Consider the following 55,999-nt stretch of genomic DNA (forward strand, 5'->3'; position numbering starts at 1 on the left):
GCGACAACGTCCTGTCGGTGTTTAGGACGATTTCTCACCCGCTCCGACCATCCGGAGCTCTCCGTCGACGATGCTGAGATCAGTTGCGCTCAGCGAGGGGGTCATGCGGTTTCGGCATTATTGTTTGCGGCCAGAGCGCCGGCCAGTCGCGGGCGGGCGCACGGTGGCCGCCCCCCCGGCTATGCCGGTTCAAGGACTCCGATAGTCTGTCGACACGCTTCCCTGACTTTCGAAACCAGAGGCGAGTCGCTCATATCATTGCTGCAAATCAGGCTGACGCGGGAGACCGCCCTGGCGTCCTGGATGTCCAGGTAGGCGAGGCCCGGGATGGTGTAGGCGCGGAGGGATTCGGGGACAACCGCGATGCCCAACCGGGCGGCCACTAACCCCAGGATGGTTGGGAACTGGACGGCTTCCTGGGCGAGATCGAATTCGACGTCGGCGGCGTGAAGCAGCGCGGCGATGTGGTCAAAAAGCCGCGAAATCCTGTCCCTTGGGAAGGCAATGAATCGCTCCCCCTTCAGGTCTCTTAATGCGACTGCACTGCGGGACGCGAAGGGATGGCCTGTGGCGACTGCCAGCACGAGACGTTCGTTTTGCAGAAGCGTGGAACTGAGGCCCGCTACGGCCCGCACTTCCCGTGCGATGCCCACGTCGAGGGCTCCGGCGGTGATGAGGTCGATTTGGGCGTCGGTGGTTTCCTCGCGGAGTTCAAGGTCAATGCCGGGCCATTGGGACCGGAGCACCCGAACCACCGGTGGAAGGGCTGAAATGGCTGCCGACGAGACGAAACCGAGACGCAGCTTGCCGATTTCGCCGTCTCGGGCCTGCCGGAGGGCTGCGGCCATAGTGCCGTATTGGGTGAGGAGTTTCCTGGCGTGTTTGAGGAGCAGTTCACCGTCGGCGGTGAGCTGGACGTTGCGGGAGTTCCGCACGAACAGTTGTGTCTTGCATTCCTCTTCGAGTTTGCGGATCTGCTGGCTTAGGGGCGGCTGGGCCATGTGCAGCCTCTCGGCGGCCCGGTTGAAGTGCAGCTCTTCGGCCACTGCGACGAAAAGCTCCAGACGACGAAGGTTCATACGACCAAGACTAAACGCATATTGATACCGGTCAAATAGATACTTCAGTGGATGACCCTGCGGGTCTACCGTTGATCGTGAGGACAGCCACAGATCAACCAACACAAGAGGTTCAAGAATGCCCGTCATGACCAAGCCCGCCAGCAGCTTCATCAACGGAAGCTGGGTTGAAGGGACCGGGGACACGACGTCCCGGTTCAACCCGGCGGCACCGAACGAAGCTGTCACTACCTATCACCGGGCCGGGTCCGCGGAGCTGACCCAGGCGATCCAGGCGGCTACTGCAGCGACGACGGCGTGGGACCGGCTGGGGATTCTGTCCCGGGGCCGCATCCTGTCGGCTGCAGCTGCATTGATCCGGGAACGCCGCGACGAGATAGCCCGCGTCATGACGGCCGAACACGGTAAAACTCTGGCCGAGTCCAGGATGGAAGTTGACGCCTCCGCGGACACGTTCGACTACCACGCGGGTTCGGCGCGGAACCCGGTCGGCACGGAATATCCCTCCAGCCACCCCGATGAGCGGATCCTCACCGTGCGGCGCCCGCTGGGCATCGTCGGTGTGATCACGCCGTGGAATTTCCCGCTGCAGATCCCCGCCTGGAAGATCGCACCGGCGCTGCTGCACGGCAACACGGTGGTCTGGAAGTCCGCAAGCCACACCCCTGGAGTATCGGTCCTGCTGATGGACATCCTGGCCGACGCCGGTATTCCGGCAGGTGTGGCGAACCTTCTCCTTGGGCCGGGTCCGCTGGGTTCCGAACTCGTTTCCCATCCGTCCGTCGCGGGCGTGACCTTTACCGGATCCGCCCCTGTTGGGCACCATATCCGCGGGATTGTCTGCGGGCGCGGCGCGAAACTGCAGATGGAACTGGGCGGACACAACGCTACTCTTGTCCTGCCCGACGCGGACGTCGAACTGGCCGCAGCCAGCGCCGTCAACGCCGCGATGGGGTCCACGGGCCAGAAGTGCACAGCCACCAGGCGGATCATCCTGGTCGGCGACGGGCACGAGGAATTCCTGGCAACGGTGAAGGAGAAAGTCTCTGCTCTTATCGTGGGCCCCGGCACAGACCCGTCGGTGCAGGTCGGCCCCGTGGTTTCCGCCTCTGCCCGCGATGAAATCAACGCTGCGATTGACCTGGCCATCACCGAAGGCGCGGAAGTTCTCGCCCAGGCCCCTGCCCCGGCTACAGGGGGTCACTACGTCCGGCCCACCGTGCTGACCGGGCCGGAATCGATGACGATCTGCCGCGAAGAGGTCTTCGGTCCCGTTGTCACGATTCTTCGTGCTGCCACCCTCGGTGAAGCCATCACGTTGGCGAACAATACGGAGTTCGGCCTTACTGCCGCGGTCTTCACGAGCGATGAGCGCGCTGCCCGGCAGTGCGTCACTTATTTGGACGCCGGCCTCGTCAAGGTCAATGCGCCCTCGACCGGGTCCGAACTTCATGCCCCCTTCGGCGGAATGAAGGACTCAACCTTCGCCGGTCCCCGGGAACAGAACAGTGCCGCCGCAGCTGCGTTCTTCACCCACGAAAAGACCGCCTACCTCCGCCTGGCACCCGAGAAGGCGTGATCATGACACTTCAGGATGAACGAACCTCAAACCAGCTCCGGGCGCCGGAAGAAGTACTCTCCAGCGGCGATATGAACGGTGCCTGGGCTACCCGGCACAGCTTCGCCCGCAGCATGCTCCGCCGTGCCGCAGCCCGGGGATGGTCCGTGGCCAGGACCCGCATGGAGCTCGACCCTGCCGCCCGGGGCACCGCCGTCTACACCGTGGACGCCGAAGGCCGGCAACTGACGTTCGTCGCTTTCTGCCGCACTCTGGAAGAAAGCGAACGCACCGACAGGGTCATCGCCGACGCCTGGGACGTCACTGCGGCCCTCATCGAAGGGTCCCTCACTCCCGAGCGCGAAGCTGAGCTGCGGCTCAACGTCCCCGTCCAGGAACGCGGCCGCGTCGATCCGGACACCATCATCCTGACCCGGGCGAACCGCAGCGCACGCTTCTTCGACTACGTCAGCGACTGCCTGGCCTCCGGGTCCCAGCCCGACGTCGGCGCCATCGGCCCCAGCCCGTACCTGATCCGCAGCACCGCGTTTTACGGCAACGGAAAATTCGGGCTGAAGGAATTCACGGACATCGCCGCCGACCACCCGCTGGCCGTGCCGTACCGGTCCCAGATGCTCACCGCGTGGCTGCTGCGGGAACTGAGCATGGACATGGTTGAACACGTTGCCCGCGCCAAAGCCGCGGCAGCCGGGACGAAAGCGGTCCCGCTGGATGCGGCGTGGAGCCGTTACCTTGGACTCGGCAACGCCACCGGGCTGGGCATGGTCCCGTTCGTGATCAACCACCCGGACTATCTTGACGCCTGGTGCCGGCTGCGGGAGATTCCACTCGCCGCCGGACTCGGCCGGGACTACGCACCGGATCATCCGGACGTTGCCCGCGTTGCGGAGCTCCTCGCCAAGGCGGACCGCCACCTCGAGGAGAAACACGCACTCCACACCACCCCCTTCCTGGCTACCGATACGGTCCGGACCCAGCTCCAGCAGCTTCTGGAGGATCTGCGTTCCCACCAGGCTTCTGCTACCGAACCAGCGCCGGTGCTGGCACGCCTGCACGAGAAGGCCGCAGGCCTCAGTGCTGAGGCCCGGGGGATCTTTGCCTCCATCGTCATTGAACTCCGTGCCGACTTCGATGAGGCCGCCGAGTCCCTGCTCAGAGTCGACGGCGCCGCACCGTTCGAGCCGGCTATGCCCTGCCGGGAACTGAAGGGGCTGCTGGAGACCAACTACGCCTGGGCCCGCGGCTACGATTTCACCGATCCGGAGAGAACGCGGTATTACTGGTTTTCTTCCGCAGCCAACGAAGAACCCCGACGTGCACTGCGCGTAACCCGGCCCGCGGGCACGGCGGAGCACTGCACAGATATCGCCCGGCGGGTCAATGCCCTCGCCGCCGACCTCGGGCAGTTCCCGCCACACCGCAGTATCGCGGACTTCCTTCTGGTACACCCGGGGCACCGCTTCGCTGCGGCCCGGGTCCAGCAGACACGGCACTATCTGTACGGGGAGCTGCAGGACAACCTCATCGACGGGGAATTCCTGCCTCTGAGCACCCAGCGCTTTCAGCTGGCCAGTTACGGCATGAATAACTTCAGTCCGCAGTCAACGGACTGGCTGCGGGTGACCTTGTTCAGCGGTGCCCCACGTGCGGAGGACATCAACCACGGAATGGACGATGACGACTGGCTGTTCCCCACGGCGCCGACGGGTCCGGAATAATGAGCCTGCACGAGCAGCTGACCGTCGTGGACGGTCTGCAGATCAGTAACTGGAGCCGTCCGGTCCTGGAAGAATTGCGCACCGGTGGTGTCAGCGCGGTCAACGCGACCTGCGCTGTCTGGGAAAACGCCGCAGATACCTTCCGGTCCGTCGGCCAGTGGCTGGAACTCGCCAACCGCAACCCGGACCTGGTGTTCCTCGCCTCAACCGGTGCGGACATCGAAACCGCGAAAGAACAAAACAGGATTGCCGTGTTCCTGGGGTTCCAGAACGCCAGCCCCTTCGAAGACGACTACCGCTACGTTGAACTCTTTCACCGGCTCGGGGTGCGGATCGCCCAGCTGACCTACAACAACCAGAACCTGATCGGCAGCGGCTGCTTCGAAGCCGATGACGCAGGCCTGACACGCTACGGGCGGGTGATCGTGGAAGAGATGAACCGGGTCGGCATGCTCATCGATCTCTCCCATGTCGGTTACCGGACCAGCCGCGACGCCATCGAGGCTTCCTCGGTTCCGGTCTCCGTCACGCACTCCAACCCGCTCTGGTTCTTTGACACACCGCGGAACAAACCCCACGACGTCATCCAGCCCCTCGTGGACCGCGGGGGCGTCATCGGCTGCTGCCTGTACCCCACCGTCAGCGGCGGTGAACACGTCACCATCGAGAGTTTCTGCACGATGGTTGCCCGCATGGCGGACCAATACGGTCCCACGAGCGTCGGGATCGGCAGCGACTGCACCCGCGGCTGGGACCAGGGATTCGTCGGCTGGCTCCGCAACGGCCGCTGGCAACCGACCGATCCACAGCACGCACCGGCCTGGCCGCTGTGGCCGGACTGGTTCACCGGCCCGCTGGACTTCCCCCGGCTCACCGACGGCCTCGCCGCGGCAGGCCTCACCGAGCACACCATCACAGCTGTGATGGGCGGCAACTGGGCCCGGCTGTTCACAGAAGTCATGGACACAACAAAGGAACACGCGCATGTCTGACACCATCACCGGCCCGGCCCCCGGCGGGCAGCAGACGGCACGCATCATTGCCGTCCAGCCCCGCGAAATCAAGGAAGCTGCCTCCCGGTCCCTCTGCGCCGCCGGCGCGGACCCCCTCGAAGCCCAGGAAGGAGCCCTCGCAGTCCTCCGCGCCGAAGCCGAAGCACACGCCGGTCTCCGGCTCCTCGAAGATCTGCTCAACGCAGACTGGACAACCGCCGCCCGGCCGACAGCTGCCAAGGACGCGTCCTGGGTGGGCGGCACCCTGCGCGAGCTCGCCTGCGCCGGCCAACCTGCTCTGAGGACCGCGCTGCAACTCCTTGACCTCGCCGCAGACGCCCCGGACGGTGAGGTGTCCGTGACCCGCACATCGCAGGCCCGCATCCCGTCACTTCTCTGGAACGACCTGGTGCTCAGACGCACCGCCACGCTGGGCCGCCGAATCATCATCGCCACCACCCATGCCGGCGCGGCACCCGGACCCGAGGACACCACCAATTACCTCACGGTCCGGGACGGGGTGCTTTCGGCCACGCCGATCCTGGCGCCGGAGGCGGCCGCCGCCCTCATCCCACAAACCATGGAGCACGGCACCGTCGTCGTGGTGTTGCCCGAACCGGTCCACACAAGTCCGGAAACAACCAACATCCCGCCCAAAGCACTGAACATGCGTGAGAAAGACTGGCAGAACATGTACCAGATGTCCCGGAAATACCTGGTGCCGGACGCATGAACACCATTGCCCGGACCCAGTTCACCGACGGCAAGCCCCGGTCCTACTCCGCCTCCGCCACAACCGGCGGCATCATCTACCTGTGCGGGCAAATACCGGCCCGCGAAGACGGCACCGTCGATGCCGACATCGCCGGCCAGGTAACACAGGCCTTCGACAACCTCGAAGCCGCCCTTAAGGACGCAGGATCCAGCCTCTCCCACCTGCTCAAACTCACCGTCTTCCTGGCCGACCTTGACGAATTTGATGCCTACAACGCCGCCTACCTCACCAGGCTCAGCGGACACCCCCTGCCTCCCAGGACCACCGTGCAGGTGGCCCGATTCAGAGGCGAAAAACGCATCGAGATCGATGCAGTCGCAGCCGTAGCAGCCTGACCGCACCCCGGCCACGGATCTGTTGGGTTACCAACGTCGCTTTCCCTCCTCCCAGATCGGAACCATCATGCTTTCCCAAGCGCCAGCACCATCAACTCAAATGACCATCGACTCAGCCCCGCTGAACTCCTTCCACAAACGCCTCACCCTCTTCAGCTCAGGCGGCCCATTCCTCGACGGATACATCCTGGCCATCATCGGCATCGCCCTGGTCCAAATCATCCCGGCATGGCAGATGAACGACTGGTGGAACGGCCTCATCGGCGCCTCCGCCCTGGTGGGCGTCTTCCTCGGCGGACTCATTTTCGGCAACATCACCGACAAAATCGGCCGCAAACTCATGTACACGATCGACCTCATGGCCATCATCGTGTTCTCCGTCGCCCAGTTCTTCGTCCAGGAACCATGGCAGCTTTTCCTCCTGCGGCTGCTCATCGGCATTGCCGTCGGCGCCGACTACCCCATCGCGACCGCCCTCGTCGCTGAATTCGTCCCCAAGAACTGGCGAGCACGGCTGCTGGGCGGCCTGAACGCCATGTGGTTCGTCGGCGCCACCGTCGCCGCGTTCGTCGGTTACTGGCTCCTCTCACTGGAAGACGGATGGCGCTGGATGCTGCTGTCCTCCGCCGTGCCCGCAGTCCTGATCCTCATCGCCCGGGCCACCATCCCCGAATCCCCCCACTGGCTCGTCGGCAAAGGCCGTCATAACGAGGCACTGGAAATTCTGAGGAAAACCATCGGCGACGGCGCCACGCTGGACGGCATCACCGCCCACGACCCGAACGCCGCCAAGCTCAGCACCGCCAAAGCGTTCAAACTGGTTCTGACCGGCGGCTACCTCAACCGGGTCGTCTTCATCTCCATCTTCTGGACCTGCACCATCGTCACCCTGTTCTCCATTTACGCCTTCGGGCCCCAGATCCTGGCCCTGTTCAACCTCCAGTCCGGCGACGAAGCCTACATCGGCTACGGCCTGATCAACCTGTTCTTTCTCGTCGGCAACATCGTCGCCCTCCTCGTCGTAGACAAACTAGGCCGCCGGCCCGTCCTGATCTGGGGCTTCATCCTCTCCGGTATAGGTCTGGTCTTCCTCGCCGTCTTCCCGAACGCACCCCTGGCCCTGATCGCCCTCGCCTTCGCCTTCTACGCAATCTTCAACGGCGGCCCCTCGATCCTGGAATGGATCTACCCTAACGAGCTATTCCCCACCAAAGTCCGGGCAACCGCCGTAGGACTCTGCACAGGGACAAGCCGCATCGGCGCCGCCATCGGCACCTTCGCCACCCCCCTCGCCCTGACCCACCTCGGGCTCTCCGGCACCATGTGGATCGCCGCTGGAATCGCACTGCTCGGCGCAGCCGTCAGCATATTCATGGCCCCCGAAACCAAGGGCCAGAACCTCGAAGAAGCAGCCGCCCTCCACGCCTAACACCACCACCGACCAAGCGAAGCGGGAGCAGCCGTCTTTTCCGGACGTGCTGCTCCCGCTATGCACATGGTGCGCTATCCGCACTGACTGTGGCAAGAAGCGGTTGCCAAGACCGCATGGCTTTCTCCTCGGTGACGCACCAGCAGCCTCCGAGGCTCTCGGAGCGCCGAAACTGCAATCACCCGGAGCATGACGTGGACTTGACGTAGACGTACAGGCTAACTTGATGTCCGAAGCTCACACAGCTTGACCGAACCCGCTTATCGGCGTCAAGCAAGGGGGTGGGACCAGCTGTTGCGGGCGGCGCTTCTGGCGGTTATTGCGTCCACGCTCTGCGTTTCTCAGATGAATCACCAGGCCCTCACCGGCGCCCTTCCGTGCCATGCGTATGTGGGTCGTTGCACTGTCCGCTGCGGCTGTTAGTCAAAGTGGGTCTGCACGTCGGTTCCTGACAGTTTTGTGACCAGCTCGGCGGCGACGTCGCGCAATTTGTGGTTGCGATTGCTGGAGACTTTGGTCAGGATGCCCACGGCCTCTTTCTGCGAGCATCCGTTCTGGGCCATGATGACCCCGCAGGCGATGTCGATCGCGGTCCGGCTCCTCATGGCCACCTCCAGGTTCCGGGCCCGGGTCTGGGCGGCGCCGATTCTTGCCGACAGGTGCAGCGCACTGCTGGCCAGCTCTCCAAAAGCTGTGGCCTTCCGGACCAGTTCGGGGGTGAACGTCCGCGGCTCGGGTCCGAAGAAGTTCAGTGCAGCGCCGGCATCATCACCAATGTTCAGTGGAAAGGCGAGTGTTGTGTTGACGGCGTGTTCGAGGAGTTGCTTCCGGTAGTCCGGCCAGCGCGCATCGGTCCGTGCGTCGTGGAGCAGCTGGGGTTCCATGGTCTGCAGCGCCCGGGGGCAGGGGCCATCGTCCGCGTGCTTTTGGAGCTGGTCCAGTTGTCGTGCCCGGGGGCTGTTGCCGGCGACGTTGATCGTTTGTTCTTGGTGCTTCAGTGTTACTGCGCATTCGACCGCGGTCCCGGCCATGTCGCTTAGGGTGGCCGCGGCAAGCCCCGCGAGGCCATCCAGAAAATCCTCAACGCCTTCGGTCCCGATCAGGATGTCCTGAAGTTGCCGGACCGCTGCATGTTCGTCCACGGTGATCCTTTCCCGACGCCTCGGCAAGGACCGTGGTCCTTACCAGGCAGCCAAACATTTCTAGCGCCCAGGAGTGCCCGGTTTTACGAAGCCACGCCCCCCGGGCCGAAGAGGAATTCCCTGGCGTGTGCGATGGCTTTCTTAAACGCGTCGTTGCGGAGGGTGATCAGGTGCTCCATGTCGCCGACGGCCGGTTCCAGGTAGCCGGTGAAGCCTGGCCTTAGCACCCAGATGTCACCGGAGGGCGGCAGGTAAAACACTCCGAAAGAGCGGTGCTGCTGGTCGTCTTCGGTCCAGATGGGAACGACGGCCAGAGCCGCCCCGGTGCCGGGGTTGACCCACTGTGCTCGGGGCAGTGGCTGCTCGTGGGATTCCGGGTCCAGGAACGGTGCCGTGCCCTTCCCCCAGCGCTGCTCGAAGCGTTTGTAAAACGCGGGGAAAAGGTGGGAGTCGTAGCGGCGCCAGTCACTCATTTCCTTCTGTCACCTTCCATTCGTATCTTAGGGCTTTGGATCTTAGGGCTTTGGTTCACCGCACGTGGCAAAGTGAGTGACGGATCGGCCTTGTGGACGCGGTCAGACACCGCAGCACTATCGCAGGGACGCCCGTGTGAACCGCCAACCCCATTGAGCTGGTCCACTAGCGCTGGCGGGCCGAACCGGAATCCTCGGCAGAGCCCGCGACTTTGACGAACGCTTCATTCCGCAAGGTCCGTCAGATGTTCTCGTCGCGGGAGCAGATGGGCACCACCGCGAGGGTGGCGCCGGTGGTGGGAGTGGTCCACTGCGCACGGCGCAGTGGATCCTCATGGGCTTCGGGGTCCACAAACGGCTCTGTGCCCTTGCCCTGGCACTGCTCGAACCTCTCCCGCAACGCCGGGATCAGGCGTTGAATCGCAGCGGTCACGCCAGTCGCTCATCGTGTGGTTCTCCTCTGATCATCAGGCCGGGCTTCACGCCCACGGTCCGCTCTCCCACCGGACGGGGGTGACGCGAAGTGGCGGTTCCGGGCGCCGGGTCACGTGGACGGGAACGTTGTGCGGTTGCCGGACTGCCCCACGGTCGTGGGCGGCGCGGCGCTTCGGGTCCCGCAGCACAGCGAAGGCCTCCATGATGAGCTGCAGTTCGTCCGGGACCGCATCACCGCCCGCGACATCCGGGTGGTGACGGCGCATCAACGCCCGGTAGGCGCGGGCTATCTCCTCCTGCGACGCTGCCCGGGAAACATGCAGCGCGGCATAGTAGTCCGGAGCGGGGCTGCTGGTCATTACTGAAGCCTGTTGCAGTTTGCAGTGGTGGTTGCCGTGGCCGCGGCAGGGGCGGCGTTACCCGAAGACCGCCCCCGCCGGCACACCGGCCGCTACGTCTCGATCTGGTGCAGCTGGCCCTTGCTTTCGATCTCGATCTTCCGCGGCTTTGCCTGCTCGGCGACCGGGATCCGCAGTGTCAGCACGCCAAGGTCGTAGCTGGCCTTGATCTGGTCCGTGTCAAGGGTGTCGCCAAGGATAAGCTGGCGGCTGAAGACGCCGCGCGGCCGCTCGGAAACCACCAGCTCCACGTTGGGCTGGGTGGCGTCCCGGCGCTCCGCCCGGACCGTGAGGACGTTCCTTTCAACGTTCAGGTCCACGGCGTCAGGCGAAACCCCCGGCAGGTCAAACGCCACCACAAATTCCCCGTCTTCCTGCCATGCGTCCATCGGCATGGCCGCGGGACGGGCCGCTGTTCCGAAGACCTGCTGGGTGAGCCGGTCCAGCTCACGGAACGGGTCAGTACGGATTAGCATCATTTCCCACTCCCTTCAGCATCTGGTTTTTAGGGCTATCCACCACCGGTTATCTATGGCGGTGGATATAGATTTTTTATAGCACCACGTGACAAACTGATGCAAGGGAATATTGAGAGATTTTGGACGGGAGAAGCACATGGCCAACCGGGACAGCACCAGGCGGGGGCTGTACGCCATCTCGGTGGTCGCGGAGCTCGTGGGAACGGGCCAGCAAAACATCCGGCTCTACGAGCGCCGCGGCCTGCTGACCCCGGAAAGGACCGGCGGCGGCACCCGCCAGTACAGCGAATCCGACCTTGCCGTCCTGCGCCGCATTGCCGAGCTCCTGGACGAAGGACTCAACCTGGCCGGCGTCGCAAAGGTGCTGGAACTGGAGCTGGACAACGCCCGCCTCCGGCGCCAGCTGCGGCGTGCCCGCGCCCGCACGCCGCCCCCCGACGACGCCGAGTGACACTGCGGCTTAGAGCCTGCTCCGCCGAGCGGGGCGGTGGAACGCATCCGCCTCTAGGACAGGCCTGCAGTTTCCGGTTACCTTCCAGGATTCCCGTCCGGGCAGGCTGAACAGTTCCAACTGACCGTCCTGACTGTAGGGCATCCGTCCGCGTACTTGAAAACACATTGCTAAGCATGCTTATGATATCTGCAGCCGAATGCGAACGGCTACCAACCAGAGGAGGAAACACCATGGGACTGGGCGACAAGATTGAGAACGCGGCCGAGAAGGCCGGGGGCAAGGGCAAGGAAGCTGCAGGTGCTGCCACCGGAGATGAGAGCCTGCGGGCCGAAGGCCACGCCGACCAGGCCAAAGGCGACCTGAAGCAGGCGGGCGAGAAGGTCAAGGACGCTTTCAAGAAGGACTGACCAGGCGGAAACGAAGGGCGCACCCAGCGACGGGGTGCGCCCTTCGCTTTCCCCGGATGAGTAAGACTCTGAACAAGGCTTCGCCTTAAGCTGCCGAACCTCACGGCAAGCCATTCCTCGGTGCCCAGGTTGACTGAATCCTCACAGGCGTTCAACAATCATCACGGAAGGGCCCGCGTTGACTCATGGAAGATGCCCGCGTAGCGGTATTCGAAGAATCAATTGAGAATGCCCGCGTAGCGGCGTGTCCGCCGGGGTGGTGTTTGCCGCGTCGGCATTGTGAGCCATGGAGCTTTCGATGAGTGAACGCAGGCATCGGCGACCATCGACCGCCGGCTCAAAGCCGACCGGGCGAAACTGGAGCCCCGTGGCCGGTCCCACACCAAGCCCGGAACGCTGCTGAAAGACTCCATCCCCGTGAGGACCTGGGCCGAGTGGGATGATGCGGTGCCCGGGTTCGTGGAGATCGATCTGGTCGGCCACGAGGGCGCAATAAACAGGGCGAGTTCTGCTTCACCCTTGATATCAATGACATCGCGACCGGTTGGACGGAGACCCGGTCGGTGCGGAACAAGGCCCAAGAAATGGGTCTCAGCGGCGATCAAAGATGCCACCGCCGCGTTCCAGTTTCCTATTCTGGGAATCGACTCGGACAACGGTTCGGAGTTCATCAACTGGGAGCTCTTCCGCTGGTGTGAGCAGGAGAAATTGACCTTCACCAGGTCCAGGTCCGGGAACAAGAACGACGGCGCACATGTCGAGCAGAAGAACTGGCACATCGAGCACTGGGTAGTCATGGTCCGCAGGTGGACCTGCAGCAGCCATGACCGCAAGCAGCCGCGAGTTCGTGGGGAAGATCCTGGATGACGGGCTTGGATGCGTGGTCTTCATTGGTGAGCTCATCTCGCAAGATGTCAAGGGCGCGGGTTCCAAACGGTGACCGCTTCATGTGGGCGCCGCAGTCCAGCGTCCTCATCTACGGAGCGGCAGACACTTTTCTTGTAGATCCTCCGTTCACAAGGGACCAGGTCCGTCAGGTGCAGTACTGGATCGAGAGCAGTGGCGGAAATCTGACGACGCACATCTATGTCACCGATGAGCACGGCGACCACTGGTTCGCAGCCGACAAGATCGCATCTCGCTTTCGGCGCCCGAGTTGTAGCGACTCCGGGAACGATCAAGCTGATGCTCCGTCAGGTCGCGGCGTGCCGGACCTGGATCGGCTCTTTCCAGGACAGATTCCAGCGGCGCAGGTGGAAGCGGCACCCTTGCACAAGAACCGCATCCACTTGGAAGGACACGTGTTGGAGGCGCTCGAGGTTGGTTGCACCGACACAAACGACACGACGATATTGCACGTTCCGGCACCGGCCTTGCTTACCACTTCTCGCATGGTGATCGGCCGAATATGCGTGCCTTGTGGTGACGTGTGGTATGGGGCTATGGTGATCGACATAACCCGATCGGAGGCCGCGATGTCACTGCAATTCGACTTCTTCCAGGTGGACCCGAAGCCGATCCCGAGCCAGATCCCGGGGTTCGAGGAAGCACACGGTTCCGCTACGTGGCCGCCCTCCACGTCCACCTATATCTGGGACGATCGTGGAGGGCTCCTCGTCGACACGCTGATCACTCTGCCCGAGGCGGGCCGCCTCGCCAGCTGGGTCAAGGGCCACAGCGGCCCGCTGACGAACGTGTACATCACGCACCCTCACGGCGACCACTTGCTGGGCCTGCCGGCGATCCTGGATGCGTACCCGGACGCGCGAGCGGTCGCCCTGGCAGACTCCATCGAGGACATGCGAGGTCAGACGGACCACGCTTTCCTCGAGGTCTGGGGCAGCTTCTTTCCCGGTCAGCTCACCGACCGGCCTGTGATCCCCGACCCGCTCGTGGGCACCGAGATCGGGATTGGCGACGCCTCTGCGCAACTGGTGCCCGTCGGTGGAAGCGACACCGTCCATTCAAGCGTGGTGTTTGTACCCGAGCTGGGTCTCGCTGTGCCGGGAGACGTCGTCTACAACCGGGTGCACATGTGGATGTACCAGTCGACGCCTGAATCGAGAGCCGAATGGCTGCGGGCGCTCGACGCCGTGCAGACGATCGGGGCGACGACTCTGATTGCCGGGCACCGCCACCCGCAGGCCCCGGACGATGACGCGAATCGACAGATCGACGAGTCGCGCCAGTACATCCTCGACTTTGAAGCCGCTTTGGCAGCCAGCACGACTCCTCAGGAACTCGTCGCCCGGATGGAGGCCGCATACCCGGAGTTCGGAAACCCGTACACGCTCTGGCTCGCTGCCTACACGTTGATGTCTTAGAGACCGGCGCTGTGCGACATCAACAGGTCGCAGTGTGATCGTGAAGGCAAGCGGAGGCGTTTGCACTCGTGGCGGCCACTAAGGCTGAGCGGCGAACGAAGCGAGTGCTTGCAAGCTCAACTGTGGTGCGTTGCGTCACTAGGCCGATAAGGACCAAGCAAGGGTGGAGTGCGATGCCGGCGACATCCGATCTCAACGGCGTGGGAGGACCACGCGGAGCGGAAGTTGGTGACATGCGGGTCATCGGCATGACTTCGTTCGGAGGCCCAAACGTTCTTCGGGGGTACCAGATCCCTTCGCCTAAGCCGGGAGCTAGGGGAGGTCCGCGTTCGGGTCCATGCGGCCTCTGTCAGCCCGCCACTACAGCAACCCGGTGAACGCGGCGATGTTGCGCGCTGGCGCAGCGTCCGCCGGAGAGGTGGAGTGCCGTGGACTGGCACAGACAAGCTCACGGCTCAGGTTGTGCAGGATCCGGTCACAATTTCCTCCTGACAACACCAAGTTGTATGTGGATCCTCATAGAATAGACGCATGGTCGACGAAGCACTACGCCGGTTCCCGGCACCCCCTCCCTCCGGTACAGGTTGCGTCGAGTGCGATGAGACCGGCGGGTGGTGGTTCCATCTGCGCCGGTGCGTTCAGTGCGGGCACATCGGCTGCTGCGACGACTCTCTTGAACAGCACGCACGTCGGCACTTCGAGGCCACTGGGCACCGGTACATCCGCAGTTTCGAGCCCGGGGAGGACTGGTTCTGGGACTACCGGGACGAAAAGCCGGTCGCCGGAATACCGCTTCCGCCCCCGGCCCATCACCCGCTGTCCCAGACCGTCCCTGGCCCCGCGGGTCGGGTACCCGCGGATTGGCGGAGCCAGCTGGCGTACCGGCGATGAGCATCGTCCCTCCGGCCCCGGGTGCCGGCATTCTGCGCATGTATGGGCGCGGGATGGACCCGGCCGCTTATGTGTTGCGCGACTTCCTGAGCCGCACAGTCGCCCAGTATTTGTGGACGGAACTCGTTGACGACGACGGGAGCATCCGCGCTCTGGGGCGGCCGTTGTCCGCGCTCCGGTTTCCGGTCGTCATACTCCCGGACGGGGACCTGCTTGAGGCGCCAGACCCGACGACGCTTGCCCGTCGTCTGGGCTGGGTCGCCGAGGCGTCGGCCCGTGTCTACGACTTGTCGATCTACGGCGCCGGGCCTGCCGGGCTGTCCGCTGCGGTCTACGCGGCGTCCGAGGGCGTGCGGGTCGCGGTGATCGAACGTGACGCGGTGGGCGGACAAGCGGGCTCGAGCAGTCTCATCGAGAACTACCTCGGCTTCCCACAGGGGATCCCAGGAGCCGAGCTTGCCGAACGCGCACGACAGCAGGCGGTGAAGTTCGGTGCCGAGCTGCTGCTCATGCGTGAAGGTGGCGACGGCGGCGTGGTCGACGGACACTTGCGTGTCGCCCTGTCCGACGGGTCGCTGATGACCTCACGGGCCAACATCTGCGCCACCGGAGTCCGATGGCGGCGGCTTGGCCTCGACGAGGAGGAACAATTCTTCGGCGCCGGGCTCTACTATGGTGCCGGCGCCGGGGAAGCGCCCCAATGCGCCGGCGAACACGTAGTCGTCGTTGGCGGCGCGAACTCTGCGGGACAGGCGGCGATGAATCTCGCTCGGTACGCCGCGTCGGTCACCGTCCTCGTACGCAGCCCGTCACTGTCAAAGAACATGTCCGCCTACCTCGTGGACCGGCTTACCTACCATCCGGCGGTCACCATCCTGCCGAACACCCAGGTCACCCGACTGCTCGGCGACGAACGGATCACCGGGGTGGAGACCCGAACCGACGCGGGGGACGACAACTCCCTGTTCGCCACCCGCGTGTTCATCTGCATCGGCGGAGATGCCAACACGGAATGGGCAGCCGGCACGGGCCTCGCCCGCGACAACCACGGTCTGCTGCTGACTGGACCCGACCTCACCGACCAGATGCTCGACGGCGTCTGGACACGCGAGCGTCGCCCCTTCTCCCTCGAGACCAGCATTCCCGGGTTCTTCGCGGTCGGCGACGTCCGGCACGGATCGATCAAACGCGTAGCATCGGCGGTCGGCGAAGGCGCTCTCGCTGTCAGTTACGTGCACCGCTTCCTCGCCGGTGAATAGCGATCAGGCTCGCGGCAACGCTGCGACCTGGGACACGAGGTTATCCGCGACTTCGTCGAACGGCGTGATGCTCCGCTCCGCGCGCGCCAGCACGACTGCACCCTCCGCTCCAGCTACGGCGATCGTCGCGAACCGCGCAGCGGCCTCCTCCTCAACACCAGCGGCCGCCATCAGCTCCGCGAGCTTGGCGCGCGAGTTGCGAAAGACATCCCGGGCATGATCGATGAGGTCCTCAACATCGGTCGACACCGTTACGGCGAGCACTGGGCACCCTGCCTTCATGTCCGAACGCAACAGCGTGTGCCGCCAGAACTGCAGGAATCCGCCAGCGACCATATCGGGCGACGCGCCGACGAACTTCTCCATCCACCGCACGTACTCGTCTCCGGTCGCGTCCACCGCGGCGGCGATCAGCTCGTCCTTTCCGCCAGGAAAGTGATGGTAGATGGATCCACGCGGTGCGCCCGTCGCGTCGATCACATCCCCCAGCGACGTCCCGTGGAGACCCTTTGTGGCGAGGAGCTCCACCGCTCCCTCGATCATCTTTTCGCGTGTGTCGCGAGCCAATCGGGCACCTCCTAGCTCCGGCCGGGCCTCCGCTATGTTTATGTTCAGCATCATACCGGAAGAGTCAGGACGATGCAGCGCCCTCTTGAATATGAGGGATGGCATAGTGAATACTGGCAGGGGGACCGCACCGGCCCCTGGGGAACCCAAAGGAGCTTCACCATGCCGATGATTGACATCTACGCAGCGGCCGGAACGTTCGCCGACCCGCACCAGGTCGCCCAGGACGCGGCCATCATCGTCAAGACCGCCGAGGCCGTGCCCGACATCCCGATGTTCAGGCAGAACACCGCCGGGTTCGTGCACGAGCTGCCGGCATCCAACATCGCCGACGCAGAGGGCGCGAGCGACCATGTCCGCGTGCAGGTGATCACCAACGCCGGCGCCCTGGACCGCGACAAGCAGCTCGCCGTGGTCGCGCAGCTCACCGACCTCGTGGTCGCAGCGTCCAGGAACGAGGCGCTGCGTGAGCGCACTTGGGTGCTGCTGACCGAGGCGACGGCCGGCGGCTGGGGCCTTTGGGGGCACGCGCAGACGAATGAGGAGCTCGTCACCGCGGCGCGTTCCGAGATCGCCTCGCTGCAAGCCAAAGCAGCCGGAGACGCCTAATACGGTGAGGAGGTTCGCGCGTCGCCGCTGGCACCGACCGCAGGGCGGGCATCGGCAGGCGCACCGCGGCGGACCCGCTCGCCTTCGAACTCAACCGGGGTGCCCTCATCGGTGATTCCGTAGATCCTTGATCAGAACCGAACCCAATCGAGGAACACCATGGGATACGGAGACGCCCCGAACTTGAAAGTCACGCTCGCCGACGGCCGGACGTTCGCCTACCGTGAGGTTGGCGCCCAGCCGGCGGCCCTCTGCTCCTGCTGCAGCACTTCCGCCGCAACCTGGGCAACTGGGATCCCGCCCTCGCCGACGCCCTCGCCAATGGACGGCGGGTGATTGCGTTTGACAACGCCGGCGTGGGCGGATCCGATGGCGTTACCCCTTCGACCATCGCCGAGATGGCGGGGGACGCCCTCGCGTTCATCGAGGCGATGGGGTTGGACCACTTGGACGTGCTGGGATTTTCGATCGGCAGCTTCCTAGCTCAAGAGATCCTCCTCACCGTTCCCGACTGTCTGGGCCGAGTTGTCCTGGCCAGCTCCGCACCGCGCGGCGCTGCAGGGATGCACGGGTGGGCGCCTGACGTGATTGGTGGTGTCGGAACTCCGAACACGACGCCCGAGGAGTAGGTCGAAGTGTTCGTCGCCCCTTCGGAAACAAGCAAGACCGCCGGCATGCAGGCTCTCGGCCGCATGTATGCGCGCACGGAGGACCGGGATGCCCAGACGACGTGGGCGACGCGCAACCACCAATACGCCGCTGTCTGTGAGTGGGGAATCCCCAACCACGCAGCGCTCGAGCGGCTCGCGGCTGTCCGCACACCCGTGCTTATCGCGAACGGGGACAGCGACCAGATGATCCTGCCGCACTACTCATATTTGCTCGCTGGCCTGATCCCGGGCGCGAAGCTGAAGATCTACCCAGATGCTGCGCACGGATTCCTGTTCCAGCACCACGAGGAATTCGCTCGCGACGTGTTGTCCTTCCTGGACGTGGAGGGCCACGCATGACCACGGCCGCGGACGCCGGGACGTTCTCCCTCGGTGATCGCTACACCGTCAACCTCTGATACGGAACAATGAACGTCGTCACAATGAACGACGTCGGGAAAAGCTCCGCGAGTGCTCCGGTGCGGATGACCGCCGCACTGAAGTTAATGCCGGCCTCGTTCACGCGCACGAGGACCTGACCGTCCGAGGGTACCGGGCGCTCCACCTCTTCGACCCGAAACACATAGATACTGCCGAACTCGTCGGACCGGCCCGTGGGCCGAGAGGAAATGCAGTGGCCCGGAATACGGGAGGTGGTGCCTGAACTCCGCCGGGTAGGGACGCGAATCACGACCAAAGAGCGGTGTGCCTCAGGCAGCTTTTAGGGTCGCCCGCAGCGGTGCGAGTGCCGAGCTCCAGGCGATGACCTGGTCGAGCATCGTGGTCAGTGCTCCAAGGTTGTAGTCGCCGGGGCGGAAAACACGGAAGTTTTCAAACTCCGTGATCAGCGAGAGCACCACCTGCTGGCGGACGTCGGCCATCTGGAGTTCGGCCGCGACCTGGCGCAGGTGCTCGACCGCGCGGGCTCCCCCTGCCGCGCCGTAGGACACGAAACCGATGGCCTTGTTGTTCCATTCGGCGTACAGGTAGTCAAGGGCGTTTTTGAGCACGCCGGGTATGCCGTGGTTGTACTCCGGGGTGACGATGATGAACCCGTCGAAAGCGGCAATTGTTTCCGCCCACCGCCTGGTGTGCTCATGCTGGTACTGGCCGAATGATGGCGGCATCGGTTCGTCCAGATGCGGGAGCGGGTGGTCGCGCAGGTCGATCAGTTCGAATCCGGCGTCCGCGCGGCGCGAGGCGACGTCCAGTACCCAGCGGGCCACCTGTTCGCCGTTACGGTTGGGGCGGGTGCTCCCGAGGATAATCCCGATCCTGGTCATGTCTATCCTCCTGTCTACAGCCAGTATTTATTTGCTACGTCAAGCAAACTCCCACCCGGTTGCTTTGTCAAGCAAGTATTATGGTGAGTGTGAAAGACCAGCCGCCTGAACCTCCCGTTCCGCTGAGCGCGGCGGAAGAAGCATTCATGCGCGCCCTGGGGCGGGCCATCATCACCGTCCCGCGGGCCTTCGACGCCGACCTGCTGCGCGAGCAGAACATGTCCATGAGCGAGTATGCCGCGCTGATGCACCTGTCCGAGGCCTCCGACCGGCGGCTGCGGATGAGTGATCTGGCCACCACCTCTTCGCTCTCGCTCAGCGGCATGACCCGGATCGTCAGCCGGCTGGAGGGCCAAGGCCTGGTGCGGCGGGAGCGGTGCGCGACAGACGCCCGGGGCTTCAATGCTGTGCTCACCGACGCCGGTCTCCAGCGCCTGCGCGAGGCCTGGCCCGCACATCTGGCGAGCGTCCGCCGCCACGTATTCAACCACCTGGACTCCATTGACCTCCCAGCCATCACCGCCGCCTTCGAGCAATTCGCCGCTGATCACCAAACTGCCGAGCCGCGGGACTGAACTGAGACGCCCGCCGCCCGTGTCCACCGTAAAACTCCGGGAACGCCTCGACGCCGGCCCCGCGATCGAATGGGCGAACAGCCGAACGCGGGATAATTAAGGAACGAAATGCGGCGCTGGACCATGACGCGGTAGTGGCCGTTCCAAGGCAATAACGGATAGCTGACGCAGAGTTGGTGCTGCGGCCGGAACTCACACCGCCGGAATGGCAAGAGAGGGGTCCCGAATCGCGTGGACATACTCATCCACCTGCCTGCAATGGGCACAACCCGCTCCGGTACCTGATGTACCAGCTCGGGGCTTTAGCTCTCCTCGTGCCGCTGGCTGGTTGCCGGTCGCTCCATTTCTTCCGGTTCCTGGGGAACCGCGTCATAGATCATCTCGTGGTACGCCAACGCCCGTGCCCGCAGCCCCGGCCATGCTCACCAGCCCCACGAACTCCAGCGGAGGTTCAACTCCACGCGCCGGCATCAGCTCTTCACGCAACGCCCAGATTCGGTCCTGAATCTCCGCCCCCACAGTCAGGTGTGGCGGTGTGCCGGGGCGAACTGCGCCTCGCGGTTCTTTTCTTCGGCGCGGATAAGGTGCACGAGCGCGTTAATGAGGGCCAGGTGGGTGAACGCCTGGGGGAAGTTGCCGAGGTGGCGGCCGTTCACAGGATCCAGCTCCTCGGCGTAAAGTCCCAAGGGGCTGGCCAGGGACAGCAGATGTTCGCACAGCGCCTTGGCGCGTACCACTTCTCCGATCTCCACCAGGGCTGAGACGAGCCAGAACGAGCACGTCGTGAACGTCCCCTCGTCACCAGTGAGCCCGTCATCGGTCTGCTCGGGGCGGTAGCGCAGGACCAGCCCGTCCCGGGTGAGCTCATCGGCGATGGCAAGGACTGTGGCGCGCACGCGCGGGTCGTTGGCCGGCAGGAACCGCACCAGGGGAATAAGGAGCAGGGAGGCATCAAGGTTCATCGTGCCGTAGGACTGGACGAACACACCTCGGTCGTCAACACCGTTGCGGCAAATGTCCTCGTGGATCTCCTCCGCGACGGTGTCCCACTTCCGCGCGTAATCAGGCTGGCCGTGCAGCCGGGCAAGGCGGGCGCCACGGTCGAGGGCGACCCAGCACATGAGCTTTGAGGAGGTGAAGTGCTTTGGTTCGCCACGGACCTCCCAGATGCCGTGGTCCGGGTCCCGCCAGTGGACGGCGGCCTGCTCCACCTGCCGGAGCAGGACTGGCCAGAGCGGCTCGGGAAGCTGGTCCCTGGACTTGGCGTGAATGTACACCGAGTCCAGCATGGCACCCCAGACGTCGAGTTGCCTTTGGTGGACGGCGGCGTTGCCGGTCCGCACGGGCCGGGCGCCGTCGTAGCCGTTGAGCTCCTCGAGTATGGTCTCGGGAAGGTCCCGCTCGCCGTCGATGCCGTACATGATCTGCAGATCGTCCTCTGCGGCGACGTCGCGGATAAAAGCGAAGAAGTCGTCGGCCTCGCGGTCCAGGCCGAGGGTGTAGAGCGCCCACAGTGCGAACGTGGAATCGCGAACCCAGGTGTACCGGTAGTCCCAGTTCCGCTCTCCCCCGGGCGTCTCGGGGAGTGATGTGGTGGGCGCGGCGACCAGGGCGCCGGTCGGCGCGTAGGTGAGGCCCTTCAACGTCAAAGCGCTGCGCTGCAGCTCCTCCCGCCACGGGTGGTCCGGGAACTCGCCGCCGGTGATCCACTGCCTCCAGAACTCGGTAGTCTGCCACTGCCGCTGCGTAGCCTCCTCCCATGTCCTCGGTGGGGGCAGCGACCCCCAGGAGAGCGCGATAAACACCTGTTCGCCTTCGGTCATCCGGCTGCGGATCACTGCGGTGGAGTCCTCGATACCCAGCCGGCGGTCGGTGGTCAGCCGGAGCACAGGATCTCCGTCCTCCCGGCTGACGGTCAGGGCTTCCCCGTAACCGGGACCGGCGAACTCCCACCGGGCCCTGCGCCGGCCGTAGCCGAAAACCGGCTCGGACATCACAGCCAGTTCCACGGCACCGTTGACGCACCGGACGGTGCGCAGCAGGCAATGCTCAGCCTCAAAGTTCGTCGGCGGGCGCCGGTATCGCCCGGCCCTCTCTTCGGTGTGGTGCCACGGGCCCATCACGAGGGCATCCCTCACGATGAGCCAACCCGTCCTTGTCTGCCACGTGGTCTCAAGGATCAGGCTGCCGGGCAGATATCGGCGCGCAGTGGGCACCCGCACGCCGTAGGGCGCCACCTTGAAGGCCCCCGCGGCGCGGTCAAGCATGGCGGAGAACACGCTCGGCGAGTCATGACGCGGCACGCACATCCACTCCACCTGACCGCTCGGTGCGATCAGGCAGTTTGCTTCACAATCGGACAGGAACGCATAGTCAGCTATCGGCGGGTACGGACTCACTCCTGCCCCCACCCGCCGCCTCTGAGCCCCGGACCCGGCATCGATCCTCACCACACCAGTATGCTCCCCCGGTGGCAGCGAGTCCTGACTCCGTGCCCGCAGCAACCCTGAACCGGATCCGCCAGGCGTGGAATACAGGGGAGCAGCCTCGCTCCCTTCGGAAGAGTCGCTTCCGGGCCAGCATGGGGTGACGGCATGGGGCGCGTTATGGCGTGCCCACGCGACCCTCATGCGCCAGCTCGACATCGACCTCAGGGAATCTTTCGGGCTGCGCCTGGCAGACTTCGATGTCCTGGCGCAGCTGACCGCAGCGGGCGGCGAGCTCCAAATGACTGACCTCGCTGTGACCGCGTCCTCATTTCGCGCTCGGGATCGACGCGCCGCGTCGTGGGCTGGTTGATGAGGGCCTGATGCGTCGGGCGAAGGTCGCCAGCGACGGGCGCGGCGTGGTTGTCGCGTTGACCGGCGCCGGTGTCGCGCGGCTGGAGGAAGCGGTCCCGGTCCATGTCCGTGGAGTGTCGAGGCTGTTCGTGGAGCGTCTCGACGATCAGAAACTGGGTTCTCGAGACCGCCCTCAGGAAAGTCACCGTCGACTGCACCTTCGGCTGACGCCACCCGACGCACCCGGCCAGGGTCGGTAGAAAGACCTCCGACACCGAGATCACGAAAGGAAGGCCTGCACTAGCGGTGCCGTGGTGCCGGGCACATCGCCGGACCACGACAGCGGCGGCGGGTAAAGCTTTTTGGCACTGGCGGCGTGCAGGCTCCCGGGTCTGGCATGCGCGTGAACAGCCTCATCGACGATCCGCCCCCTGGCGCCCCGGTCCCGCCGATCCTGCCGCCCCGTGACGGTTTCCTCTTCCTGGACCGGGAAAAGTTCGCTGATTCCTTTGCTGCCGACGTGCCACCGCAACAGGCAGCATTCATGGCCGATGCGCAGGTCCCATGGGGCGTCGACGCCCTGCAAGGGACAGTCACCAAACCCGCCTGGCGGGACCTGCCCAGCTGGTACCTCGTCGCAACGGATCACCGGATGATCCCTCTGCCCGCGCAGCGGGCCATGTCCCAACGGGCCGGCGCAACGGTCACCGAGGTCGCCGCGAGCCACGCCGTGTACGTCTCACAGCCCCAGGCCGTGGCCGCGCTGATCAAGGAGGCGGCCACGGCGCGCGGCTAACGTCACCCGCCGGCGGCCTGCTGCCGTATTCCCCACCTCCCCGGCTGGTCCATCTCGGAGTAGCCTTCGTGCATGAGCCCTCCCCATCGGCTCGCACGCATGTCGGGGCGTGATCCGGCCGAGCAACACCGCGCCTCAACCCCGCTCGAGCTGCTCTTCGACCTGACGTTTGTCGTGGGCTTCAGCGCGGTCTCAACGCAGACGACGCTGCTCCTGGAGCTCGGGCACTGGCCTGCAGCGGTCACCGGGTTCGTCCTTGGAGTTTTCGCGATCAGCTGGCCGTGGGTGAACTACGCGTGGCTGGCCTCCGCGTACGACAACGACGACGTCTTTTTCCGCATCGCCACACTCATCGAGATGATCGGGGTGCTCGTGATCGCCCTGGGCATGCCGCCCTTCTTCCGCTCCATCGACGAAGGCCGTCATGTCGACAACGGCATCATGGTGAGCGGGTATGTGATCATGCGAGTCGCCGCGGTCGCCCTCTGGCTCCGCGCGGCACGGCACGATCCCCAGCACCGGCGGGCCTGCCTGGGCTACGCAGTCACCATCTCGGTGGCGCAGATCGGATGGGTGCTACTCATCCTCGCCTCGCTCCCGATCGGGGCAACGGCATGGATCATCGCCGCCCTCACCGGGGTCGAGCTGGCGGGCCCAATCCTCGCCGAACGCAATGAGGGAGGCACCCCCTGGCATCCCCACCACATCGCCGAACGGTACTCACTGCTCGTGATCATCACCCTCGGCGAGGTTATTCTCGGCACGGTCCTGGCCATCTCGGCCGTCGTCGACCGCTCGGGCTGGTCGGCGGAAGTCGTGCTCGTCGCCTCCGGCGGCACTGCCCTGGCCTTCGCGATGTGGTGGCTGTACTTCACAGTCCCGGCAGGGAGGGTGCTGGCACGCCACCGCCGCCGCACGTTCGGTTGGAGCTACGGACACATCATCGTCTTCGCATCCGTCGTCGGTACCGGCGCCGGCCTCCACGCCGCAGCCGTGCACATCTCCGGCGAGAGCCACATCGGTGCCACGGCGACGGTGCTCACGGTTGCCATCCCGGTGTTTCTCTTCGAGCTGACCCTCCTGATGATTTACTCGTTCCTGCTCCGCATTGCCGATCGATTCCAAATCTGGGTTTTCAGCGCCGCCGGGCTCGTCCTTGCCTTTGCCGTAGTCGTGGTGGGCCAGGGGGCGAGCGTGGGCGCCGCGCTGCTCCTCGTCGCCGCTTCCCCCGCGCTCATCATCGTCGAATACGAGATGGTGGGCTACCGGCACGCGGAGCAGGCTCTGATGCGCTGAGGCCCCGCCGCCCTCAGCTCGGATGCCGGGAGGCCAGGTCGGGTGTCAGTGCAGCTGTTGTTCCCAGTCCTGTGGCACCCGGGAGGCCGGTCCGGGAACGGATTGGTCCTCCGGGTGATGTGCAGGAGGCGCCAGTTCCGGACCGCGGAGATAGGTGGAGCTGCGGTAGTCCCAGAACCAGTCCTCGCCCGGTTCGAAGCTGCGGATGACCGGGTGCCCGGTGATGGTGGCGTGGGCGGTGGCGTGCCGGGCGGGGGAATTATCACAGCAGCCGATGTGGCCGCACTGGGCGCAGCGACGCAGGTGCAGCCACCACCCGCCGCCGGCGTCGCATTCAACACAGCCCGGACCGCTGGGTGGCACCGAAACATCAATGCCTGGGGTCTCGGCCATGGCCGTCTCCTGCCTCGGAACCGCGCGGAACACCGCCAACTCTACGCCGGCCGGACCGGCCCGGGGAGGAAAAGGTCCCCACGATCCTGGTCCGGCGGATGCCGCAGCCTGTCAGGATCGGTCTCGAGCGCTTCACGGTCCCACCGCCCGCCCTCTGCCGCTGCAATGTAGGTGGACTGCAGGAACCGCAGCACATGGCGGTCGGGGTCAGCCGCGCGGCGGACCGCCTCATAGGGCAGCAGATAGAGCCCCAGGTTAGGGCCGTAGGCTGCGTCCGAGGGTTCGACCGTGGACCCGGCAAACCCCTCGGGCTCGGGGTAGGCGTAGGAATAGAACGCGCCTTCGTCTCCGCCCCCGGGCCAAAAACCGCAGCTGCTGACCTCGTGGGAGTAGCCCTCGGCCATGACCCAGTCGGCACAGTTCGGGATCCCTCCCGGATGTCTGGGCGCCGGGCGGCCGGAGAACCTGGCGCAGGCCAGATCCATTCCTCCCCAGAAGAACTGCACCGGGCTCACCTTGCCCCGGAAGAAGGACCTGAACACATTGATCAAGCGGTCCGCCTGGATCAGTTGGGCCGAGTACAGCCGCACCGCTTCTTCGTCGTAGGAGGCGTGCAGGTAATCCTCGGCGAACGGTATGGCCGGATCGACCTCGTTAGGCACCGCCCGGATAACGGTGGCAATCCCGAGCCGGTCCAGGGCATCGAGGGTCTCGGCATGGAATTCAGCAACCGGTTTCGGGCCCAGTCTGATGCTGGCACCGCTGCCGTTGCTGGTCCGGATCCGCAGGACGTGCTCGTGGAAGTCGAACTCCATGTCGAAAGCACCATTGCTGTAGGGGATAGTGGACGTCGTCAGCCCGCGCGGGCTGACGTACAGCGTCACATGCCACCAATGATTGAGCATCGGCGCATGAGCCATGCGGATCTTGCCAACGATCTGGGTCCACAGATGCAGAGTGTCCCGGGTCCCGGACCAGTCCTGAACCCTGAGTTCCGGCCACCCGCCTCGCGAGCCAGTCCCTGCAGGGACGTCCATCACGGACCCTCGCTTCCGGATCATGCCCACAGCACAGCACAGCACCTGCCGAACGACAAGCCTGCACAGCATCGCCGGTCTGTCCCCTCTCAGGCTACCGCGCGTCCGATGCCCGGTCGAGGAGTGACCCAACAAGGTCAGGGTCCCCCGTATCGGTGGTCCAGGCCACCATAAAGGAACCCATCTCAGCCCACGTACAACCGGAGTTGGTCGAGGCCGACGACCACCAAAACAGCCTCGGCAAACTCCTCAAGCTGGAGGCTTCCAGGCCGAAGCAGCCAGCCAGCCGCGGAAATCCTGAACGTCGGGCACCCGCGCGCGGGTTGCTGGCGAAATCTGCCTGGTAGCGGGGTTTCGGCGAGGCGGCACCGGCCTCAGGGCCGGTGCCCCCTCTCCTGTGGGTTTGGGTTACCTGCCGCCTTCGATCTTCCGGCTGCGTTGTTCCTGTGCCATGGGGCCGTAGGGATATACGCCGACGCGTGGTTGGCTGGCCTGGGTCAGCCGCTCTGATTCCTCGGGGGTCAGTTCGAGGTCCGCGGCGGCTAGGTTGTCTGCCAGTTGCTCGATGTTCCTGGCGCCGAGGATCACAGACGTCACCGCGGGCCGGGCCGCCAGCCAGGCCAGGGCTACTTGCGAGGCGCTCACTCCATGGTCGGCGGCTGTTTTTTCCACTGTTCCGATGATGTCCCAGGTGCGTGGGTCGTCGTTGCGGGCCTTCCACGCTTCCATGCCTCGGTTGGGATTATCGCCGAGCCGGGTAGCACCGGCGGGCGGCTCGTCGCGCTTGTACTTGCCGGATAGCCAGCCGCCGCCCAGGGGCGACCACGGAAGCAGGCCGATGTTCGCATCAAGGGAGGCCGGGACGATCTCCGACTCGATCTCGCGGACCAGCAGGCTGTACTGCGGCTGCAGGGTTACGGGGGCGCTCCAGCCGTGGGCCTTGGCCAGGTGGACAGCCTTGGTCAGTTGCCACCCCAGGAAGTTCGAGAAACCGTAATAGGCGATCTTGCCATTGCTGACCGAGTCGTGCAGGAAGCGCAGCGTCTCCTCAAGGGGTGTGATGGGGTCCCACGCGTGCATTTGGTAGAGGTCAATCTGCTCCACCCCGAGGCGGCGGAGGGAGTCATCCAGGGCCCGGGTCAGGTGGCGGCGGGACGTACCGACGCTGTTCGGGGCTTCGCCCATGGGGAAGCGTCCCTTCGTGGCCAGTACCACGCGGTCCTTGACTTCGGGCCGCCGCGCCAGCCAGCGTCCGATGATTTCCTCCGATAGGCCGGCGCTGTAAACATCGGCGGTGTCGATGAAGTTGCCGCCGGCGGCAACATAATTATCCAGGATGGCGTGGGACGTTTCCTCGGTGGCCTCGGCCCCGAACGTCATGGTTCCCAGCGCGTAGTTCGATACCACGGCGCCGCTGTTGCCCAGTGTGCGGTACTGCATGATGCTCCTCAGTTCTCGGTGGGTGTCGTCTTGTTGGAGTGGTAGTCGCGCCAGCTGTGTTCGGGTTCGAAGCCCAGCAGCCGCCTGGCTTTGTCGATGGACAGCAGGGTCTCGTGCTCCCCCAGGTCCTTGAGCATCTTGACGTCGGGAAACACTTCGGCGGCCAGGCTGGCACTGGAGCGGCTCATGACGGTGTCCTCGTTGGCGATAATGAAGGCTTCGAACCCCGGCGTGCTGTAGTCGAGCGCGCGGGCCACCGCCTGGGCGCCGTCGCGCGCGTCGATGTAGCCCCAGAGGTTCCACTTGCGCAGGGCCGCGGCCGAGTCGAACGACGGGAACTCCTCGTAGTCCTCAGGATCCATGACGTTGGAGAAGCGGAGTCCGGTGATGCTCAGTTCCGGGTCCCAACGCGTCATCTGGATGGCCATCTGCTCCTCGAGGTGTTTCACCAGCGAGTAGGTGCTCTCCGGGCGGGCCGGATATTCCTCGTCCACCGGGATGTAGGGAGGGTCGACGTCGAACGGCAGTCCCAGCACGGTCTCACTGGAGGCGTACACAATCTTCTTGATGCCGGCCCTCCGGGCCGCCTGGAACACGTTGTACGTGGACAGCATGTTGTTCTCGAACGTGGCGGCGTCCGGTACCAGCCCGGGAGCTGGAATGGCCCCCAAATGCACCACCGCGTCGAACCCCTGGTGCCGGTCGTCCAGGCCCAGGATGACGTCCACGACCTGCCCGTAATTACGCAGATCCACGGTGGCGAACTGTGGGCTCCGGCTGCCTGTCCGGTCCAGGTTGAGGACAGCATGCCCGTCCGCCACCAGCCTGCGGACCACATTCCGTCCCAGCTTTCCGCTTCCACCTGTCACTGCAATTCTCATGGGTACTCCTTTGCTTATCCATAAATTCGACGTGCCGCGGCCGAGGCCTCGGCGGCTTTCTCCCATCGGGTCTCGGCACAGCCGGCATGGCGACTAAGTTGTTCACGCGGCCCGATGCCAAACGCGGGTTCCTCATCATGTCCTGGAACTTCCAATGAACCGGCAAGCCGCACTCTTCACAGACCGTCTGGGCAGCCCTTTCTCGCGGCAGCGGCATACGTTTGCACCCACGGCTTTCATTACTCCATTGACGCTACGTACCTCGTGGGGCATTGTCAGCAGGCTTTCCTTACCCTGCTTTTCCTAGGACGCTGAGTCCTACCTTCCCTGAAGTTGGGACACCCGAGGGCAGGAGGAGCCACGACACCCCACTGAGTTCGTGGCAACTGCCGGTGGCGGCACGAGCCTCACCGAGCGGACATTCTCGCCCATTTCACCGAGTCACCGGACGGAGGACTGGATGCCCGACGAGTACTGTCAAGCGCCACGACCTGGACAGTGCTCCGTGGAAGGCCACCGGCGGCCGGACGGTGGCAAGCAACTCATTGCGGGCAAGAAGCCGCCGGTGGAGTGAGCGGACAACCGGCACGTGCTCCGTTCGACAGACCAGGACTCCCCCGGCCGCCTTGGGTGTTCCTGGTACAGCCCTCACGCGCTCCCGAAGCAACCCCGCCATCTTCAAGTCCAGCCGAGGGGGCCAGGACCGCGGTAGCTCAGCGGCCGCCTACCCATTTGGGCAACATGCTGCGCAAAAAATGGGTGAGAGGGCCCTGCTGAGGGTATGAGGCAGAGCAGCAAACGTATGGCCGGACGCTGATCGCCCCCGCCGAGGCCGGTCAGGCCACGAGGACCCGCGGTGCTGCGGCAGGCCGCGTCGCGGGGTCCTCTTCTCCTGCACCCCACCCCAGATGGGTTAGAACTGGGTGAACGCGGCTGTAGCGGGGTCCGCGCCGATCCGGTTGCCCTGTTCAAGTGCGTTGATGGAGATCAGTTCGGCCGCGGTCAGGGTGATCGCTGCGGCGTCGAAGTTTTCCCGCATGCGCTTGGGCGATGAGGTTTTTGGGATGGCAATGTTTCCGGTGTGAAGGTGCCAGGCGAGGACGATCTGGGCGGGCGTGACTCCGTGCTTGGCGGCAAGGTGCTTCACGGGGCCGGCGTCCAGGTCCGCGCCTTGGCCCAGGGGGCTGTATGCCTCGACGGCGATGCCCCGGGAGCGGCTCGTGTCGACGAGGTCGCGCTGTTGGAAGGTGGGGTGGATTTCGATCTGGTTGACGGCCGGGGTGATGCCTGACGCCGCGCGGAGGGAGTCCAGGTGCGGTTCGAGGAAGTTGGACACTCCGATGGCATGTGCCAGTCCGTCGGCGTACAGGTTTTCCATGGCGTTCCAGGCCTTGGTGAAGAGCCCTTGGGACGGTACCGGCCAGTGGATCAGGTACAAGTCGACGTAGTCCAGGCCCAATGCGTTACGGCTGTTTTGGAAGGCTTCGTAGACCAGCCCCTGCTCGCCGTTGCGGAGCTTGGTCGTGATGAAGATTTCCTCTCGGGCGATCCCTGAAGCAGCGATCGCGGCGCCCACGCCGGTTTCGTTCCGGTAGGCGGCCGCTGTGTCGATGTGGCGGTAGCCGGTTTCCAAGGCGTCTTCAACAATGCGCTGGGTGTCCTCTTCAGGGACCTGGAAGACGCCGAAGCCAAGCTGCGGGATCTTCACGCCGTTGTTCAGGGTGACCGTGGGGATCGTTGTTGCCTGTGTCTGGGACATCATCTGTTCTTTCTTCGGAGAGGTGTCGGAGGTAACCGGGCGCGAGGGAATTCAGGGCGACCGGAATTGCACAGCGTCCCCCGTTGATGCGTCGGGGTTATTGACGCGCGGTGGTGGTGGCTTCATGCTCTGGGCGCGCGCGTGCGTCTAGGCTTGGAGCGCTCCGGCCCAGAGGTTGATGTCGGATTCGACCGCGAATTCATCGATTTTGTCGAGCTCATCGGTGGTGAACTCCGGGCCGGAGACTGCCCTGAGGTTATCTTCGAGTTGGCGGACGCTGCTGGCGCCGATCAATGCTGACGTTACGCGTATCCCCTTGTTCTGCGGGCGCAGTGTCCAGGCGACGGCCATCTGGGCCAGGGTCTGCCCGCGGCCGGCGGCGATCTCGTTCAGGCCGCGGATTCGTGCCAGGTTTTCCCGGGAGAGGTGGCTGTTCGCCAGGGACTTGCCCGCCGCTGCCCGGGAGTCTTCCGGGACACCGTTCAGGTAGCGGGCGGTCAGCAGTCCCTGGGCCAGGGGTGAGAAGGCGATGGCACCTGCACCGACCTGTTCGAGGACCTGGAACAGGTTGGGGTCCCCGTGCTCGGTCCACCGGTTGAGCATCGAGTACGACGGCTGGTGGATCAGCAGGGGCGTGCCCAGATCGGCGAGGATGGCGGCGGCCTCGAGGGTTTTTTCGGGCGAGTAGGAGGAGATCCCGGCGTACAGTGCCCTGCCGGAGCGGACCGCCGTATCCAGCGCGCCCATGGTCTCCTCCAGAGGTGTGTCCGGGTCCGGGCGGTGGCTGTAAAAGATGTCCACGTAGTCCAGGCCCATGCGCTCCAGTGACTGGTCCAGGCTGGCCAGCAGGTACTTCCGGGATCCCCACTCACCGTAGGGCCCGGGCCACATGCGGTAGCCGGCTTTCGTGGAGATGACGAGTTCGTCCCGGTGCGGTTTGAAGTCGTCCGCCAGGTGCCGGCCGAAATTCGTTTCCGCGGACCCGTCCGGCGGCCCGTAATTGTTGGCAAGGTCAAAGTGCGTGACGCCCAGGTCGAACGCCCGCCGGAGGATGGCGCGTTGCGTTTCGAAAGCCTTGTCATCGCCAAAGTTGTGCCAGAGGCCGAGCGAAACGGCCGGAAGCTTCAGTCCGCTGCGGCCGACCCTGCGGTACGGCAGGGAATCGTAGCGGTCCTGCGCTGGGGTATAGCTCATGTGTTCAGTGTCCTTCGGTTGTTGTCCCGGTTCCGGGGCTTTGGGTACCCGCGGTGTGGATGCGGGCGGCCCGGATTTCTTCGTCCATGACGGTGAGGCCGATCCCGTCCCCGCCCTGCACGATCCGGCGCCCACGTCCGCCGTCGAGCCGGAGCCAGGCGGTATTCCCGTCTGCTGCCATCATGTCCACCCAGCCCCTGGCAATAACCTGACCCCGGCTGACGAGGCCTACGCAACGGCCCACCAGGAGCTGGACCAACAGCGAGGAGCCGAGGATTTCGATCCCCCCCGACCATCGGCCTCTGAGCCTGCCCCTGAACGGCGTTCGCGGTGGTTGGGGCCTCCTCCGTCACCGGGTGCCGGCCCTGGTGTCACATTGCCGGTCATCCGTGCAGATGGCGGACACGCCCGAATATTCCCGACTTGCTACAGCGTGCGCGTCAGGCTCAAGTGCCCAGGCGGCCCGGTGCAGGGAACTTGCAAGCCAGCCCTGCAGCGGAGCGAGCCGTCGGCGTGTGGACGCGGCGCTCCGGAGTGGCCGCCGTGATGGTGGCGGCGCCACAACAGGCGCGTCCGGAAGGGCGCTGAGGGCCTCGTGGTTTATGGCGTTGATGGCGAAGGCCGCCATCGCAAGGGAAAAGTCCATGGTGTCTTCTTGTCATCTCACGTGCATGAGTCTGTCAGCCACACAGGGGCGTGATTGTTCTCGTGGGAAACCCGCACGGCCGATAGGCCCGGCGGGGCGCCGGGTTACATGGCCGGCTACGCACTAAACGCTATTCGCCTCCATGCCCCGTGTCAGCACGTACGCCATGGCCTGCTTTTCCTAGGACTTCCAGTCCTACCTTCGGCCATGGAACGAGGAAGCGCGGGCATGGAGAATGGTAGACATGGGTCAAAGTGCAGAGTTCGGTAAGTTTTTGAAGGCCATGCGGTCACGCATGACCCCGGAGATGGCCGGGCTGCCGCCCAGCCCCACAACGCGGCGGGTCCCCGGGCTGCGGCGTGAAGAGATCGCTAGGCTGGCCGATGTCAGCACCGACTACTACACCCGGCTGGAACAGGGCCGCAACATCCACCCCTCCCGTGCGGTGCTCGATTCAGTGGGCCGGGCCCTGAACCTGGACCCCGGGGAACATGCGCACATGCTCGCCCTCCTGGAAAACTGCGCCAGCACGCGGCGCTCCCCCGATCCGTCCCAGACCGTGCGCCCCGCGCTCCACCAGCTCCTGGGCGCCGTCGGAAACGTGCCTGCCCTGATCCTGGGCCGCCGCACCGATGTCCTGGCCGGAAACCGCCTGGCCCTCCTCCTGCTCGCCGACTTCCCCGCCATGCCCGCGGCCGAACGCAACCTCACCCGCTGGATCCACCTCGACCCGCAGGCGCGGGAACTCTTCCGGGACTGGAAAACCGTCGCCTCCGAAGCTGTCGGAACCCTGCGCGCCGATATCGGACGGCACCCCAACGACGTCCAGGCCAACCAGCTCGTTGGCGAACTCGCAGTACACAGCGAACACTTCCGTCACTGGTGGGCCGGACACCGAGTAGCTGCCGCATCCGCAGGCAGCGTGCGATTCCATCACCCAGTCGTCGGAGACCTGGAACTGAACGTCGAAAACCTGTCCCTGCCCGATGACACCGACCAGGTGCTGCGGATGTACACAGCCAAACCGGGCTCCCCCTCGGCGGATTCCCTCACACTGCTGGGCAGCTACGGCGCAGGACAGGCCCCCGCCCCGGAAGCGGCACGCACGCTCCAAAAAAAGCATCCGACACCAAGACCCCCTGAAATAGCGGCAGGCCAGCCGTCATCCTCTGTCAGGCCGCTTCGGTGCCAGTAGTCGAGGTGGAATCCGCACTGTTCGGTGTTCCCGCCGGTCAGGAGCGTCCTGATCGTCGAGACGCTTCACGAACTCCATTGACACGCCGCGAGCATGAACGGGGACCGTTTCCGCCAGACGGCCAAGCACCGGCGTTGGTCAGTGCGACAATCAGCCCTGATCTGGAAAAGGGCGATTACTCGGAAACCCCTTGATGACGTGAGGAACGGCATTTGACACGTGGGTAACGGCTGAACCGGTTGTTTCCCCCGCCTTCTGGCAGGTAGTAAGCATTTGGCTCTGGCCGCGCAGCGGTCCCCGGGTCTAGCATCCGGTTGTAATCCCATCTCGAGACCAGGAGGAATCCCGATGTCAGAAGACTCAGTGACGAATGTCGTGCTCGTGCATGGCGGATTCGTCGACGGATCCGGCTGGCAGGGTGTGTACGACCTGCTGACCGCAGACGGCTACAACGTCCGGATCGTGCAGAACCCCACAGTGTCCCTCGACGACGACGTCGCGGTGACCAAGCGGGTGATCGCCGACTGCGATGGCCCCGTCGTGCTCGTTGGCCACTCCTATGGAGGCGTGGTTGTTACCGAAGCAGGCACCGACCCAAAAATCGCTTCCCTCGTCTACATCGCCGCATTCGCACCCGACAGGGGCGAATCCGTGAACACGCTCATCGCCGACCCGCCGCCGGGCGCCCCGGTCCCCCCGATCCTTCCGCCCCGGGACGGCTTCCTCTTCCTAGACCGTGAAAGGTTCGCCGATTCCTTCGCCGCGGACGTGCCCCCCGGGCAGGCGGCATTCATGGCCGACTCGCAGGTCCCCTGGGGCGTCGAAGCCCTCCAGGGCGCGGTCACCAAGCCCGCCTGGCGGGAGAAGCCCAGCTGGTACCTGATCGCCACCGATGATCGGATGATCCCCCCACCCGCGCAGCACGCGATGTCCGAACGCGCCGGTTCCTCGGTCACCGAGGTCCCAGCCAGCCACTCCGTGTACGTCTCACAGCCGCAGGCCGTGGCTTCACTGATCAAGGAGGCGGCCGCGGGCCGCGGCTAGCACCTTCCGGGCCGCGCTTTCCTCATCCAGCTGATGCTTTTGGGTCTGTTTCCGCTACAACGCAAAGCCCGTTCTCGCCTCCGCTCGGCCATTCTTCAGGGCGGGTGGTGGCTCCAGTCCTGCGAGACCCTAAGGGCGAGCCTGGGACGGTTGATCGGGCGGGTGATGGGCCGGCGGTGCCAGGTCCGATCCATCGAAAAACCGTGGAGGTGGGACAGTCGTAGCACCAGTCTGGACGTTCGTCAGGTTGGAGTACACCCCAACCTGACGTCATCGAGCCTGAACTCCTGACGTTCATCTGGAAAGGCCCTCGAAAAAACTGACGATGGTCGATGGGTTTGGAGGCCAACGGTGACGAGCGAACGCCCTCCGGGCCAGCGCGCCGAGCCCGGCCACGCGCCCGCCCGCAGTGCCGGGCCGGTGGCGCTCCTGCGTCTCACTCTTGATGCGGGGACTTTCGCCCCCGTCCGCACATGCCTTCGGTCTGCCCAGAGGACTTGCATGCGCCCTAGCCAGGCCGTTTTGTTGCAGGATCCGGCGACGTCCTTCGGACTAGCCGCACCAGGACCTCCGCAGCTTGCCTGATTGCTGACACTCCGCGCCGGGACCTCTGGTTTCGACCCGGGGCCCGGGTGCCAGCGGCGACCCGGGCCCCCGTCAACGACGTGGACGTCAGCGTAGGGGTCAGTGTCCAGGGCCGCTGGTTTCGGTGGCGGTCACCGTGAAGGAGGCGTCGAGCTTCACCGTGGCGCTAGTGCCGTCGGCCTTAACGATGTGGGCTTCATAGGTGGCTCCCTCAGCGTCGTTTTCCACGCGTTCGATGGTGGCTCCCGGGTTGGCGGCCAGGGCCCCTGCCTTGACTTTCGCCGCGGTATCCCCGGTCAGGAGGGTCTCGGTTACGCCGTTGGCCCCCACGTGCCCGCCCTTGGTCTCATCGCGTGCCGTCCGGTTGGTGTCAGTTCCCGACTCCGAAGTGGACGCTGTCGTGGTCGTGTTCGTGGCCGCGTTGGCAGGCAGGGCCGTAACGGCCAGAGCCCCGCCACCTAACAGGGCTCCGATCAGGGTGGCGCCTGCAGCGATCTTCTTGACCTGGTTCATGTCTGTGCTCCTGGGGTTTCGCTCCGACTGTTCGAAGGCTATGACCCAATACTTGAACCCCGCCCTGTGCTCCCTCTTTCCGGCCACTGTGAACCGACTGTGAGGGCTGCAGCGGGAACCTGCCGAAGGGCCCGGCAGCGTCCGGACGGCAGTATCAGTGGCGCTTGGTGGCGGGCGCCAGTAACTAGAGGCTGATTTCCAATCGCGCAGTCACAGAGACGCGGAATCTGGTGTCTTGCTGGGGCATGCCCTAACCTGCCACTGCTGCTGACTTGAGCTTTTGCGTGGCGCGGCATAGGGCTAAGCGTCACTGGTTGGTACGTGAAGTCAGATGCGGAACGGGTTCATCCCTGCCCTGTCCCCGGCCGCTGACGGACGGGAAGAGCATCGATTTTGGCCAAGGCGCGGTGCACCGCGACGAGATTCGTGATGCGCCCGGACAGCGCGAGGAATGAACCAAAGGCAGCGATGTTTGCCGCGATGATGACTTCTCAGTGCACCGAGGACTGGGCCACCAATGGCCATCAGGACTCCTGTCCTAGGACCACAGTCTCGTGCGAGTATCCCTCGCTGGGCTCCGTCGACTGAACCATAGGGCCCGATGGGTTATTTTGCCGGACTTCGGCAAGCTCAACCCAGGGTGGTTGAGCTTGCCGAAGTCCGGCGGGGCCTCAGTTGGAGGGGAAGTTGTACGAAGCGCCGGAGGCGTGGCTTGCTTCGGGCCAGCGGGAGGTTATGACCTTGCCGCGGGTGTAGAAGGACACGCCTTCGGGACCGTAGATGTGCTTATCACCGAACAGGGAAGCCTTCCAGCCGCCGAAGGAGTGGTAGGCGACCGGTACCGGCAGGGGCACGTTGATGCCGATCATTCCGACGTCCACGGACCGCTGGAACTTTCGGGCTGCGGCGCCGGAGGAAGTGAAGATGGCCGTGCCGTTGCCATAGGGGTTGGAGTTGATGAGGGCGATCCCGGCGTCGAGGTCCTCGACCCGGACCACTACGAGAACCGGGCCGAAAATCTCCTCGGTGTAGGCGCTCATCTCGGTCTTGACGTGGTCGATAACGGTGGGACCAACCCAGAAACCTTCCTCGTGGCCCGGGACCACCAGGTCGCGGCCGTCCACTACCATCGCAGCTCCCGCGGCTTCTGCTTCGCTGATGGTCTTGACGATGAAGTTCTTGGAGTCCGCACTGATGACCGGGCCCATATCGGCGTCCGGTTCCGTGCCATTCTTGACCTTGACGGCCACGGCGCGCTCCTCGACCTTCTTCACGAGCAGGTCGGCGGCGTCTCCGACGGCGACCGCGACTGAGATGGCCATGCAGCGCTGGCCTGCCGAACCGAACGCGGCGGCGGCGAGGTGGTCGGCGGCGTTGTCCAGGTCGGCGTCGGGCAGCACGATGGCGTGGTTCTTCGCCCCGCCCAAAGCCTGGACCCGCTTGCCGTGCGCCGTTGCCACCTCGTTGATGTGCCTGGCCACCGGGGTGGAGCCGACGAAGGAGATGCCGTCCACGTCCGGGTGGGTGAGGAGGCCGGAGACCACTTCACGGTCGCCGTGCAGGACCTGGAACACGCCGTCGGGCAGTCCCGCCTGCTTGAAGAGGTCGGCCAGCAGCATTGCCGCGGACGGGACCCGGTGGGAGGGCTTGAGGATGAAGGCGTTGCCTGTGGCGATCGCCATCGGGGCCATCCACAGCGGCACCATCACGGGGAAGTTGAACGGGGTGATGCCGGCAACCACACCGATCGGCTCCCGGAAGGAGAACACGTCGATCCCGGTGGAGACCTGGTCCGAGTATTCCCCTTTGAGCAGCTGCGGGATGCCGCACGCGAACTCGATGACCTCCAGCCCGCGGCCGATCTCGCCCTTCGCGTCGGAGAGGACCTTGCCGTGCTCGGCAGTGATCAGTTGCGCGAGTTCGTCGACGTGGGCGGCGACCAGTTCGCGGAATTTGAACAGCACTGCGGTGCGCTTGGCCAGGGAAATATCGCCCCATGTAAGGGCAGCGGCCTTGGCGGCCGCGACGGTCGCCTCAAGGTCCGCCCGGTTGGCCAGCCGCAGCTCTGCGGTGACGGCGCCGGTGGCCGGGTTGTAGACAGGCTTGGTGTCGGTTCCGGACCCTGCGGCCTCGGATCCGCTGATGAAATGGTTGATGAAAGTCATGGTTACTGCTCCTGTAGTAAGTGGTGTTCCACAGCGTGGACCGGTTCGACGTTCCGTGGGAGTCCTGCGGCGAGGGATTCATGAAGGGCGAGGCGGACGGCCAGGTTTTGCTCGGTCAGTTCCTGATGGACAACCTCTTGCCCGGCGCTGCGGGCCCAGACGCTGAACCGTTCAATTTCGACCTTGAACGGGTCCTCGATGACATCGAAGACCTCGGAGCTGCCGTCCCGGAGCGAAACGGTCACGCGGGCCGCCTCCCCCGGAATCGGGTCAAAGGCGTTGTCCAGAGTGATCTGCCCCTTGGTGCCGATGATCTGGAACGTGTTCACGCGGGGTCCTTCGAAGCCGCAGTCCAGGGTTCCGATGACGCCGTCGTAATCCAGGATCCCGGCGACGCTGGTCTCCACCGGGTCCGCCGGGCTGGTCCCCTTGGCGTACACGCTGGCGGGGGTGCGTCCCATCACCATGTTCATGATGTCGACGGCGTAGCATCCCACATCATTGACCGCGCCTCCCTCCAGTCCCGTCTGCAGCCGGACCTCGCCCGGGCTGCGGTCCATCACAAAGTGGAAGCGCGCATGCATCGAGACAATCTGTCCGATACGGCCGGCGTCGATGAACTCCCGGACTTTTTGGTGTTGCGGGTGGAACCGGTACATGAACGCTTCCATCAGGCTCACCCCGTTCCGCCCGCAGGCCTCGACGACGCGGGCATAGTCTTCGAGGCTGCCCACCAGCGGCTTCTCGCACAGAATGTCTTTGCCGGCCTCGGCCGCCGCGATGATCCATTCGGCGTGCAGGCCGTTGGGAAATGGCAGGTAGACGGCCTCGATGGCCGGATCCGCCAGCAGTTCCTCATGCGATGAATAGACGGCCGGGATGCCGAAGCGGGCAGCGACCTCGGCGGCTCGCCCGTTGGGGCTGCTGATCGCCGAGGCGGTGGCGTTACGGGCCTTCTGCATGGCCGGCAGGAACCGGTCCTGGGCGATGCGGGCAGTGGTGAGAACGCCCCAGCGCACCGCACTCATTGGGCGAGCCCGGCTTCCAGGTCCCGGAGGAACGCCACCGACTGCCGCACGTCCTGGACGGGGCCGTCCCCTGCCGGTGCGGCGTCCAGGATGGTGTCCTGTTCCATCGTGAACCAACCGCCGTAACCAGCCTCTATCAGGTGCAGGACGATGTCGGCGATTCCGGCGTCCCCTTGGCCGAGCGGGACGTACATCCCGGTCTTGACGCCGTCGGTGTAGGAAATTTCACCCTTCTGGACCCGCTCGGCGACGGCCTTGCGCACGTCTTTGAGGTGCGTGTGGCCGACGCGTGCGGCGTAGTCCCGGGCGAGCTGGCCGGGGTCCGTGCCGCCGATGAGAAGGTGGCCGGTGTCCAGGCAGAGGTTCGCGGCGGTGTCGTTCAGGACGCGGTTGACGTCCGACGTCGTCTCGATCATGGTGCCCACGTGCGGGTGCACCACTGCCTGAATGCCGTGATCGGCGGCTGCCTTGACGATGGTGTCCAGGTTCCGGCCGAACAGGTGCCAGCCATCGGCGTCGAGCTCGTGGCGCTGGTCGTACCCGGCGACGCCGGTTTCCGCGGCGAGCACCATGATGCTGGCCCCTGCTGCCTGGTAGGCGTTCAGTTCCGCCGAAACCGCTTTGAGCGGGTCTTTGGAGGCATCGTGCAGGATGATCGGGAAGAATCCGCCGATGGCCTGCAGGTTGTGCCGCTGCAGCACCTCAGCCCGTGCGGTCGCTTCCTCGGGCAGGAAGCCTGCCGGGCCGAATTCGGTGGCGGTGATGCCCAGGGCTGTCATCTCGGACAGGACGCGGTCCGCTTCAAGCTGGTGCCCCCATCCGGGGACTTCGCACACGCCCCAGGAAATGGGGGCGGCGGCAAGGCGGCTGGTGATGATGCTCAATCTGATCCTCCAAGTACGTTCTGATCCCAGTCAATGACCGAGCCGGTGACCACTCCGCTCCTGCTGGAGAGGAGAAAAACTGCAAATTCGGCGATCTCGTCCACTTGTCCGAGCTTGCCCATGGGTACGGAGGCATTGGCTTTTTCCAGCCAGTCGTCGCCTGCGCCGTGAAACTTCCGCTGGGTCTCTTCTTCTCCGTCCGTGGCCGTCCAGCCGATGTCCAGGCCGTTGATCCTGATCTTGTCCCAGCGGTGTGCGTGGGCGGCGTTCCGGGTGGCCCCGGCCAGCCCGGCCTTCGCCGCGACGTAGGGCGCGAGGTAGGGCTGGCCGCCGAGCTCGGCGATGGAAATGATGTTCAGGATGCTGCCGGGAGCTCCGCGCTCCCGGAGGTGTCTGATGGTTTCGGCCATGATGAAGAACGGCGACTTCAGGTTGACGGTGATGTGCGCATCGAAGAGTTCCGGTGTGGTGTCCAGCATGGTTCCCCGCGTGGTGAGGCCGGCGGCGTTCACGGCGCAGTCGAGCCGCCCGAACACGGAGATGGTTTCCAGTACGGAGTTCCTGGCCTGGTCCACATCGGCGAGGTCGGTTTTGATGAAGCGGGCCTTCACACCGGAGTTCTCCAGCTCGGCGGCGAGCCTCTCGCCGGAGTCGGCGTTGCGGCCGGTGATGGCCACTCCGGCGGCGCCTTCGGCCGCCGCCCGGCGGGCAATGCCGGCGCCCAGGCCCTGGGTGCCTCCGCTGACCAGGACCACCTTGTCTGCCAGGAGCGGGCTGTTCATTTCCTACTCCTTTCCGATGGTGACGACGCGGCCGGACCTGGCGGATTCCTCGGCGGCGTTGGCCAGGACGAGGGCCATCACGCCGTCGTCGAAGCCGGGGCTGCAGCTGGTCCCGCCCCGGATGGCTGTGACGAAGCTGTCCAGTTCATTGCGGTAGGCCTGGCCGTAGCGTTCCAGAAAGAACGGCAGGTAGGCGTCGGACTCTTCGGTACCGGCGGCGCTGTACTTTCGCACGGTGGTGGGGGCCATGTTGCCGGCGGTCAGCAGGCCCTCGCTGCCGAAGGCTTCCAGCCGCTGGTCGTGGCCGTAGGCGCTGTGGCGGGAATTGATGATCGTGATCTGCTCGCCGCCGCGGCCGCGCAGGTTGATGACCACGGAGTCGAAGTCGCCGGCCTCTTCGATGTAGTCGCAGAACAGGTTCGAACCGGTGGCCGAGACTTCGACGATGTCGGGGACGAAGAACCGGGCCATGTCCAGGTCGTGGATGCTTTGGTCGCGGAAGATCCCGCCGGACGTTTCGATGTAAGCCTTGGGCGCGGGGGCCGGGTCCCGGCTGATGATGGTCAGCTGCTCCAGTCGCCCGATTTCGCCGGCATCAACCCGTGAGCGGAGCGAGGCGAAGTTCGGGTCGAAGCGGCGGTTGAAGCCGAGCATCAGCGGGCTGGTGGTTCCGCGGATCTGGTCCCGGCATTCGCGGACCCGGTCGATGTCCAGGTCGATGGGCTTTTCGCAGAGGGCCGCGACGCCGGCGGCCGCTGCCCGGGAGATCAGGTCCACGTGCGTGCTCGTTGGGGAACCGATGATGATGGCGTCCAGGTCAGAGTTGGCGAAGACCTCATCGGCGGTTTCGACGGCCAGCGCCCCGGTGGTGGCGGCCAGGGCCTGCGCGCCCTTGATAAACGGGTCAGCGATCCAGGCCAGTTCCAGGTCAGGGTGATCGGCGATGTTCCTGGCGTGAACCTGGCCGATGCGGCCGGATCCGAAGAGTGCAACCTTGAGCGGTCGTTCACTGGACATGGGGATGGGTCCTTTCCTGTTTCCCACCGGCGGATGAGCCGCCCGCGGTTAGTTGGGCTTGATTGAGTGTGGTGAGGGTTGGGTGGGGCTGTTCGTCACGGGGCGGCCACTGCCGCCGGGGAGCGGCCGGCGAGTACGTCGACGGCGCCTTTGGCGGCGTCGCGGACCGTGTGGGCCATGCCCTGCCGGGTGAACCCCATCAGGTGGGGCGTCAGGACGACGTTTCCGTGGTCAAAGACGGCGTGGTGCGATGGCGGCTCAGGATCGTAGACGTCCAAACCGAGGCCGCCCAGCTGCCCGGAGAGAAGGGCTTGGTGGGCGGCGTCCAGGTCCACGAGTCCGCCCCTGCTGCAATTAATGAGAATGGCCCCCGGGGGCATCAGCGCGAGGCGTTCAGCGTTGATGAGGTTGTGGTTTTCCGGCGTCAACGGCACATGCAGGGTGACGAAGTCGCTGCGGCCCAGCAGTTCCCCGACGGTTTCGCAGCGGATCCCGGCGGGGACGTCTGCGAACGGATCGAAGGCCAGGACCTTGAGGTCAAAGGCCTCCGCGATCCGGGCCACGCGGCGCCCGATGCGCCCGTAGCCGATGATGCCCAGGGTGAAGCCCTCCAGGTCCCCGACGGCCACCCCGGAGCGTTCCTCCCAGCGACCGTCCCGCACGAGCGACGTCAAAGCCGACAGCTTCTTGACCAGTGCCAGCAGGTGGGAAAACACGCCTTCGGCGACGGAGGCCGTGTTGCTCCCGGGCGTGATGACCACGGGAATGCCGCGGCGGTTCGCCTCCGCGACGTCCACGAGGTCGGTACCGACGCCGGTTCTGGCGATGACCTTCAGCGCGGGCATGCGGTCAAGGAGTTCACGGTCCACACGGTAGGCCGCCCGGACAATGGCGGCGTCGGCCCGGGCAAGGTCCGCCTCGGTGGGGTTGTGGATGATTTGCTGGTGCGGAGCAAGTTCCGGTTCCACCAGTCCGGCCTCGACGCCGCCTAGGGCTACGAGTACTTGGGGTGTGGTTATAGAAGCCATCGTCATCCTTGATGATGTGGGGGTGCACTCCCGGAAGGGCTAAGGAAGCCCGCGGAGTGACGGTTTGGGTGGGAGGTTAAAGGCCGAGCAGGCTGGACTTGCGGATGACCAGTTCAGGGACGATCGGCTGATGGACGAAGCCGCCATCAAAGTCACGGTCCTGGATTCGTTCCAGGAGCGTTTTGGCCCCGGCGACGCCGATGCCGGAACTGTCCGGGTCGACGGTGGTCAGTCCCAGACGGGGCATGGCACCCAACGCGATGTTGTCGTACCCGGTGATGGCCACTTCGACGCCGCGTTCATCGGCAGCAGTCATGGCGCCGAAGGCGGCGAGGTCGTTGATGCACGCCAGCGCCGTGGGCCGCTGGTGCCTGGACCGCGAACCGCCCAGCGCCCGTTGGGCGGCGACGTAGCCGGATTCCTGGAAGAAGTCGGCTTCGACAATGTGGATGTGGCGCGCCAGTCCGTGTTCTTCCATGGCGGCGGAATATCCGTCCACGCGCGCCCGGCCCACCGAGCCGCCCAGCCCGCCCAGATGGGCAATGTTCTCGTGTCCCTGGGCGATCAGGTGTTCAACGACCATGCTCATGCCGAGGGTATCGTCGCTGCGGACGACATCGGCGGTGTCGATGTAGTCCGGTCCGCCGCCGGCAAAGACGACCGCGCCGCCCGAAACCGCCCGGTTGAACGGCGCCTTGTCGGGTACCGTCCCCACGACCAGCAGACCGGCTACGCGCAAATCCCTGAAGGCCTGGAGGATGGACTGGTCCACTCCCCTGCCGGCGGCCGTGACCGCACTGAAGAGGACGGTGTGTCCGGCTTCTTCGAGCACGGTCCGGGCGGCGTCGGCCACGTCGAACGCCCACGGGTTGTGCATGTCGCTGACCAGGACGCCGATGGTTCCGTTGTCCCGGGTAGCCAGGGACCGGGCTGCGAGGTTCAGCTCATAACCCATCTCCTCGACAACTTCGAGCACCCGCTTACGGCGTTCGTCGCTGACGCGCGGTGAATCGCGCAGGACGAGGGAAACCAAGGACTTGGAGACGCCGGCGCGTTCGGCGACGTCCTTGATTGTGGGCCGACGGGCGGATGCAGTGGTCATCGCTACACCCGTGCTGCCGTGGTGCCGTGGATTTCCTCGATCTTCTGCCACTGGCCGGACGACGAGGATGTTTCGGCGGCACTGACGATCGCGGCCGCGGAGGCGGCATCGTGGATGTTGGAGTTTTCCCGGGCTCCGCCCGCGACAGCGACAAGGAACTTCTTCGCCTCGATCACCTTGAGGTCGTCAAAACCCATGCTGTTGCCGGGTCCGGGCTGGAAGTACGCGTAGTCGCCGTGGCGCGGGCTGGCGTTCACCGTGGTGTAGCCCTGCTCCTCGTTGGTGCGCCCCAGGCAGACTTTGAGCTCGTTCATGCGCTCAAAGTCCCACTTGAGGGAGCCTTCAGTGCCGTAGACCTCAATCTGGTAACCGCACTCGGGGCCCACGGCAACGCGGGACGATTCGATGGTGCCGACGGCGCCTGCGCCGACCGCGGACGGGCCGAAGCGGACCAGCGCTGCAGCGTAGTCTTCATTCTCGACCTCCCCCATTTCACCGTTTTCAATCACTGCGAAGTGCGTGCCGGATCCCATCGCCAGCTTGGGCCGCTGCGTGTAGACGGTGCTGGTCAGCGCGGTCACCTCAGCGATGGGTCCGACTACATACTGGCACAGGTCCGTTGCATGGCTGAACAGGTCCGCCAGGACGCCGGTCCCGGCGAGTTTTCGGTCGAAGCGCCATGAAAGGGCGCCGTTGGGCTCGGAGGCGTACCCGGAGAAAAACACGGCGCGGACGTTGGTGATCCTGCCAAGGCGGCCCTCGGCAATCAGCTTCCGCGCGTGCTCCACGGCCGGGGCGTGGCGGTAGTTGTAGCCGATGGACGTGACGACGCCGGCCTCCACGGCGGCTTCCTGCACGGCGGCGGTTTCCTGGTAGCCGCGTCCAACAGGCTTTTCGATCCAGAAATGCTTTCCGGCTTTGGCGGCAGCGATGCCGATCTCCGCGTGCAGGAAATTCGGGGCGCAGATGGAGACGACGTCCACGTCAGGGTGGTTCAGGACATCGTGGTAGTCGGTGGTGCCCTCCGCGAAGCCCAGGACATCGCGGGCATACTCGACGCGGTCGGGTGCCGTGTCGGCGGCAATGACGAGTTTTGTCCTTAGTCCAAGGTCCGGGTAGGCATATGGGACGGTCTGGTAAGCCCTGGAGTGGAGCTTTCCCATCCATCCGACGCTGATGAGACCGACGCCGATGGTGCGAGATTCTGCGTTCACGTTCTTGTCTTTCCCTTGTTTTCTAGTCAATTTCGGGCGGTATCAAAGGCGTCGCGGAAGGCCGCGGCCATGATGGTGGAGTCCGAGCCGATGGCCACGAACCGGAAGCCCTGGCGGACGTACTTGGCAGCTCCCATGCCGTCCACGGCGAGTATCCCGGCGGCCTTGTTGTGCAGCTGGGCCGCGGCTACAACGCGCTGCAGGGCCTCCTGGAAGACGTTGCTGTCCAGCTGGAGCGGGACGCCGAGGGCGTAGGAAAGATCCAGGGGCCCGACGAAGAGGACGTCGACGCCGTCCTGGGCGGCGATGTCCTCGACGGACTCCAGCGCCTCCAGGGTTTCGATCTGGATGACTCCCAGGGTTTCCTGGTCCGGTTCGGTGAGCGTCCGGCGGTCCATGCCCCAGCGGCAGGATCGGTTGTAGGTGGCCACACCCCGGTCTCCATGGGGCGGATACAGCATGTGCCGGACCGATTCGGCGGCCTGGTCAACGCTGTTCAACCGGGGAACCATGATCCCTGCGGCTCCCTGGTCAAGGACCCGGCCGATGCGGATGCGGTCTCCGGACTCGACCCGGACGATGGTGGGGACGCCGTAGCTGCCGGCGGCAATGACGCCGTCGCGGACTGCTTCTTCGCCTCCGGAGCCGTGTTCAAGGTCGATCAGGATCCAGTCGGCTCCGGCTGCTGCGCAGACCTCGGCCGCAGTTGCCGATGACAATCCTACGAAGGTGCCGATCGTGACATCGCCCCCGGCAAGCCGCCGGCGCAGTTGACCTGCGTTCAGTGGTCCTGAATTCATTGGTTCGGCGCTCATCCGAACCACCGCTGGCTGCCGCGTGCCTTCTCGTAATCGGCGCGGAGGGTGCGAACCCATTCCTGGTCGGAAACCTCTGCGGGTGCGACGTCCCACCAGACATCGCCGCCGGGCAGGTCAACGTGGGGCACCGTGGGCACCACGATGACTACCGGGCCCTGGGTGTCCCTGGTCGAGGACAGTGCCTCCCGGACCTCGGCCGCCGAGGTGGCGCGGATGGCCAGCGCGCCGAGGCCTTCGGCGATCTGCCGCAGGTCCACCTTGAGGTAGTCGCCGTCGAGCCGGGCCTTGGGGGCATCGGCGGCCGCGACGCTGCCCCCGGTGGTGCGGTAGCGGAACTCGTTTCCGAATTCCTTGCCGGTCCGGTTCATCTGCAGGCGGTGGATGACCTGGTAGCCGTGGTTCTCGGAAACGATGATCGTGACGTTCAGCCCTTCCTGCGCCGCGGTGAGGATCTCGGTGGGTGCCATCAGGAACGTGCCGTCACCGATGAAGGTGACCACCCGGTTGTCGTTGTTGCCTTCGGCCAGCCGGACGCCCATGCCGGCCGCGATTTCGTAGCCCATGCAGGAGAACCCGAATTCCAGGTGGCAGTGCCGGTTACCGGTCGCGTCCCACACCTTTTGCAGGTCCCCGGGGGCCCCGCCGGCAGCGGCGATAACCGTATCACCGGAGCGTGCATGCTCCTGCATGAGCCCGATCAGCTGCGGCTGGGTGAGGACGGCTTCGGTGACGGGCGCGTCGGGGTGGTCGGCAGGGTTATAGGCGGTGTCGGCATCGACCCACTTGAGCCGGATGGGCGCCCAGCCGGCCTTCTCGGCCTGGACCGTGTCCTGCCAGGCTTCGCTGGTGCTGTGGCCCTCCAGTGCCCGGGCGAGGGCTTCGAGTCCGAGACGGGCGTCGGCCAGGATCCCGGTGGCACCCTGCTTGCGGGTATCGGCGTCCACGATGTTCAAGGACGCAAACCGCACATCCGGGTTCTCGAAGATGGACTGCGAACCGGTGGCGAAGTCGGTGAGGCGGGTGCCGACGTTCAGGACCAGGTCAGCCTGCTTGACGAGGGTGTTGGAGGCGAAGTTGCCCTCCAGGCCCACACCGCCCACCTGCCACCACTCGTCCTTGGTCACGGCGCCCTTGCCGCCAAAAGTCTCCACCACGGGAATTCCGACCTGCCCGGCCAGGGCCTCGAGTGCAGCGTGGGCATCCGAGTAGTGGATACCGCCGCCGGCGATGATCACCGGACGGCGGGCCGAGCGGATGAGCCGGGCCACGTCGTCGACCTCTTCCGGGTCCGGCAGCGGCCGCCGGACCTTCCAGTCCCGCGGTTCGAAGAATTCAGCCGGGAAGTCATAGGCGTGGGACTGCACGTCCTGCGGCAGCGAAATGACCACGGCACCGGTATCGGTGGGGCTGGTCAGCACGCGCATGGCCTGCGGCAGAGCGGTCAGGAGCTGCTCCGGGCGGGTAATCCTGTCGAAGAAGCGCGAAACGGGCCGGAACGCGTCGTTGACGGTGGCATCAGCCTCGATGGGGTGTTCCAGCTGCTGCAGGACCGGGCCCTGGTGCCGCGTTGCATACGTGTCTCCGGGCAGGAGGAGCAGCGGAAGCCTGTTCACCGTTGCCAGGCCCGCAGCCGTGACGAGGTTGAGGGCACCCGGGCCAATGGACGCGGTCACGGCCAGCACGGCCTGGCGCCGGCTCGCCTTGGCGAAGGCGGTCGAAATGTGGGCGATGTACTGCTCGTGCCGGCCCTGGATGAACGGCATGTCATCCGCCAGCTGGTCAAAGGCCTGGCCCAGGCCGGCGACGTTGCCGTGTCCGAAGATCCCCAGCGCGGCAGGAACGAGGCGGCGCCGGACGCCGTCCGCGACGGAGTGCTGGACCGACAGGTATTTGATGACGGCCTGGGATGTGGTGAGCCTGATGGTCTGTGAGTTAGTGGTCATTGCCTTATTCCAGTAGGTGGTGGGTTACCAGGGGCGTCCGTGCAGAACGACGGTTTTTTCCTCGGTCATTTCATTCACTGCGGAACGGACGCCTTCCTTGCCGATGCCGCTGCCCTTGAGTCCGCCGTAGGGCATCAGGTCGGCCCGCCACAGCGGCGTCCAGTTGATGTGGATGTTGCCGGCGTCGATCTGCCGCATGGCCCGGATGCTGCCGGCGACATCGCTGGTGAAGATCCCGGCGCCGAGCCCGTAATCGTTGTCGTTGGCCATGGCAATCGCTGATTCGATGTCCGTTGCAGAGGAAACGGCGACGGCGGGCCCGAACAGTTCGTTGCGGCTCAGCGGGGAGCGGGGGTCGACGCCTGCCACGACGGCCGGGGTGACAACGGCACCGTCGCGGTCCCCTCCGGTAAGCACTTTGGCACCGGAGTGCCGCGCCTCACCGATCGAGGAATGGACACGGATCGCTTCCTCCTCGGAAATCAATGACCCGAGCCGGGTGTCGGCCTCCTTCGGATTGCCCACAGCGATGGCCTCCACCTTCGGCACAAGCGCGTCCAGGAAGTCCGCTTCGACGCGGCGGTCCACGATGACCCGCTGCACCGAGATGCAGACCTGGCCGGCGTTGATGAAGCCGCCCGCCGCCACGGCGCTGGAAGCGAGTTCCAGGTCCGCGTCCGGCAGGATAATCACGGGGCACGAGGCGCCGAGCTCCAGGGACAGTTTCTTGACCCCGGCAATCGAGCTGATCCGCGTGCCTGTGGCGGTGGACCCGGTGAAGGAGACTTTCCGCACCCGGGGATCGGTGACGAGCACATCGCCCAGGGTGCTGCCGGGCCCGGTCAGCACGGACAGCGCTTCCGGCGGCAGGCCGGCGTCGACAAAGCATTCCGCCAGCTTCAATGCCGTCAGCGGCGTGGCCCGGGCGGGTTTAAGCACGACGGCGTTCCCGGCTGCCAGCGCCGGCGCGATTTTGTGCAGCACCAGCAGGGCGGGGTAGTTGAACGGTGTGATGGCGACAACGATGCCCACGGGCTGCCGCAGGGTGAAGCCGATCTTGTCCAGCCCGGTGCCGGCGTTGGCATCCAGCGGAAGAGTGGACCCGTAGAGCTGGCTTCCCTCGTAGGCGGCAAGGCGGATGATGTTTCCTGACCTGCTGGCCTCTCCCCGGGCCTCCGTGATCGGCTTCCCGGTTTCGGCGCTGATTGCCTGGGCGATGTCTTCTGCACGCTCATCGGCCAGGGCAGCAGCGCGCAGTAGGATGTCCACCCGCACGTGCGCCGGCGTGGACCGCTGGACGTGGGCGCCGATCTCTGCCCGGTCGAGGGCGGCCTGGGCGTCCTGGACCGTGGCGACGGGAACCGTGTCAATGATCCGGCCGTCAAAGGGTGACCGGACGTCCTCGGTCCTGCCGTCGGCGGCGCCGCGCCAGGTTCCGGCGATTAACATCTGCATCGTTGCTCCATCTGGTTGTATACGGTGGCGCTCAGTGGCGCCTGGTGGTGCTTTCGTGGGCTGCGTCGGCGACTTCGGCGACTTCGGCTTGGACTTCCTTGAGAGCCTCGTTGTGGCCGCCGAGCTGTTCGAGCTCGTGGGCGAGCTCGGCGAGTTCGGCGCCGCCGGCCATCTGGGCCGTGAGTTCGTCGAGGGTGATGTCCTTCTTGTCGTAGTAGCCGATCGATTTGCCGCGCTTGAGCAGCAGGAACCGGTCGCCGACGGGGAACGCGTGGTGCGGGTTGTGCGTGATGAAGATGACGCCGAGGCCGCGATCGCGGGCCTGGAGGATATAGCGCAGCACGACGCCGGACTGCTTCACGCCGAGCGCGGCCGTCGGCTCGTCCAGGATCAGGACCTTGGCCCCGAAGTACACGGCACGGGCGATCGCCACGCACTGGCGTTCACCGCCGGAGAGCTGGCCGATGGGCTGCTCGACGTCGCGCAGGTCGATGCCCATCTCGGCGAGTTCCTTCTTGGTGATGTCCTTCATCTGCTGGACATCCAGGCTCTTGAAGGGACCGAAGCCGGTGGTCAGTTCTGAGCCGAGGAAGAAGTTGCGCCAGATCGGCATCAGGGGCACCACGGCGAGGTCCTGGTAGACGGTGGCGATGCCGGCGTCGAGGGCGTCGCGGGGGGAGCTGAACTGCCGTTCCTCGCCCATGATGTCCAGGATCCCGGCGTCGTGCTGGTGCAGGCCGGCGATGATCTTGATCAGGGTGGATTTGCCCGCTCCGTTGTCGCCCAGCACGCAGGTGACCCGGCCGTTGTCCACGGCCATGGTGACGTCGCTGAGCGCCACGATGTTGCCGTAGTGCTTGCCCACGCCTTCAAGGGAGAGCAGATGGACAGGGGTGTGGGTCAGCGGGTCTTTTTCATCCTTGAGCAGGGTCTGTTGGTCGATCTGGTGTGCATTCATTTCTCCGCCCCTTACTTGAGCTCTGCGCGGCGCTTGACGATGAGGTTGACGATGGTGGCCAGGAGCAGCATCAGGCCCAGGAAGAACTTGAACCAGTCCGGGTTCCACTGCGCGTAGACGATGCCCTTGTTGGCCATGCCAAAGATGAAGGCACCGATCGCGCCGCCCACGGCCGAACCGTAGCCGCCGGTGAGGAGGCACCCGCCGATGACCGCGGCGATGATGTAGAGGAACTCGTTGCCCACGCCCTCGCCGGACTGCACCGCGTCGAATGCGAACAGGTTGTGCATGCCCAGAATCCAGCCGCAGAAGCCAACGCCCATAAACAGGCCGATCTTCGTGGCTTTGACAGGAACACCCACAGCGCGGGCCGCGTTCTCATCCCCGCCGACGGCGAAGATCCAGTTGCCCACTTTGGTGCGTAGCAGCACCCAGGACGCGACGGCCACCAGAGCGATCCAGATGAAGACGGTGTTCTTCACCTCCACACCACCGATGTTCACGGAGGAGGAGAAAACGGCCTGCGCGGACTTGTACCCATCCATGGCGGAGATTGACGGGGAGGAGACCCCGCCGCCGATCAGACGGGTCAGGCCCAGGTTCAGGCCTGTGAGCATCAGGAAGGTCGCCAGCGTGACGATGAAGCTGGGCAGCTTGGTCTTCATCAGGATCCAGCCGTTGATGAAACCAATAGCCAGGGACATGGCCAGCGCCAGGAACACGCCCACCCAGACATTCACGCTGAAGAACCAGCTGAACATTGACGCTGTCAGCGCCGAGCTGATCACGGCCACGCCGGTGGAAAGGTCAAACTCGCCGCCGATCATCAGCAGCGACACCCCCACGGCCATGATCCCGATCGTGGAACTGCCGTACAGGACGGTGGCAAAAGCGTTCGGCTGGATAAAGGTAGTAGATACGAGCGAGAAGAAAACGAACAGGACAACGGCCCCGACCAGGGCGCCAACTTCCGGTCGTCCCAGCAGATTTTGAAGAGGGCTCCGGCGCCCAATCCGCTCATCGGCGGCCAGCGGTGCCGGCTTTGCTAACGTCTGTGTCATGCAAAAACTCCTTGTTGTTCTGGCTGAGGGAGAACCGGGACCGGTCTTCCCGCAGCCAGGTATGCCTGTGACCTAGCGGATGCCGGCCTGCGCGAATTTGGAGACGTCCGCTGCGTTGGTCTTGTCCACGACGGCGGGGCCGGTGTAAACCTGCTGCCCGCCGCCGACCGTGAAGCCGCCGACTTTCTGCGCCCAGATGGCGTCAACAGTGCCGTAGCCCTGAAGGTAGGGCTGCTGGTCGACGGTGAAGTCCACGCTTCCGTCCACGACTGCCTTGGCCAGATCGGCATTCAGGTCAAAGGATGCAACCTTGACCTTGCTGCCCGTCTCCTTGACGGCCTTGACAATGGTCAACGTGAACGGAGCGCCGAGACCGACGATCGCGTCCGCATCCGGAGTCGACTGCAGCTTTGCCGTAACCGTCGAGGACACGGACGTCATGTCAGCACCGTTGACGTATACGATTTCCGTACCTGGGATGTTCTCCTTGATGCCGGCGCAACGGTTCTCAAGCCCCACGTGGCCCTGCTCCTGGATAACACAGATCGGGTGTTTGACGCCCTCGGAGGCCAGGCGCTTGCCCACCGTAACGCCGGCGAGCTTATCGCTCTGTCCGAAGTGGGCCATGACTCCCAGCGCCTTGTACTGGTCCTCGCCCGCGTTGAAGCTCACCACAGGAATCCCAGCAGCGAGAGCCTTCTTGACAACATCCTTCAACGCATCCGGCTTCGCCAGCGTCACTGCGATGCCGTCCACCTTCTGGTCGATCGCCTGCTGCACAAGCTGTGCTTGGCGGCCGGCATCTCCGTCTCCGCTGTAGAGCAGCTCTACGTTGTCCTTCTTTGCCGCGGTTTCGGCGCCCTTGCGCACGATGTCCCAGAACGTGTCCCCGGCTGCGGCGTGGGTGATCATCGCGATCTTGAGGGGCGGCGTGTCGGCTACCGACCCGCCGGCGGCGGCCCCGGCGCCTGCCGATTCGGTCTTTCCGCCGCTTGAGCACGCCGCCAGCGCCAGAAGCGGAACGACGGCGAGAGCCATAACGCCCCGGTGCCAAGTGAATTTTGCCACGTGAAATCTCCTTTGATTCGCGCCATCTTCGACCGTCGTGAACGCTTCAGGCCCACGCCGTTGCGTGGGGCTGGAAACGGAGGTCGCTGGTGTTGAACGATTGTGATCCACATCGCTTTGTGGAACGGTCCAACCCTAGAATGAAAGGATTGCAGAAGTCAATAGACCGTTCCAACGATGTGTGGTTTGATGATTTCACGCCGCCAACTGCATGGCGGGCCGGCCCCATGCGCTTCAAAGGAGAACAATGACCACCACCAGTGCCCCGGAACTCGTCGCATCCTGTTGGACCAGCGCCGGCAATGCGGCGCCGCTGCAAAATCCCGAGACCAGCCCTGTGCCCATTGCAGAGCGCCTCGAGGCCATTGCATCCACCGGATGGTCAGGTTTCGGACTGGCACATGACGATCTGGCCGAGGCCCGGGCTACCCTGGGCTTTCCGGCGTTGCGGGGTCTCATTGACGACGCCGGCCTGCGCTACGTTGAGGTTGAGCTTCTTACCGACTGGTGGGACGAGAGCCTGGCCCCGGACTGGCGTCCTAAGTTCGATCTGCTCCTCGAGGCTGCGGAGACGCTCGGTGCACGGTTCATCAAGGTGGGAACATCCATCGGCGAACCATTGGACGACCTCGACTTCCTGGTGGAACCCCTCCGGCGCCTGACGGGGGAGGCCGCACTGCGTGGCACGCGCATTGCTCTTGAGCCGATGCCGTTTTCGATGGTCGGCAGCGTGCCGGCTGCCGCCGACCTCATGCGGAAGGTGGACATGCCCGGGTGCGGGCTGGTGGTGGACTACTGGCACGTCTTCCGAGCAGGAACAACGCTGGACGAACTGTCAGCAAGCCTCGGCGCAGACCAGATTTTCGGCGTCGAACTCAATGACGCGGCGGCGGAAGTCCAGGGCACTCTCTTCGAAGACACACGGGACAACCGCCGCCTGTGCGGACAAGGCGACCAAAACGTCACCGGGTTCATCCGCGCCCTGAAAACCCTCGGCTTCAATGGTCCCTGGGGCGTGGAAATCCTGTCCTACGAACACCGCGCGCTTCCCGTCAAGGAAGCCCTGCTGACGGCCTATTTCACAACATCGGCCTGCTTCCCAACGGACTAGATCCATGCTTCCAGGAACCCCATCTGAGAAGCTGAAGCCGTGGCCAGCATAAGGAAAAAGACTTGCCGGCCACGGGATGGACCGCCTGGATAGCCAGCAAAATGCCGTCTCCCCCGCCCTCAGCCCGCGTGCACAGACAGCCAAGACTCGTCAACCCCTCCAATCCGAAAGGCCGACGGAACCGTGGACCTGAGACGCATCACAGACTGGACACTACTCACCGGGGCCAGAATCGAGATCCGGCAGCAGGGTAGTCCAGTGTGCAGCGGACAGGTCGACGCCGTCACTGACGACGGAACCATCCTGTGGCTGCGACCGACAGCGCAGAACCGAAGACTGTTCGAGAAGGCCGAGTCTTATGAGGCATGGGCAACAGAGGACCGCGCCGGCTTCCACTACGAAGTCACGAAGGGCCTCAACCAGGAGCAAAGGACATAAGTGTTAGCCAGTGCAACGAACAACTGAACAAGAAAAAGCCTGGAACGCAAGCACCGGCGGGGATTCCATGACAGATTGGTCCGCTCACCCATACGCAAGGGCATGAGCCGTCAGCAGACATGGCCCGACTGTACTTCAATGCACTTCAAGTACACCCCAACCCGATGTCGGCACGTAGCCGAAGGGCCGTCAGAATAGATTTGAGACGAGGCTCAGGGAATTCTGAGATCCTCAACTGACATAACCGATGCATGAATGGTCGTTCATATGGGTGATCAGTCTCGTCCCTGTCATTTGCTGGGGTCCGTTCATGCCGCAGCACAGCCGGACACCCCCGCTCTGGTGAGAGCAGCCACCTATTAATCTTCCTGCCCCTGCGCTGGCAAGCGACAGCATCCGATGGTGGCTTCCCGGCGGGCCCCTGGAGAGCTCGGGACAAGATTTCCCTGATAGTCATGCAGCCAGCCGGAAGCCCTGCCATGAACAGTCGTGAAGGCAGAAACAGACAACACCACCGGACAGCCGGCTCCGCAACTGGAGATGGTCATGCCGTTCCACCCCAGGCCGACCATGAATAAGCAGAACAGTCCACCACAACCGAAAAGGAGGAGGAGGGGGATGAACAACCAACGTCGAGCAGAAAAGAAATTTTCCGCCGAACGTTCAAAGATCATGTCGGCCGACCCCAAGCTGCCCATGAACAGGTACCAAAGACCAAACACTCAAGCACAAGAACCAGGCAAGGAGGCCACCGGCCACACCACCGGCCAGCAATGAAAAAGGCCCCCAAAGGGGCCCTTCACAACACAAAATGTGCACACTCAGAGGCTGAAAAGCCTCTGACCTGCGAAAACACGTGCCCAAGGTGGGACTCGAACCGGGCGCCAACCCTTGAAAACCCGCCACTCCCCCGAAAACATCCCCCAATCCGAACCAGTCCGACGCCAGACAACCGAATCCGAAGCCCAGGGTGTGCACAATGTGCACACCCTCTTTTTTGAGCGTTTTGGAGCATCAGGCAACGACGTGCGCGGTCCGGGAGGCGTGGAGAATTCCCCGCGCCTCCACCATTCGGCCGTCCGCCGATGGTTCCGTGATCAGCCGGAACGCGACGCACGGGATTGCCCGAGCATTTCTGTGCGGGACGTGAGCCAAGGGCTGGGATTCAACGAACGTCATTCCGTTGCGGCCTCCTTTGAACTTCTCATGGGCGCCACATCCCGAGAGGGCATGACCCCAGCCTCGCCCCACAGAGAGCGCTGGAGAGCCAAAAGGCCAGCGCGTTTTCCAGCACTGACGAAATCACGATTATCGGCCGTTTGGTCCGGCTCTCAATAAGGGAAAGAATTGCTGCCGATTTTGCTGTATTGAGCGCGCGGCGAGGGTGGATGGGCGACCGTTGGCCGGGAACCCTGCCCTCGGTAGCCTGTTGCCAACCGTGCCAGGCACACGGTTCGGGGCGGTAGCTAACCCGTCTGCTCCTGCCGGGCGTGGAGTAGCCGCCTACATCTAACGAATTATTGGTTCAGGTTGGAACGGGCGGGGGGCGGAACGCCCGCCTTGGACCCGCCTGATAGCTTCAGGAGTCAGTGTTTGCGAGACGGGCAGGTCCGCCAGTGACTCCTGCTGCATTCCGAGATCTGAGTAGACAGCGTGAAGACTGGCTACGACTGCCCCCAAAGCACCGGAAAAGTCTCCTAGGGCTGCAGGTAGCAGTCTCGGGGACATTCGCAGGTTGTGTTCAAGGGCGCTCTCGTATCGGTGAAGGCTCGAGGTCAGCGATTTGGCGATGCCGCCGCCAAGCACGATGATGTTGGGTTCGCAGGAGACGGTGATGGCTGTCAGGGCAATGAGGAGAGCATGGTCGAAGTGTGCACGCAGGGTTTCTATCCCGCCCTTGTCGTTTTCGGCGAAGAGCTCTGCGGGACTGTGCAATTCAACTCCTGCTTCAGCGGCCCGGCGTAGTATTCCCGGACCCGTGAGCATGTGCTCGAGTTTGGTCCCGAGCGGACCCACGGGGAGTTGTCCAAATTCTCCTACAAGGCCCCGTTCCCCCTGGAGCACCTTGCCTTCGATTGCGATCCCTGCACCGAGCCCGGTTCCGAGGGTCAGGATGGCTGCAGTTGGCGATGTCCGCGCGGCCCCGAATCTTTGCTCGCCAAGGAGGGCAAGGTTTGCATCGTTGTCTATCATGACGACCTTCTGAACGGCTGCTTGGAACCTTTGCAGAAACCGGCTGTCTTCCACCTGCGTCAGGTGATGCGCGTTGGAGATAGACCTGTTGGTCCTGTTGACTGCTCCCGGGAGGCCAAGGCAGACGGCGCCCACGAGCGGCCAGTTGCTGCCGGCGGCCGACCGCACCTCCGTCGCCAGCCATTCAGCGAGTTCCGGGGCGTTCAGGTCCGAGGGGGTTGGCTCGTCTAGCGCCAGGATCGGGTTGGCCAGAAGATCCGCGACAATGATCCGGGTGTTGGAGGCTCCCAGATCTATCCCTAGGACATATGACCGGCCCGCG

At 64.8% G+C, this 55,999-nt stretch carries 53 protein-coding genes and 1 pseudogene (1 of these 54 cut by a window edge); 21 read left to right on the forward strand and 33 right to left on the reverse strand.

Features of this window, described 5'->3' with window-relative positions; all coding sequences use genetic code 11:
* Positions 1–179: 179 nt before the first annotated feature.
* Positions 180–1,079 carry a LysR family transcriptional regulator gene (locus ACFRAU_RS13850; protein ID WP_378000317.1) on the reverse strand — a complete coding sequence of 300 codons (900 nt, stop codon included), beginning with the start codon at positions 1,077–1,079 and terminating at the stop codon, positions 180–182.
* A gap of 127 nt (positions 1,080–1,206) precedes the next feature.
* Between ACFRAU_RS13850 and ACFRAU_RS13855 the strand changes: the two genes are divergently transcribed.
* The 6 genes from ACFRAU_RS13855 (at position 1,207) to ACFRAU_RS13880 (ending at position 7,907) form a co-directional block, all read left to right on the forward strand.
* Entirely contained in the window at positions 1,207–2,658 is a 1,452-nt protein-coding gene (locus tag ACFRAU_RS13855; RefSeq protein WP_378000318.1) for an aldehyde dehydrogenase family protein, read from the forward strand.
* A 2-nt stretch (positions 2,659–2,660) separates the two neighbouring features.
* On the forward strand, positions 2,661–4,376 hold the full coding sequence (locus ACFRAU_RS13860) for a hypothetical protein (RefSeq protein ID WP_378000319.1): 1,716 nt from the start codon (positions 2,661–2,663) through the stop codon (positions 4,374–4,376).
* Positions 4,376–5,368 carry a membrane dipeptidase gene (locus tag ACFRAU_RS13865; RefSeq protein ID WP_378000320.1) on the forward strand — a complete coding sequence of 331 codons (993 nt, stop codon included), beginning with the start codon at positions 4,376–4,378 and terminating at the stop codon, positions 5,366–5,368. The genes ACFRAU_RS13860 and ACFRAU_RS13865 overlap by 1 nt, the downstream gene beginning before the upstream one ends.
* Positions 5,361–6,101, forward strand: a complete 741-nt coding sequence (locus tag ACFRAU_RS13870) for a hypothetical protein (RefSeq protein WP_378000321.1) — start codon at positions 5,361–5,363, stop codon at positions 6,099–6,101. Before ACFRAU_RS13865 ends, ACFRAU_RS13870 begins: the two co-directional genes overlap by 8 nt.
* Entirely contained in the window at positions 6,098–6,478 is a 381-nt protein-coding gene (locus ACFRAU_RS13875; protein WP_378000322.1) for a RidA family protein, read from the forward strand. The genes ACFRAU_RS13870 and ACFRAU_RS13875 overlap by 4 nt, the downstream gene beginning before the upstream one ends.
* A gap of 100 nt (positions 6,479–6,578) precedes the next feature.
* A complete protein-coding gene (locus tag ACFRAU_RS13880; RefSeq protein WP_378000323.1) occupies positions 6,579–7,907 on the forward strand; it encodes an MFS transporter in 1,329 nt (442 codons plus the stop codon).
* Between the two features lie 419 nt (positions 7,908–8,326).
* Here ACFRAU_RS13880 and ACFRAU_RS13885 read toward each other — a convergent pair whose 3' ends face one another.
* From ACFRAU_RS13885 to ACFRAU_RS13905, 5 genes are all read right to left on the reverse strand, one after another.
* On the reverse strand, positions 8,327–9,049 hold the full coding sequence (locus ACFRAU_RS13885) for a GAF and ANTAR domain-containing protein (RefSeq protein ID WP_378000324.1): 723 nt from the start codon (positions 9,047–9,049) through the stop codon (positions 8,327–8,329).
* A gap of 83 nt (positions 9,050–9,132) precedes the next feature.
* Entirely contained in the window at positions 9,133–9,522 is a 390-nt protein-coding gene (locus tag ACFRAU_RS13890) for a hypothetical protein (protein WP_378000325.1), read from the reverse strand.
* Between the two features lie 241 nt (positions 9,523–9,763).
* On the reverse strand, positions 9,764–9,955 hold the full coding sequence (locus ACFRAU_RS13895) for a hypothetical protein (RefSeq protein WP_378000326.1): 192 nt from the start codon (positions 9,953–9,955) through the stop codon (positions 9,764–9,766).
* A 46-nt stretch (positions 9,956–10,001) separates the two neighbouring features.
* The gene (locus tag ACFRAU_RS13900) at positions 10,002–10,316 is read right to left on the reverse strand and encodes a J domain-containing protein (protein WP_378000327.1); all 315 of its coding nucleotides are present in this window, start codon (positions 10,314–10,316) and stop codon (positions 10,002–10,004) included.
* A 92-nt stretch (positions 10,317–10,408) separates the two neighbouring features.
* The gene (locus ACFRAU_RS13905) at positions 10,409–10,831 is read right to left on the reverse strand and encodes an Hsp20/alpha crystallin family protein (protein WP_378000411.1); all 423 of its coding nucleotides are present in this window, start codon (positions 10,829–10,831) and stop codon (positions 10,409–10,411) included.
* A gap of 139 nt (positions 10,832–10,970) precedes the next feature.
* Here ACFRAU_RS13905 and ACFRAU_RS13910 point away from each other — a divergent pair, with 139 nt between their 5' ends.
* The 5 genes from ACFRAU_RS13910 to ACFRAU_RS13930 all read left to right on the forward strand — a co-directional run bounded on the left by ACFRAU_RS13910 (position 10,971) and on the right by ACFRAU_RS13930 (position 16,169).
* Positions 10,971–11,285 (forward strand): MerR family transcriptional regulator, encoded by a 315-nt coding sequence (locus tag ACFRAU_RS13910; RefSeq protein WP_378000328.1) that lies wholly within the window; start codon positions 10,971–10,973, stop codon positions 11,283–11,285.
* A 233-nt stretch (positions 11,286–11,518) separates the two neighbouring features.
* Entirely contained in the window at positions 11,519–11,695 is a 177-nt protein-coding gene (locus tag ACFRAU_RS13915; RefSeq protein WP_378000329.1) for a CsbD family protein, read from the forward strand.
* 1,475 nt (positions 11,696–13,170) lie between these two features.
* Positions 13,171–14,019, forward strand: coding sequence for an MBL fold metallo-hydrolase (locus ACFRAU_RS13920; RefSeq protein WP_378000330.1), 849 nt, complete (start codon positions 13,171–13,173; stop codon positions 14,017–14,019).
* A gap of 531 nt (positions 14,020–14,550) precedes the next feature.
* Positions 14,551–14,910 carry a UBP-type zinc finger domain-containing protein gene (locus ACFRAU_RS13925; RefSeq protein ID WP_378000331.1) on the forward strand — a complete coding sequence of 120 codons (360 nt, stop codon included), beginning with the start codon at positions 14,551–14,553 and terminating at the stop codon, positions 14,908–14,910.
* Complete coding sequence (locus tag ACFRAU_RS13930; protein ID WP_378000332.1) at positions 14,907–16,169, forward strand: NAD(P)/FAD-dependent oxidoreductase; 1,263 nt, start codon at positions 14,907–14,909, stop codon at positions 16,167–16,169. The genes ACFRAU_RS13925 and ACFRAU_RS13930 overlap by 4 nt, the downstream gene beginning before the upstream one ends.
* 3 nt (positions 16,170–16,172) lie before the next feature.
* Here ACFRAU_RS13930 and ACFRAU_RS13935 read toward each other — a convergent pair whose 3' ends face one another.
* Positions 16,173–16,841 carry a TetR/AcrR family transcriptional regulator gene (locus ACFRAU_RS13935; RefSeq protein ID WP_378000333.1) on the reverse strand — a complete coding sequence of 223 codons (669 nt, stop codon included), beginning with the start codon at positions 16,839–16,841 and terminating at the stop codon, positions 16,173–16,175.
* A 57-nt stretch (positions 16,842–16,898) separates the two neighbouring features.
* Here ACFRAU_RS13935 and ACFRAU_RS13940 point away from each other — a divergent pair, with 57 nt between their 5' ends.
* Entirely contained in the window at positions 16,899–17,345 is a 447-nt protein-coding gene (locus ACFRAU_RS13940; RefSeq protein WP_378000334.1) for a hypothetical protein, read from the forward strand.
* A 260-nt stretch (positions 17,346–17,605) separates the two neighbouring features.
* Positions 17,606–18,355, forward strand: a pseudogene (locus tag ACFRAU_RS13945) (alpha/beta fold hydrolase).
* A gap of 350 nt (positions 18,356–18,705) precedes the next feature.
* On the opposite strand, the gene ACFRAU_RS13950 reads toward ACFRAU_RS13945, so the two are convergent.
* On the reverse strand, positions 18,706–19,278 hold the full coding sequence (locus ACFRAU_RS13950; protein WP_378000335.1) for an NADPH-dependent FMN reductase: 573 nt from the start codon (positions 19,276–19,278) through the stop codon (positions 18,706–18,708).
* 80 nt (positions 19,279–19,358) lie between these two features.
* Between ACFRAU_RS13950 and ACFRAU_RS13955 the strand changes: the two genes are divergently transcribed.
* A complete protein-coding gene (locus tag ACFRAU_RS13955; RefSeq protein WP_378000336.1) occupies positions 19,359–19,853 on the forward strand; it encodes a MarR family winged helix-turn-helix transcriptional regulator in 495 nt (164 codons plus the stop codon).
* Between the two features lie 521 nt (positions 19,854–20,374).
* Here the strand turns inward: ACFRAU_RS13955 and ACFRAU_RS13960 are convergent.
* Complete coding sequence (locus ACFRAU_RS13960; RefSeq protein WP_378000337.1) at positions 20,375–22,306, reverse strand: glycoside hydrolase family 15 protein; 1,932 nt, start codon at positions 22,304–22,306, stop codon at positions 20,375–20,377.
* Between the two features lie 724 nt (positions 22,307–23,030).
* On the opposite strand from ACFRAU_RS13960, the gene ACFRAU_RS13965 reads away from it, so the two are divergent.
* Together ACFRAU_RS13965 and ACFRAU_RS13970 are read left to right on the forward strand one after the other, a co-directional pair.
* The gene (locus ACFRAU_RS13965; RefSeq protein WP_378000338.1) at positions 23,031–23,429 is read left to right on the forward strand and encodes an alpha/beta hydrolase; all 399 of its coding nucleotides are present in this window, start codon (positions 23,031–23,033) and stop codon (positions 23,427–23,429) included.
* 72 nt (positions 23,430–23,501) lie between these two features.
* Positions 23,502–24,725 carry a low temperature requirement protein A gene (locus tag ACFRAU_RS13970; RefSeq protein WP_378000339.1) on the forward strand — a complete coding sequence of 408 codons (1,224 nt, stop codon included), beginning with the start codon at positions 23,502–23,504 and terminating at the stop codon, positions 24,723–24,725.
* A gap of 45 nt (positions 24,726–24,770) precedes the next feature.
* Here ACFRAU_RS13970 and ACFRAU_RS13975 read toward each other — a convergent pair whose 3' ends face one another.
* From ACFRAU_RS13975 to ACFRAU_RS14010, 8 genes are all read right to left on the reverse strand, one after another.
* Positions 24,771–25,118, reverse strand: coding sequence for a UBP-type zinc finger domain-containing protein (locus ACFRAU_RS13975; RefSeq protein WP_378000340.1), 348 nt, complete (start codon positions 25,116–25,118; stop codon positions 24,771–24,773).
* 41 nt (positions 25,119–25,159) lie between these two features.
* A complete protein-coding gene (locus ACFRAU_RS13980) occupies positions 25,160–26,179 on the reverse strand; it encodes a DUF5996 family protein (RefSeq protein WP_378000341.1) in 1,020 nt (339 codons plus the stop codon).
* A 384-nt stretch (positions 26,180–26,563) separates the two neighbouring features.
* On the reverse strand, positions 26,564–27,595 hold the full coding sequence (locus tag ACFRAU_RS13985; RefSeq protein ID WP_378000342.1) for an aldo/keto reductase: 1,032 nt from the start codon (positions 27,593–27,595) through the stop codon (positions 26,564–26,566).
* Positions 27,596–27,603: 8 nt separating this feature from the next.
* Complete coding sequence (locus ACFRAU_RS13990) at positions 27,604–28,476, reverse strand: NAD-dependent epimerase/dehydratase family protein (RefSeq protein WP_378000343.1); 873 nt, start codon at positions 28,474–28,476, stop codon at positions 27,604–27,606.
* A 913-nt stretch (positions 28,477–29,389) separates the two neighbouring features.
* Complete coding sequence (locus ACFRAU_RS13995; RefSeq protein WP_378000412.1) at positions 29,390–30,235, reverse strand: aldo/keto reductase; 846 nt, start codon at positions 30,233–30,235, stop codon at positions 29,390–29,392.
* Between the two features lie 147 nt (positions 30,236–30,382).
* Entirely contained in the window at positions 30,383–31,429 is a 1,047-nt protein-coding gene (mgrA, locus tag ACFRAU_RS14000) for an L-glyceraldehyde 3-phosphate reductase (RefSeq protein ID WP_378000344.1), read from the reverse strand.
* A 4-nt stretch (positions 31,430–31,433) separates the two neighbouring features.
* Complete coding sequence (locus tag ACFRAU_RS14005; RefSeq protein WP_378000345.1) at positions 31,434–31,613, reverse strand: hypothetical protein; 180 nt, start codon at positions 31,611–31,613, stop codon at positions 31,434–31,436.
* A gap of 165 nt (positions 31,614–31,778) precedes the next feature.
* Entirely contained in the window at positions 31,779–32,075 is a 297-nt protein-coding gene (locus ACFRAU_RS14010) for a hypothetical protein (protein ID WP_378000346.1), read from the reverse strand.
* A 244-nt stretch (positions 32,076–32,319) separates the two neighbouring features.
* Here ACFRAU_RS14010 and ACFRAU_RS14015 point away from each other — a divergent pair, with 244 nt between their 5' ends.
* Positions 32,320–33,270, forward strand: a complete 951-nt coding sequence (locus tag ACFRAU_RS14015) for a helix-turn-helix transcriptional regulator (protein WP_378000347.1) — start codon at positions 32,320–32,322, stop codon at positions 33,268–33,270.
* A gap of 348 nt (positions 33,271–33,618) precedes the next feature.
* Entirely contained in the window at positions 33,619–34,314 is a 696-nt protein-coding gene (locus tag ACFRAU_RS14020; protein WP_378000348.1) for an alpha/beta hydrolase, read from the forward strand.
* A gap of 684 nt (positions 34,315–34,998) precedes the next feature.
* Here the strand turns inward: ACFRAU_RS14020 and ACFRAU_RS14025 are convergent.
* From ACFRAU_RS14025 to ACFRAU_RS14095, 15 genes are all read right to left on the reverse strand, one after another.
* Entirely contained in the window at positions 34,999–35,412 is a 414-nt protein-coding gene (locus tag ACFRAU_RS14025; protein WP_378000349.1) for a hypothetical protein, read from the reverse strand.
* A gap of 671 nt (positions 35,413–36,083) precedes the next feature.
* Positions 36,084–37,577 carry a CoA-acylating methylmalonate-semialdehyde dehydrogenase gene (locus ACFRAU_RS14030; protein ID WP_378000350.1) on the reverse strand — a complete coding sequence of 498 codons (1,494 nt, stop codon included), beginning with the start codon at positions 37,575–37,577 and terminating at the stop codon, positions 36,084–36,086.
* Positions 37,578–37,579: 2 nt separating this feature from the next.
* Complete coding sequence (locus tag ACFRAU_RS14035; protein ID WP_378000351.1) at positions 37,580–38,605, reverse strand: Gfo/Idh/MocA family protein; 1,026 nt, start codon at positions 38,603–38,605, stop codon at positions 37,580–37,582.
* Positions 38,602–39,489, reverse strand: a complete 888-nt coding sequence (locus tag ACFRAU_RS14040; protein ID WP_378000352.1) for a sugar phosphate isomerase/epimerase family protein — start codon at positions 39,487–39,489, stop codon at positions 38,602–38,604. The genes ACFRAU_RS14035 and ACFRAU_RS14040 overlap by 4 nt, the downstream gene beginning before the upstream one ends.
* Positions 39,486–40,271 carry an SDR family oxidoreductase gene (locus tag ACFRAU_RS14045; RefSeq protein WP_378000353.1) on the reverse strand — a complete coding sequence of 262 codons (786 nt, stop codon included), beginning with the start codon at positions 40,269–40,271 and terminating at the stop codon, positions 39,486–39,488. Before ACFRAU_RS14045 ends, ACFRAU_RS14040 begins: the two co-directional genes overlap by 4 nt.
* Before the next feature lie 3 nt (positions 40,272–40,274).
* Positions 40,275–41,288, reverse strand: coding sequence for an inositol 2-dehydrogenase (gene iolG / locus ACFRAU_RS14050; protein ID WP_377991914.1), 1,014 nt, complete (start codon positions 41,286–41,288; stop codon positions 40,275–40,277).
* A 95-nt stretch (positions 41,289–41,383) separates the two neighbouring features.
* Positions 41,384–42,316, reverse strand: coding sequence for an NAD(P)-dependent oxidoreductase (locus ACFRAU_RS14055; protein ID WP_378000354.1), 933 nt, complete (start codon positions 42,314–42,316; stop codon positions 41,384–41,386).
* A 76-nt stretch (positions 42,317–42,392) separates the two neighbouring features.
* Complete coding sequence (locus ACFRAU_RS14060) at positions 42,393–43,418, reverse strand: LacI family DNA-binding transcriptional regulator (protein WP_377991912.1); 1,026 nt, start codon at positions 43,416–43,418, stop codon at positions 42,393–42,395.
* 2 nt (positions 43,419–43,420) lie between these two features.
* Positions 43,421–44,632 (reverse strand): Gfo/Idh/MocA family protein, encoded by a 1,212-nt coding sequence (locus ACFRAU_RS14065; RefSeq protein WP_378000355.1) that lies wholly within the window; start codon positions 44,630–44,632, stop codon positions 43,421–43,423.
* A gap of 26 nt (positions 44,633–44,658) precedes the next feature.
* A complete protein-coding gene (locus tag ACFRAU_RS14070; protein WP_378000356.1) occupies positions 44,659–45,432 on the reverse strand; it encodes an HpcH/HpaI aldolase/citrate lyase family protein in 774 nt (257 codons plus the stop codon).
* A gap of 11 nt (positions 45,433–45,443) precedes the next feature.
* Positions 45,444–47,393, reverse strand: coding sequence for a 3D-(3,5/4)-trihydroxycyclohexane-1,2-dione acylhydrolase (decyclizing) (gene iolD, locus ACFRAU_RS14075; RefSeq protein WP_378000357.1), 1,950 nt, complete (start codon positions 47,391–47,393; stop codon positions 45,444–45,446).
* Positions 47,394–47,417: 24 nt separating this feature from the next.
* Complete coding sequence (locus tag ACFRAU_RS14080; RefSeq protein ID WP_377991908.1) at positions 47,418–48,848, reverse strand: aldehyde dehydrogenase family protein; 1,431 nt, start codon at positions 48,846–48,848, stop codon at positions 47,418–47,420.
* Positions 48,849–48,879: 31 nt separating this feature from the next.
* Positions 48,880–49,806: an ATP-binding cassette domain-containing protein gene (locus tag ACFRAU_RS14085; protein WP_378000358.1), complete on the reverse strand. Its 927-nt coding sequence runs from the start codon at positions 49,804–49,806 to the stop codon at positions 48,880–48,882.
* Between the two features lie 11 nt (positions 49,807–49,817).
* Positions 49,818–50,867 (reverse strand): ABC transporter permease, encoded by a 1,050-nt coding sequence (locus tag ACFRAU_RS14090; protein WP_378000359.1) that lies wholly within the window; start codon positions 50,865–50,867, stop codon positions 49,818–49,820.
* A 72-nt stretch (positions 50,868–50,939) separates the two neighbouring features.
* Complete coding sequence (locus tag ACFRAU_RS14095) at positions 50,940–51,935, reverse strand: substrate-binding domain-containing protein (RefSeq protein ID WP_378000360.1); 996 nt, start codon at positions 51,933–51,935, stop codon at positions 50,940–50,942.
* Between the two features lie 247 nt (positions 51,936–52,182).
* Here ACFRAU_RS14095 and ACFRAU_RS14100 point away from each other — a divergent pair, with 247 nt between their 5' ends.
* From ACFRAU_RS14100 to ACFRAU_RS14110, 3 genes are all read left to right on the forward strand, one after another.
* Complete coding sequence (locus ACFRAU_RS14100; RefSeq protein ID WP_378000361.1) at positions 52,183–53,046, forward strand: sugar phosphate isomerase/epimerase family protein; 864 nt, start codon at positions 52,183–52,185, stop codon at positions 53,044–53,046.
* 258 nt (positions 53,047–53,304) lie between these two features.
* On the forward strand, positions 53,305–53,484 hold the full coding sequence (locus tag ACFRAU_RS14105) for a hypothetical protein (RefSeq protein ID WP_378000362.1): 180 nt from the start codon (positions 53,305–53,307) through the stop codon (positions 53,482–53,484).
* 489 nt (positions 53,485–53,973) lie between these two features.
* Positions 53,974–54,261, forward strand: a complete 288-nt coding sequence (locus tag ACFRAU_RS14110; protein ID WP_378000363.1) for a hypothetical protein — start codon at positions 53,974–53,976, stop codon at positions 54,259–54,261.
* A gap of 732 nt (positions 54,262–54,993) precedes the next feature.
* Here ACFRAU_RS14110 and ACFRAU_RS14115 read toward each other — a convergent pair.
* On the reverse strand, positions 54,994–55,999 hold the 3' portion of the coding sequence (locus tag ACFRAU_RS14115; protein ID WP_378000364.1) for an ROK family protein. It continues 182 nt past the right edge of the window; only the last 1,006 of its 1,188 coding nucleotides appear in the window; the start codon falls outside the window, past its right edge; its stop codon occupies positions 54,994–54,996.

The organism is Arthrobacter sp. NPDC056691 (genome assembly GCF_042791415.1).
Lineage (GTDB): Bacteria > Actinomycetota > Actinomycetes > Actinomycetales > Micrococcaceae > Arthrobacter.

Bases quoted from the DNA above. Each gene is read 5' to 3' on its own strand.
- ACFRAU_RS13850 (WP_378000317.1), bottom strand. From the start codon at position 1,079: ATGAACCTTCGTCGTCTGGAGCTTTTCGTCGCAGTGGCCGAAGAGCTG.
- ACFRAU_RS13855 (WP_378000318.1), top strand. From the start codon at position 1,207: ATGACCAAGCCCGCCAGCAGCTTCATCAACGGAAGCTGGGTTGAAGGG.
- ACFRAU_RS13860 (WP_378000319.1), top strand. From the start codon at position 2,661: ATGACACTTCAGGATGAACGAACCTCAAACCAGCTCCGGGCGCCGGAA.
- ACFRAU_RS13865 (WP_378000320.1), top strand. From the start codon at position 4,376: ATGAGCCTGCACGAGCAGCTGACCGTCGTGGACGGTCTGCAGATCAGT.
- ACFRAU_RS13870 (WP_378000321.1), top strand. From the start codon at position 5,361: ATGTCTGACACCATCACCGGCCCGGCCCCCGGCGGGCAGCAGACGGCA.
- ACFRAU_RS13875 (WP_378000322.1), top strand. From the start codon at position 6,098: ATGAACACCATTGCCCGGACCCAGTTCACCGACGGCAAGCCCCGGTCC.
- ACFRAU_RS13880 (WP_378000323.1), top strand. From the start codon at position 6,579: ATGACCATCGACTCAGCCCCGCTGAACTCCTTCCACAAACGCCTCACC.
- ACFRAU_RS13890 (WP_378000325.1), bottom strand. From the start codon at position 9,522: ATGAGTGACTGGCGCCGCTACGACTCCCACCTTTTCCCCGCGTTTTAC.
- ACFRAU_RS13900 (WP_378000327.1), bottom strand. From the start codon at position 10,316: ATGACCAGCAGCCCCGCTCCGGACTACTATGCCGCGCTGCATGTTTCC.
- ACFRAU_RS13905 (WP_378000411.1), bottom strand. From the start codon at position 10,831: ATGCTAATCCGTACTGACCCGTTCCGTGAGCTGGACCGGCTCACCCAG.
- ACFRAU_RS13910 (WP_378000328.1), top strand. From the start codon at position 10,971: ATGGCCAACCGGGACAGCACCAGGCGGGGGCTGTACGCCATCTCGGTG.
- ACFRAU_RS13915 (WP_378000329.1), top strand. From the start codon at position 11,519: ATGGGACTGGGCGACAAGATTGAGAACGCGGCCGAGAAGGCCGGGGGC.
- ACFRAU_RS13920 (WP_378000330.1), top strand. From the start codon at position 13,171: ATGTCACTGCAATTCGACTTCTTCCAGGTGGACCCGAAGCCGATCCCG.
- ACFRAU_RS13925 (WP_378000331.1), top strand. From the start codon at position 14,551: ATGGTCGACGAAGCACTACGCCGGTTCCCGGCACCCCCTCCCTCCGGT.
- ACFRAU_RS13930 (WP_378000332.1), top strand. From the start codon at position 14,907: ATGAGCATCGTCCCTCCGGCCCCGGGTGCCGGCATTCTGCGCATGTAT.
- ACFRAU_RS13935 (WP_378000333.1), bottom strand. From the start codon at position 16,841: ATGCCATCCCTCATATTCAAGAGGGCGCTGCATCGTCCTGACTCTTCC.
- ACFRAU_RS13940 (WP_378000334.1), top strand. From the start codon at position 16,899: ATGCCGATGATTGACATCTACGCAGCGGCCGGAACGTTCGCCGACCCG.
- ACFRAU_RS13950 (WP_378000335.1), bottom strand. From the start codon at position 19,278: ATGACCAGGATCGGGATTATCCTCGGGAGCACCCGCCCCAACCGTAAC.
- ACFRAU_RS13955 (WP_378000336.1), top strand. From the start codon at position 19,359: ATGGTGAGTGTGAAAGACCAGCCGCCTGAACCTCCCGTTCCGCTGAGC.
- ACFRAU_RS13965 (WP_378000338.1), top strand. From the start codon at position 23,031: ATGCGCGTGAACAGCCTCATCGACGATCCGCCCCCTGGCGCCCCGGTC.
- ACFRAU_RS13970 (WP_378000339.1), top strand. From the start codon at position 23,502: ATGAGCCCTCCCCATCGGCTCGCACGCATGTCGGGGCGTGATCCGGCC.
- ACFRAU_RS13975 (WP_378000340.1), bottom strand. From the start codon at position 25,118: ATGGCCGAGACCCCAGGCATTGATGTTTCGGTGCCACCCAGCGGTCCG.
- ACFRAU_RS13980 (WP_378000341.1), bottom strand. From the start codon at position 26,179: ATGATCCGGAAGCGAGGGTCCGTGATGGACGTCCCTGCAGGGACTGGC.
- ACFRAU_RS13985 (WP_378000342.1), bottom strand. From the start codon at position 27,595: ATGCAGTACCGCACACTGGGCAACAGCGGCGCCGTGGTATCGAACTAC.
- ACFRAU_RS13990 (WP_378000343.1), bottom strand. From the start codon at position 28,476: ATGAGAATTGCAGTGACAGGTGGAAGCGGAAAGCTGGGACGGAATGTG.
- ACFRAU_RS13995 (WP_378000412.1), bottom strand. From the start codon at position 30,235: ATGTCCCAGACACAGGCAACAACGATCCCCACGGTCACCCTGAACAAC.
- mgrA (WP_378000344.1), bottom strand. From the start codon at position 31,429: ATGAGCTATACCCCAGCGCAGGACCGCTACGATTCCCTGCCGTACCGC.
- ACFRAU_RS14005 (WP_378000345.1), bottom strand. From the start codon at position 31,613: ATGATGGCAGCAGACGGGAATACCGCCTGGCTCCGGCTCGACGGCGGA.
- ACFRAU_RS14010 (WP_378000346.1), bottom strand. From the start codon at position 32,075: ATGGACTTTTCCCTTGCGATGGCGGCCTTCGCCATCAACGCCATAAAC.
- ACFRAU_RS14015 (WP_378000347.1), top strand. From the start codon at position 32,320: ATGGGTCAAAGTGCAGAGTTCGGTAAGTTTTTGAAGGCCATGCGGTCA.
- ACFRAU_RS14020 (WP_378000348.1), top strand. From the start codon at position 33,619: ATGTCAGAAGACTCAGTGACGAATGTCGTGCTCGTGCATGGCGGATTC.
- ACFRAU_RS14025 (WP_378000349.1), bottom strand. From the start codon at position 35,412: ATGAACCAGGTCAAGAAGATCGCTGCAGGCGCCACCCTGATCGGAGCC.
- ACFRAU_RS14030 (WP_378000350.1), bottom strand. From the start codon at position 37,577: ATGACTTTCATCAACCATTTCATCAGCGGATCCGAGGCCGCAGGGTCC.
- ACFRAU_RS14035 (WP_378000351.1), bottom strand. From the start codon at position 38,605: ATGAGTGCGGTGCGCTGGGGCGTTCTCACCACTGCCCGCATCGCCCAG.
- ACFRAU_RS14045 (WP_378000353.1), bottom strand. From the start codon at position 40,271: ATGAACAGCCCGCTCCTGGCAGACAAGGTGGTCCTGGTCAGCGGAGGC.
- iolG (WP_377991914.1), bottom strand. From the start codon at position 41,288: ATGTCCAGTGAACGACCGCTCAAGGTTGCACTCTTCGGATCCGGCCGC.
- ACFRAU_RS14055 (WP_378000354.1), bottom strand. From the start codon at position 42,316: ATGGCTTCTATAACCACACCCCAAGTACTCGTAGCCCTAGGCGGCGTC.
- ACFRAU_RS14060 (WP_377991912.1), bottom strand. From the start codon at position 43,418: ATGACCACTGCATCCGCCCGTCGGCCCACAATCAAGGACGTCGCCGAA.
- ACFRAU_RS14070 (WP_378000356.1), bottom strand. From the start codon at position 45,432: ATGAATTCAGGACCACTGAACGCAGGTCAACTGCGCCGGCGGCTTGCC.
- iolD (WP_378000357.1), bottom strand. From the start codon at position 47,393: ATGACCACTAACTCACAGACCATCAGGCTCACCACATCCCAGGCCGTC.
- ACFRAU_RS14080 (WP_377991908.1), bottom strand. From the start codon at position 48,848: ATGCAGATGTTAATCGCCGGAACCTGGCGCGGCGCCGCCGACGGCAGG.
- ACFRAU_RS14085 (WP_378000358.1), bottom strand. From the start codon at position 49,806: ATGAATGCACACCAGATCGACCAACAGACCCTGCTCAAGGATGAAAAA.
- ACFRAU_RS14090 (WP_378000359.1), bottom strand. From the start codon at position 50,867: ATGACACAGACGTTAGCAAAGCCGGCACCGCTGGCCGCCGATGAGCGG.
- ACFRAU_RS14100 (WP_378000361.1), top strand. From the start codon at position 52,183: ATGACCACCACCAGTGCCCCGGAACTCGTCGCATCCTGTTGGACCAGC.